Raw genomic sequence first — 53,326 nt, forward strand, 5'->3', positions numbered from 1 at the left:
GAAGGGCCTCGGCTCGCTCACCCCGGGCGCCTGAGGACCATCCGATGACCATGACCGCAGGCCTGGGCTTCAAGCTCGAGCATCTCGATGAAGCGCTGACGGCGCGAAACCCGGGCCTGTGGTTCGAGGTCCATGCCGAGAATTATATGGTCGATGGCGGGCCGCGGCTGCGGGCGCTCGTCGCGCTCGCCGAGCGCTTTGCGATCTCGCTGCACGGCGTCGGCCTGTCGCTCGTATCGGTGGAGCCGCCAGCGGAGGATCACCTGGGCAGGTTGCGGGCGCTCTCCGACCTGATCGGTCCGGCCGCGATCTCCGACCATCTGGCGTGGCAGAAATGGGAGGGGGCGCATCATGCCGACTTCCTCCCATTCCCGCGCACGCGCGAGGCGCTCGATATTGCCGCCGGCAACGTCGCGCGGGTGCAGGATGCGCTACGCCGCCCGATCCTGGTCGAAAACCCTTCGCTGTATGTCGATCTGCCCGGGCACGAACTGGACGAGGCGAGCTTCCTTACCGAATTGGCGCAGCGCACGGGCTGTGGCCTGCTGGTCGATGTGAACAACATCTTCGTCAGCGCGGCGAACCTGCGCTTTTCTGCGGAGGCTCGGATCGACGCCATCCCGGCGTCGATCATCGGCGAAATCCACCTCGCCGGCCATCGACCTGATCCGGATCCCGACAGCGGTCTGCTGATCGACAGCCACGATGCGCCGATCTCCGACCCGGTCTGGCTGCTCTACCGACGCCTGATCGATCGCATCGGCGCGCGTCCGACGCTGATCGAGCGCGACGACGAAGTTCCACCCTTCCCGGAGCTGATGCTGGAGCGCGACCGCGCGCACCATCTGCTCGAGCAGAGGATGCTCATTGATGCTTGATGCCGCCGATTTTCAGCACGCCTTCGGCGAAATGCTCGCCTCGCAGGAAAGGTCGGACGACCCGGCGATGCGGCGCGCGCTCGCGATCCACCGCAACACCGCCAGTAAGGCGGCGCGCGACGCGCTGTTCGCCAATTATCCGGTGACCGCCGCGATGGTCGGCGAGGCGGCATTCGCTGCGTGCGCAGCCTCCTACATCGAAGTCGCTCCGCCGCGCGAGGCACGGCTTTGCCTCTACGGCGACAGGTTCGCGCATTTCATCGATGCCTGGACGCCGTTTGGGGAAGCTCCGTATCTTGGCGCCGTCGCCGCGCTGGAGCGCCATGTGATCGAGGCGTTGTTCGCCGCGGACCGCGCGCCGCTCGACGCGCTGGCCCTTTCTCGCGGTATCGACCCCGAGGCGGCGCTGCACTGGCATCCCGCAACGCGGACCGCGAAAGCATCGACGCCCGCGGCGAGCTTGTGGATGGCGCATCAGCCCGAGGCCGCGCCCGACGCGCTCGACGAGATCGTCTGGGGCGAGGAGATGATCCTCGTCACACGGCCGGGCGACGCGGTCGAGGTTCGCGTCATCGACGCGCCGACCAGCGCCTTTCTGACCGGCAAGACGCTCGCCCAGGCCGCAGCCAACGCTTCTGCCGAAGGCGGGGACGTCTCGACGATCTTCGCATCGTTGCTGTCCGCCGGCGCCTTCGCGCAAGATATTCCAAGGGGAAAATGATGCTGAACATCTACGCACGCGCCTGCTCGCTGCTCGACCGTCTTTCGGGCTCCATCCTGTTGCTGGTCGCCCGTCTCGGCGCCGCCGCGGTCTTCTTCATGTCGGGCCGGACCAAGGTCGACGGGCTGCTGCATATCACCGACAGCACCTACACGCTGTTCGAGACCGACTATCGGATCCCGTTGATCCCTCCGCATATTGCCGCGCATCTCGCGACCTATCAGGAGCATCTCTTCCCGATCCTGCTGGTGCTCGGGTTGTTCAATCGGGTGGCGGCTTTGGGCCTGTTCGCCATGACGACGGTGATCGAAGTGTTCGTCTATCCCGACGCCTGGCCGACGCATCTGAGCTGGGCGGGTCTGCTGCTCCCCATCATCTTCCGCGGCGGTGGCAAATTCTCGCTCGATTACGTGCTTGGCCTCGATCCGACGCGGGGCGCCAAGGCGCGTGATTATGCCGCAGACTGATCGCCGGCAGGGCGCGTCGATCCTCTCGCGGCTCGGCGCGCTCTGCTACGCCGCGTGGGGGATCTTCCACGTCAAGGTGGCGGTGGACATCTGGCGCCTCGGCGCGGGGCAGCAAGGCCTCGCGCAGGGGCGCCTCTTCCAGCTTGCCGCCTATATGCTGACGATCGCGCTCTTCGTGCTGGTGGTCGGGCTGTGGCGCAACTGGCGCGGCGACAGGCTGGGCTACTGGCTCAATCTGGTCGTCGCCGGCTGGGCAGACTCGATCTGGGTGCTTGTCGTGGTCGTGCCGGGCTATGTCGATCTCGTCCGCGGCCTGGTGCCGCCAGCTTTCTTCGTCGCTGGCGCGATCTTTACGACGCTCGCGCGCCGACAGCGGGTCCGCTGAAGGGCGCACGAATCGGTTCACCGGCGCACCGCTCGGAGTCGTAACCGCCCTTAAGGGCGCGTTATCCGTCGCCGTAGCGGGGCCAACGGTGCCGTATCGTCAAAGGCGACGAGGCCGTCCGATGTCGCCGTGATCCCGAGCTCACGAAAGAGCCGCTCAAGGTCGGTCTGTACCAATTGCGTCGCGAAGCGCTCATAGAGTCGAGCGAGCGAGGTCGCGCCGATCGCACCGTCGCCAACGGTCATCAGCTGCTCGGGCGACCACGTCGTCGTGTTGCCGCCGCTCGCACGATTGATCCGGCGAAGCGCGTCGCGCAGCGACCCGGCGCCCTGTGTGTCGCGGTAGATGGCGATCTCGGCCAGGAGCCAGAAGAGCGCGCCGCCCCAATACAGGCGGCCCCAGGCTTGGGTCCCGTCCATGCCCTTGTCGCCGGGGCGCGGGTTACCCTTGGCCATCCCCTGGACGGACTCGCTCCAGACGTCGGCCGGGGTAAGCTGTCCGATCAAGGCGCGCGCTATCGGTTCGACATAGGTCGCGTTCCCCTCCTGCAGCCAGAGGGCACGGCGCGGCATGTCAGGCAGCGCGGTATGAACCATCTCGTGCACGAGCACCCAGTCGCGGGCGAAGGCTTCGGGGCCGGCCCCGACGCCGACATGGATCCGCGTCGCGGTTCCGGCATAGCCGAAGGTGGTGCCGTGCCCGACGCGATCCCCGGGTTCGGCGATGACCAGCAGTCCGTATTCGGCGACCGGGAATTTGCCGAAATAGGCGGTGACGGCGTTCGCCGCGGTGCGGATCCACGCCAGGACGAGGTCCCGCGAAAGGCCGGGGGCTCCATCGGCGAAGACGACGGTGATCGTTCCGCCGCCAATTCTCAGACGCTGCCCCGACTGGCCGCGCAAGGCGGCGTACATGGCGTCGGGGTCTTGATACAAGGGCTGCTGCCCGACCGCAGCGAGCGAGGCGCCGCCGATCGCGACGGCACCGAGGCCGAGGACGACGGCGCGTCGATCGAACCGGGCCATCGCTCAGCGCAGCGTTGAAGCGGCAAGGGCCTTGATCTGGCCCGGATCGGTGACTCCCAGACTCCGGCCGACTTCCTTGCCCGCCTTGTACGCGATCAGCGTGCTCTGCTTGGTGATCCCGAGGACCTTCTTCTCGGCCGTCTGGGAGTCATAATCCAACCGCAGGATCAGCAGTGCCTTATAGGCGGGATCGGTCGCGAGCCGGTCGATCGTCGGCGCCTGCGCGCGGCAGGTGGGACACCAGGGTGCGAAGGCATCGACGAGAACCGGCTGGCCCGCCGCCTGCGCGGCTTTGAGCGTCGCCAGGCTGAAGGGACGGACCGGCTGTGCCTGGAGCGGCGCGGCGATGAGGGTGAGCGCTGCCAGGGGCAGCAGGCGGGCGAGGGACATGGTGATATCTTTCCGTGAGCGGAGAAAGGGCGCGAGCGACCTCAGATGTGCGGGGGTCACAGCGTGTCCGGGGGGCAGGGTGTTCATCAGGGCGTTCCGCAGCGCATATGGGCTGCCATGAAGTTCGCCCGCGCGAGCCGTCCGGTTACAGGCGACCCGGTCCGCCTCGTCGACCGTCGCGGTCACGCCACCGTCGTCACCCCGCGCTTCTCGCGCAGGTCGACATGAAGATCGAAGATGTCGGGACGGGCGTAGTGGCCGGCGGTGTCGAGATAGAGCTTGCCGCCCGATGCAAGGCCGATGTCGATGCGCGCGGTCAGAGGCCGCGCGTCGCCCGGGTCGGCAAGCGCGATGACCGTCGCATCCGCAGCGATGACCGCGCTTCCGCCCGCCTTCAACAGGTGCCGCTCGATCGGAATCGCCTCGAGCATCGCGCGCGCGGCGGGGTCGTTCACGGCGAGGCTGTCGAAGCCCGCAAGCACGTCCGACCGCGTCAGGACCGTCCCGGCCGCGACGACGAAACACTGGCCCTCAAAGGCATAATGCCGGCTCGCCAGGAGATGCAGCTCGGTGACGGCGGGCCACAGCGCGAAGTGGAGGACCTCGCCGTGCTGGTGCGTTGCTGCGCGGGCGAGCGGCATCCAATGCTCCCAGCAGATGAGGGCGCCGAACGGCCCGTGCGGTCCCGGCCAGGGGCGCAGGGTGCTGCCATCTGCGGCGGCCCAGATGAGCCGTTCGTTGTGGGTCGGCATGATCTTGCGGTGGATGTCGCGTCGTCCCGAGGGCGTGAGGCGCACGACGGCATTGTAGAGGCTGGCGCCGCGGCGTTCGTGCATCCCCATCACGATCTCGACCGACAATGCGGTGGCGAGTTTGGCGAGATGCGCGATCTCCGGGCCATCCAGTTCCGGGCAATTCCGGAACAGGACGCGGAACAGCGCCTCGGCGGGTGCATGACCCCAGAGCGCCGAACCCGGCGCCTCGTCGAGCCAGACCGGATAGCCGGGAAGCCACGCTTCGGGAAAGACGATCACGTCCGCGCCGTCGCGTGCCGCCTCGCGGATCAGTATCTCGGCGCGGTCGATGCTGGCCGCGAGGTTCAGGAAGATCGGCGGCTGTTGGATGATCGAGATCGACAGCGTCGTCATGATGGCTTTTCCTCCCAGGCGAATTTGCAGTGCGGCCGCACCCTTCACGCCGGTATTCGGCGACCTGCGGCGCGCGGTTACGTAAATCCCCGATACGCGTAACCGAATGCGAATTCGGACCGAATGTAGGAAAGACTCGCGGCGTGGAGGCCCGTCGGCCGAGCGTTCGACGGAGCATTTCATGAATACCGACGTCTTGATTGCGGAATTATCGAGTGGCTTGCGGCCGGTGCCTCGCGGCGCGACGAGGACGCTTTTGCGCAAGGGTCTCATCACCGGCGCGGTGGTCACAGGGGTCGTCGTGTTGTTCTGGCCGAGCCTGGGTCCGCGACCCGATATGGCGCTCGCCGTGATGACCGCGTCCTTCTGGATCAAGCTGCTCTATACCGCGTCGATCGCGTCGCTCGGGTTCGTCGCGCTCGATCGGCTGAGCCGGCCCGATGCGGCGAAGCTTCACTGGGCTCGGCTGCTCTGGCCGCCGGTTGCGGCGCTCGCGGCAATCGCTGCGATGCGCTGGGCCGCCGCACCGGCCGGAGATTCGAGAGCGTTCTGGATGGGCTCGAGCTGGTGGCAATGCCCCGCTTACGTCGCGGCGCTCGCTCTGCCGGTCTTTGTCGGCCTGATGTGGGCGATGTCGCGGCTGGCGCCGACCCGGCTGGGGGCGGCCGGCGCGGCCGCCGGCCTCGTCTCCGGTGCGACGGGTGCGTCCATCTACGCCCTGCACTGTACCGAAACCTCACCGGGATTCGTTCTGCTGTGGTATTCGCTCGGCCTGGGCGCGGCAACGCTGCTCGGAGCGGCCGTCGGTCCTCGCCTGCTACGGTGGTGAGCGACGGTGATGCCGGTGCCCGTTTGCACCGCATCGTTGGAATGCAACCGGAAAGGGGTGTCATGCGAAAATACATCACGGCAGTTTCGATAGCGGCGTTGGCGATCGGCGGGGTAAGCGCATTCTCGCCCGGTCGCGCTAATGATATCGCGGCGGTGGCGACCGCTCCCGATCCGGCGCTTCAGATGGCCGTCGCGGCGGACTCGCGGCCGGCGAACGATCGGGCGCGCGACCGATACCGTCACCCCCTGCAAAGCCTGCAATTCTGGGGCGTGCGGCCAGGTCAGGTGGTCGTCGACCTGCAGCCCGGCGGGGGCTATTGGACCGAGATCCTGGCGCCGTATCTCGCCAAGACGGGTGGCAGCTATGTGGCCGGTGTCGCCGACCTGGACAATCCGAAGCTTTCGGCCGGGGCGAAAGCCGATCGGGCGCGGTTCGAGGCGAAGCACGCCGACACGGCGGTCTATGGGCGAATCCGCTATGCAGCGTTCGGCCCGGTCGCCGGCCCGCTGGCCCCGCCCAATTCGGTCGACGTGATCCTTACGGCGCGCGAGATCCACAACTGGATCCCTGCCGGCTTCGTCGACAAGGCGATGAAGGATTGCTTTGCCGCGCTCAAGCCCGGCGGCGTCTTTGCCGTCGAGGAGCATCGCGCCGGCCCGAAGACCGCCGCGCTCGAAGCATCGGGTCAGTTCACCGGTTACGTCTCGACGAAGGCCGTCGTGGATGCAGCCAAGAAAGCCGGGTTCGTGCTCGATGCGTCTTCGGAGATCAACGCCAATCCGAAGGACACCAAGGACTATCCGTTCGGCGTCTGGACGCTGCCGCCATCGCGGGACAGCGCGGGCTCGGGCCACGCGGCGCTGACGACCGCGCAGCGGGCGCGCTACGATGCGATCGGCGAAAGCGATCGCATGACGCTGCGCTTCCGCAAACCCGCCTGAGTCGGCGGTCTTTTTCGACCGCCTGTGTAACCTCCGGCGCCGCGCCGCCGAATTCCCCTTGTGCCGGGCCTTACCCCAACCCCGACCGGGCCCGGCACACCATCAGGAGGTCAGCAGTGTCGCACGTCGAGATCGCCCCATTCCACGGCTTCGGGCTCGGCCTGCGCATTCCGCATTTCGAGCATTTTCTGACCGAAGACGTCCCCGTGGATTTCATCGAGATCATCTCCGAGAACTTCATGGTCGCGGGCGGTCGCCCGCTCCATGTCCTTGACCAGGTGCGCGAACGCTGGCCGGTGGCGATGCACGGCGTGTCGATGTCGATCGGTTCGGCGGATGGCGTACGCACCGACTATCTCGATCGCCTCAAGGCGCTCGCCGACCGGGTCCAGCCCCTGTGGGTCTCGGACCATCTCAGCTGGTCCCGCGTCGAGCACGTCAATTCGCACGATCTGCTCCCGCTGCCCTTCACCGAAGAGGCGCTCGACTCGGTATGCGCCAACATCGTTCACGTCCAGGACGTGCTCGAACGCCCGCTCGTCCTCGAGAACCCGTCGACCTATCTGACCTTTGCCGACGACCAGATGACCGAATGGGCGTTCCTGACGGAAATGACGCGTCGCACGGGCTGCTACCTTCTGCTCGACGTGAACAACATCTATGTCAGCGGCACCAACAACGGCTTCGACCCCTATGCGTATCTCGCCGGTGTTCCAGCCGACCGCGTGCGGCAGATCCATCTGGCTGGGCATAGCCAGGGGCACCAGCGCCTGATCGACACGCATGACCAGCCGGTCTCGGACCCGGTCTGGGATCTGTTCAGCCGAATCTATCCCCGTCTGGGGCCGGTCGCGGCGATGATCGAGCGCGACGACAACATCCCGCCGCTCGGCGACCTGTTGTCGGAGCTCGATGTCGCGCGGCGGCTCGCCGCCGCGACGATGCGGGTCGCGGCATGAGCCTCCTTGCGCTGCAGCGGGACTTTCTGGGCTTCCTGCGCAACGAGCCGAGCGACATCCCGGTCGCCGTGAACGGTAACGGCGGCCCCGGTCTCGCAGTCTATCACAACGCCTATAGCGCGCAGCTGGTGGCTTGCCTGAAGGACAGTTACGAGCGGCTCTGGGCGTGGCTCGGCGACGATGCGTTCGAGGCCGCGGCGCGTCACCACATTGTCGGCAACGCGCCTTCGAGCTGGACGCTCGGCGATTACGGAATCGGCTTCGCCCGAACGGTCGCGGCGCTCTATCCGGAAGATCCCGAGGTAGCGGAAATCGCCGCGCTCGACTGGGCGCTGCGGCGTGCGTTCGATGGCCCAGACGCGCCGCCGTTCGATCCGGCGCGCCTCGCCGAGGTTGATTGGGACGAGGCCGTCATCCATGTCGTGCCCACGCTCGAACTGCTCCCGGTGGCGACCAATTGCGGTGCGATTTGGAACGCCATCGCGGCGGGCGATGACGTGCCGCCGGCCCAGATGCTGCCAGAGCCGGGCTGGGTGCGGGTCTGGAAGGTGGAGCTGCAGCCGCATTTCGCGACGATCGAGCGCACCGAGATGGATGCGATCCAGTTGGCCGCGTCCGGTCTGAGCTTCGCCGCGCTCTGCGATCGATTGGCCGACACGGTCGGGGTCGAAGACGCGGTCGATGCCGCCGGGCGCTATTTGGGGGCGTGGTTGCAGGATGGCGTGATCGCCGACATTCGGTGAGATGCGGCGGTTGATCCGCCCCCGCCCCGACCGAGGAGACAGCCGTGATTCGCTTCTATTTCCACCCAACGCCCAATCCCGCGAAGGTCGCGCTGCTGCTCGAGGAAACGGGACTGGAGTATGAGCTCGTGCCGGTCGACACGAGCAAGGGGGAGCAGCACGTCCCTGCGTTCCGAGCCATCAATCCCAACGGCAAGGTGCCCGCGATCGTCGATACCGATGGCCCCGGCGGGCACGAGGTGCGCCTGTTCGATTCCAACGCCATCCTGCTTTACCTCGCCGAGAAGACCGGCCAGTTCCTCGGCGCCCCCCAGGATCGTCCCGAACTGCTTTCGTGGCTCTTCTACATCGCCTCGGGTCTGGGTCCGTTTTCCGGACAGGCCGTACACTTCCAGCGCGTCGCGCCCGATCTCGGCTACGCCGTGAACCGCTACCGGCGCGAGGCCGAACGCCATTACGAGGTGCTGGACGCGCACCTGGGCGGCCGCGGCTTCATCGTCGGCGACGACTATACGATCGTCGACATGGCGGCCTGGGGCTGGATCGAACGGGCGCGATTCGTGCTCCCCGGATCGGACGATCCCCTCGCGCCCTATCCCAACATCAAGGCGTGGTTCGATCGCATCGACGAACGGCCGGCCGCCCAGCGCGCGCGCAGCGTGGGCGAACACCACGCCTTCAAGAAGGTAAACGACGAAGAGACCAAGCGGGCGCTCTTCCCTTCCAACTATCCCAGAGAAGCGTGAGGATCCTGCACCCATGAACATCGACGGCAAACGCGTCCTCATCACGGGCGGATCAAGCGGCATCGGGCTCGCCACCGCGCACGCCCTGGCCTTGCGCGGCGCGCGGCTGCTGGTCACGGGGCGAAGATCCGGCCTCGTCGATGCCGCTGTCGATGCGCTGCGCGCGACCGGTGCGGACGTCTACGGTGTGGCGGCCGATGTCGCGACCGAGGACGGTCGCGCGATGACCATGGCCGCTGCGACGCGGTATCTGGGCGGTCTCGACATCCTGATGAACAATGCAGGCGCGGTGCGAGCCGGTCGGCTCGAAGAAATCCAGGAGGACGAGATCCGCACGATGATCGAGGTCGATCTGGTCGCGCCGATCATGCTCGCGCGCGCGGCGCTTCCGATGCTGAAAGCCGAGGGTGGCGGCATGATCGTGAACGTCAGTTCGTCCATCGCGCTGGTCGCGCTGCCGTTCTACGCAACCTATGCCGCAGTGAAGGCGGGGCTGGCGAGCTTCGGTGAGTCGCTCCGGCGCGAACTCAATGGCGACGGCGTGCATGTCCTGACGGTCTATCCCAGCGGAACCGACACCCCGATGATGGCGACCAACACCGCCGGGGCCGATGTCGGCTTCTCGCTCGAATCGGCTGCAGCCGTCGCCGCGGCGATCCTCGACGGTATCGAGCGTGAGGCGATTGCCGTCGTGCGCGGGGGGCCGGACCGCCAGGCCATGATCGACCTCAATCGCGACGATCCACGCGCGGTCGATGCGCGGTTCCTCTCGATCAAGGCGGCGTTCGAACAGGGCGTAAGGCCGCACAAGGCGCTGTAGCGTCCTCGACCGTGCTGCGCGGTCCCTCGCGGCACCGCTGCAGCGGCGTGGGGCTCAGGCTTTCCAGCTGCCTGGAAACAGGCGCTTGAGCGCCTCGACCTTGGGCCGATCGTTGATCAGGATATAGGGATAGTCGGGATTTCGGGCCAGGAAATCCTGATGATAGGCTTCTGCTGCGAAAAATCCCTGCTGCCGTTCCAGCCGCGTCGCGATCGGACGAGGATAGACGTGCGCCGCGCCGAGCTGTGCGATGTAGGCGCGCGCCACCTTGGTTTGCGCTGGCGACAGCGGGAAGAGCGCGGTGCGGTATTGCGTCCCCTCATCCGGGCCCTGCCGGTTCACCTCGGTCGGATCGGCGACGACCGAGAAATAGACTCGTAGCAGGTCGGCATAGTTAACCTGCCGCGGGTCGAACACCACCTTGACCGATTCGGCATGGCCGGTCGTGCCCGTCGAGACCAACTCGTATCCGGCGGTCGCGCTGGCGCCTCCGGTGTAACCCGAGGTGGCGCTCACCACGCCTTTCACGTGGCGAAAGACCCCTTCGACTCCCCAGAAGCAGCCTCCCGCGAAGATCGCCGTTTCCCGGTTTGCCGTCGGAATTTCGCGTGTGACCGCCGCCGGAACCCTCTTCGCCGCGACCTCGGCGCGATCCTGGCTCGACGCGGCGGTGACGGCGGCGCCAGCGAACAGGACTGCGATCAGGGGGGGGGTGCGAAACATCGTTGGGACTCCGGAAAAAAACGCTTCCGCCGATATTACGCTTCCATCGGCGCGCGGGTTACACTTTGCCGTGCGAGGCGTGTAACCGAAGTGCGGATCGGCTCGTATTCGCGATCATGAAACAGGAATCCCATCCCACTCGACGAGGCCTTCTGGGTCTAGGTGCCACCGCTGCCATGGGCGTGCTCGCCCTGCGGCTATCGGGTGCCGGGCCCTCGGCTGCGGTCGCTGCGACGCCGGCACCTTTCCGCTTGAGCGATGCGGAATGGCGCAAACGCCTTTCGCCCCAAGCCTATGCGGTGCTCCGCCAGGCCTCGACCGAATATCCGTTCACGAGCGCGCTCAACACCGAGCATCGCAGCGGTACATTCCGCTGCGCAGGATGCGCGCTGCCGCTGTTTGCGTCCGCGACGAAGTTCGATAGCGGAACCGGTTGGCCGAGCTTCTACGACCATCTCCCGAATGCGATCGCAGAGCGCCTCGACGCCAGCCTCGGCGAGGACCGCACCGAGGTCCGCTGCGCGCGCTGCGCGGGCCATCTCGGTCATGTCTTCAACGACGGTCCCAAGCCTACGGGCCTGCGCTACTGCATGAACGGGGTCGCCATGAAATTCGCGGCGGCCTAGTCGGCGTCGTGCCTCGGCCTCTGGCTGTGCCTTCGCATCGCCTAGCGGCCGGAGGCCCGCAGCCAGCCCGGCACGATCCGCCGATTGCGCTGCGCCAAGAGGCCGCGGCGGCGCCGTCGTCGGGAGCATCGGTCAGGCTCGGCGTCTCGGGCAAGAGGAATAGGGCCAGGCTGGCTTCATCGATCGGGCCCGTCATGATGTCGCTTTCGGCGGCTGTTGGTGCTGAGGCCAAGGATCGACGACGCGCTGTCCCTGAGCGTCGGCCGTCGGTTTCGCCATTGCGGGCGAGCGGGAGTCGGGAAGAACAAGCGCCAAAGAGCGCCATTTTCGCGGCCCTGAATAAGATTGCCGTTCGTCGTCGGTATCGCGATGTTCGACGAAGAGAAGCCCCCATCGGATGTCTATCGCGCGGCCCGCGCCGACGCGGGATCCTCGGATGGATTGGAAGGCGCGCTTTCGGCAATCGCGGCGTAGTTCACCGTCGCCAAGCCAGCCGCTGACTTCAGGGAGCTCGGGTTTTCAGGCTTTACGCCCCCGTGAGAGTCGAGAGAAATGCCACGACGTGAGTCCAGTTGTCGGCAGCGCCCTTGGGATCGCGCGCGGCGATGAGGGTCGACGTACCGTGGACCCCGATGCGGGGTACGTACTGCGTCTTTGCGGACGAAGGCGATGCGGCAAGGATGGCGCGCGCCGCCTGTATCTCTTGGGCATCGGAGGATGACGTGAGGAAAATAGGGACGCGGATACGCGACGCTGCCAGCGCGACAGGCTTTCCGTCGCCCAGATATTCGCCTGGCGAGAAGGCAAGGACGGCGCTGACTTCGGGATGTTCCGCTGCGACTTCGAATACAAGGGCCGCAGAATAGCTACTTCCCCATAGGATCACCGGCAGCTTCTTGATCTTCGCCCAGTCGAGCGCGGCGATCAGATCCGCCTTGGCCTGGAGGTAGGTCGCCGGATGCTTAAGGCGCGCTGCCGTCTCATTGGGCCCGAACAGGGCGCCGCCCGAGCGTTGATCGATGGCAAGCGCGCTATAGCCGAGGCCGACCAGCCGCGGCGCGATCGTCGCATATTCAGCCTTGCTCGATCCGGCCTGATGGAACAGCAGGATGATGCCCTTCGGGCGCGGCGCCTGATAATAGAGTCCGGCGATTCCAATGCCGTCGGAAGCGCGCAGCGCGACCGGCACGGGGTCGGGTTGCGCCGAAGCCGGTAACGGCGTCGCACCGGTAAGCGCCAGTCCCAATAGCCAGACAAATCTCATCGCCTTCTCGCTCCTTATTCTGCGCGTGATGAGTGTTTTCGACCCTTGCGTCACGTGCGGCGATGTCGATGGCGTCAGATTTTTGCCGAGGACAGGATCGGTCCGCCGGCCCCGGACTGGATCAGCACGGCGGTCTTCAGCCCCGCCGTCTTCGTCTGTGGCAGGACGATGGCTTGTGCCTTTCCGTCCCAATGGCCGATCCGCGACAGCTCGCGGACGATGTCGCGGTGCGCAAGGGTGCGGCCACCGTTTTCGCCCGCGCGTATCGCGACCTGTACGGTTCGGGGGTCATAGCGCACCAGCCAGATGTCCGCGCCGCCGGACGGCGCTCTTCCGGCGCCGACGGTGAGTCTCGATGCGCTCGTCGAAAGGGCGGGGCCACCCGACGGTCCGCCTTGAGCGATCAATTGCGCCACCCGCGCCGGATTGGCGCCGAGCACGGTCGTGCGACCATTGATCCAATATTGCGGCGTCGCCACGCCAGCGCCGTTGTTGCGGGCGGAATAGTCGCGTTGCCGCTGCGTGAACTGTGGCGAAGCGAAACTGTCTTTCCAGTCGGCGGAGTCCCAATAGGTGACGCCAAAGGAGAGTGCGAGGACGTCGTTGCGGTCGGCGAGGCGGTTGATATTATCCTGGGCGGGAGGACAATCCGAGCAACCCTGGCTCTGGAACAACTCGACTACGACCGGCTGTCCCTTGGGACTCGCTTGTGACGGCGCGGGCGTCGCCCAGACGATTGCCCCCGCTGTGGCCAGAAAGGTTGCTCCAAGGATCGCGGCGAGGGTTTTCATGAGATGGCTCCTGATCGTCCTACGCTATACGATGCCAATCAGGCCTCGGTTACAGCGTGCCTCGATCGGCGTTCGGATTGCATCGTGTTTGGGGGGGCAGGCTTTGGCCGCACAAGGGCAGATCGAATGGGTGGAAAGGCGCAGGATCAAGCCCTTCAGCCAGACCCGAGCCCCAAAGCCGGCCTCATGCCGAGTCCTTGACCGATATCCGGATGGGCGGGCATTTGTCCGCTATCAATGCGCCGCTGAATGGTGATGATGCGCGCGCGATCAGAAGTGTGGAGCATTGATGAGACATCCTTTTTCGCGGGGGATCCTACGGTCTGCCTGCGTTGCCGCCGTTCTGGGCACGGCTCCGGCGTGGGCCGCCGACTTCGACCCCAAGGTCGCGTTCGCTGCGCAGCCGCTGCCCGATGACGTGAACGTCTATCGCTCGTCCAACGGCGCGCCCGGGCCAGGGTACTGGCAGAACAGGGTCGACTACGCGATCACCGCGCGGATCGACGCCGCAGCGAAGACGCTGACGGCGACCGAAACGGTCGATTACACCAACAACAGTCCCGACGCCCTGCCGAGCCTGTGGATGCAGCTCGACCAGAATATCTATCGTGCGGATTCACGCGCAGCGACGATCGGCGGCGGTCGGAAGGGCCGCGCCGCGGGCGCGCATAGCGACGGCTATGTCATCGCTTCGGTCGAAGTGCTGCGCGGCAAGGCCTGGGTGACAATCCCGTTCGTCGTCTCCGACACGCGCATGAATGTCCGGCTCGATCAGCCGCTCAAGGGTGGCGGGACGAAACTCAAGGTGCGCATCGTCTACCGGTATTCCATCCCGGGCGTGTGGGGCGGGCGCACCTCGTGGCTCGACACGCCGAACGGGACGATCTTCGATATCGCCCAGTGGTTCCCGCGGATGGCGGTCTATGACGATCTGCGCGGTTGGGACACGCTCCCCTATCTGGGTTCCGAATTCTACTGCGAATATGGCGATGTCGATTACGCGGTCACCGTGCCCGCCGACATGATCGTCGCCGGCGGCGGCGTGTTGACCAATGCGCCGGAGGTCCTGACGCCGCTCCAACGCGCGCGCCTCGCCAAAGCGGCCGCCAGCGACGCCACGGTGATGATCCGCACGCCTGACGACGTGATGCGCGACAGCGCGCGTCCCGTGGCGAAGACCGAGAAGACCTGGCGCTATCACTTTGCGAACACGCGCGACGTGGCCTTCTCCGCCTCGCGCGCATTCGTGTGGGATGCGGCGCGGATGAACCTGCCCGGCGGCAAGACCGCGCTGGCGGAAAGCGTCTATCCGGTCGAGAGCGCCGGCGACGCCGGCTGGGGGCGGTCGACCGAGTATCTGAAGGACTCGGTCGAGCGCTTCTCGCAGCATTGGTACGCTTATCCCTACCCGACCGCGTGGAGCATCGCTGGCGGTTCGACGGGCATGGAATATCCGGGGATGGCGTTCGACGGAATTGCGGACAAGGGCAAGGCGCTGTTCTGGATCACGGCGCACGAGATCGGCCACAGCTGGTACCCGATGGTCGTTGGCTCGAACGAACGCCGCGACGCTTGGATGGACGAAGGCTTCAACACCTTCATCGACACGTTCGAAAGCGACGAGTTCAAGGGCGGTGTGTTCGGACCAAAGCGCGACAGCGAATACGCCCCGGGCGGGGGCAATCCGGTGGACGAGATCCTGCCGCTGCTGGCGGACAAGGACGCGCCGCCAATCCTGAGCTATCCGGACGTCATGGGCGAAGCGTACCGCCACTCGGTGAGCTATTTCAAGACCGCGCTGGGGTTGCGCCTGTTGCGCGATGTCGTCCTTGGCCCGGACCGCTTCGACCCTGCGTTCCGCAAATATACCGCCGACTGGGCGTTCAAACATCCCAGCCCGTCTGACTTCTTCCGCGAGATGTCGAGCGAATCCGGCGAAGACCTGAGCTGGTTCTGGCGCGGCTGGTTCTTCAACAACTGGCAGCTTGATCTGGCAGTGACGAGCATTGCCTATACCGATGGCGATCCGGCCAAGGGTGCCAGCATAGCGCTCGAGAGCCGCGACAAGCTGGTCATGCCGGCAGTGCTCGAGGTGAAATATGCCGACGGCCACGCGACGCGGATCAAGCTGCCTGTGGAGACCTGGATGCGGGTCAAGCCCGTCATCGCGGCCCCCGCCGGGCGCATCGCATCGGTCATGCTGGACCCCGACCACCTGTTGCCGGATCGTGACCGAAGCAACAACGGCGTGGTGCCTTAAGGCGACGGGGAAGCCCGCCCGACTGCATCAGACGACTCGCTGGCGCACGCTCAAGCTGTCTTCACCGCGGACAGAGACGGTTATTCTTTCCGCTGGGCGTGGAGCTGCGCATAGGCCACTGGGTGAATCGATTTTGCCTCGGCGGGTGAAATGCCGAGCGCGTCCCACGCCTTCTTGCCTCGCACCAGCGAGCGAAGATCGACGCCCGCTACATGACCGAAGATCGCCGGCGCTTCGCGATAATACCCGTTCTGTACCTCAGTGTGACCGGCGTTGAGGTTCGGCGCGGCCCGAGGTAAAGTGTGATCGAGGATCGCGCCGCACAGCAATACGGCGCTCAGCAAATCCATCACGATCGCGAGGTTGTGGAACCCGTGGTCGGTCGCGCGTCGGCCGTAGAGGAAGCCGAGGATATTGTGGTGGCGATGGCGCCGATATACTGCGCGGTGCGCTGAAGGCCGGCGGCGGTGCCGATGTCCTGGACCGGCGCCTGGATGTAGACCGCAGCCTGCGTGGCCGTGGAGAACATGCCCTGCGGCAAACCGAACAGCGTCGCGGCGGCGGCGATGATCCATCGAGCATACGAACCTCGATGAACGGTGCCTCGCTCCGACCGCTTGCGCAACGAGAACGAGGCTCAAGCCGGTCGCTGCCAACAGCGCCCACCAGATTGGATGCGTTAGATTCATCAGGAAGATCATCAGGCTTAGTAAGGGAGCGGTAAAAAGAACCGTGCCGAGAAAGTCGATCTGTCGGATCAATTCGACGAAGGGCGCCGAACGCGGTAGGTCTTTTGGAGTCCACAGAATGACCAACACGGCAGCCATGATGGCGAGCGGTATATTGGCGGCGGCAGCGAACTGCCTTCGGATTTCGCCGATCCCGCCGGAGAGCTTAGCCGCCTGCCGCAAGATCACGCGGTGACGAAGCGGACCTGGGGAGCGTTCACAAACACGGACCTCGATGATCACCTGCAGGCCGAAGGCATAACCCAGGTCGTGATCGCCGGCGTCGCCACCAGCATGGGCGTGAAGTCGACCGCTCGCCAAGCGCATGAGCGCGGGTTCCACGTCGTGCTCGCGGTGGACGCGATGACCGACTTGAACGCCGATGCTCACGTTAATAGCGTTACACGAATATTTCCGGGATTGGGTGAGACCGGTATAGTCGCAGAAATCGTTGAGTTGGTGGAAAGAGCCCCGAGCCTGACCGCGCCGGCAAGGTTGACCTCCGGCTAATTTCAGCGGAGCTCCTCGGGGAAAAGCCGGATTTCGTTCGGGCGCGCTTCAGGCGGCGCCATGGCGGCGAAATGTCCGCCACGCGGCAAGCGGGTTTCGGAAAAGCTTGTACCCTCTCGGACCCCTTTCGGGGAATTTCATTTCGCTTATTGAGGGGATGCTGGTGCTGCCGGTGAGGATTGAACTCACGACCTCAGCCTTACCAAGGATGCGCTCTACCACTGAGCTACGGCAGCATGTCCGCAAAGCACCTTACGGCGACTGCGGAAGCGGCCTAAGAGCCGTTGGCGCGAGGATTGTCAAGGAGCGTGTGCGCGATGGCGAGCAAAGAAGATGAGAAAGCCGCGCGGCTCGCCGCCGCGCTGCGCGAGAACCTCAAGCGCCGCAAGGGGCGCGAGCGAGCGCTCGACACGGCGCCGCGCGACGACGACGTCACGCGATAGGCGCGCATTTCGCTGCGAGCCAGGCGCGCTCGGCGGGGTCGAGATGGTCGCCGATCACCGCGACGACGCGCGCGTGATACGAATCGAGCCAGGCGCGCTCGGCGGCGCTGAGCATCTCCGCGACGATCAGCGAACGCTCGATCGGGCAGAAGGTCAGCGTTTCGAAGCCCAGCATCGCCGCGCCGTCTTCGAAGCTGCGCTCCTCGACCAGAATGAGATTCTCGATGCGGATGCCGTATTCGCCCGCTTTGTAATAGCCGGGCTCGTTCGAGAGGATCATGCCGGCGCGCAGCGGCTCGGACGGGCCGCCGCCGGGGTAGTTGGGCGGGGCGATGCGCTGCGGCCCTTCGTGCACCGAGAGATAGGCGCCGACGCCGTGGCCGGTGCCATGCGCATAATCGAGCCCGACCGCCCATAACGGTCGCCGCGCGAACGAATCGAGCTGGCCACCGGTGGTGCCCGCAGGAAACACCGCGGTCGCCAATGCGATATGGCCCTGCAGCACGCGCGTGAAGCGATCGCGCATCTCCGCGGTCGGCGTGCCGATCGGCAGGACGCGCGTCACGTCGGTCGTGCCATCGGCATATTGGCCGCCCGAATCGACGAGATAGAGCTGCCCCTCCTCGAGCGGCGCGTTCGATTCGGGGGTCGAATGGTAATGCGGGCTCGCGCCATGCGCGCCGGTCGCCGAGATCGTGTCGAACGACGTGTCGCGCAGCACGCCGGTCGCCGCGCGGAACTCGTGCAACTTGGCGACGCACGACAGTTCGGTGAGGCCGCCGGCGGGGGCTTCCGCCTCGACCCAACGCAGGAATTTCGCGAGCGCGGCGCCGTCGCGCGCCGAGGCGGCGCGGTGGCCGGCGATCTCGACCGGGTTCTTAATCGCCTTGGCGAGCACGACCGGATCGCGTAGCGCGAGCACCTGCGCGCCGCCTTGCTCGAGTCGGTCGAAGATCGCCGCGACCGCGCGCTCGGGGTCGGCGGCGATGCGCTTGCCGGCGAAACCGCCGAGCGCCTCGGCAAACGCGGTATAAGGATGGAGCCGGATCGCGTTGCCGAGATGCTGGCGCACCGCGTCGCCGATCTTGTCGGGCGCGACGAACAGGTCGGCGGTGCCGTCTGCCGCGACGATCGCATAGGATAGCGCGACCGGGGTATGCGCGACGTCGCCGCCGCGGACGTTGAGCACCCAGGCGATCGAGTCGAGCGCGGTCAGCACGACCGCGTCGGCGCCGGTCTCGGCAAGCCAATCGGCGATTTGCGCGCGCTTGGCGGCCGAGCCGACACCGGCCTGCGCCTCGGGCTGGACGACGAGCGGCGCGTCGGACGGAGCGGGGCGGTCGCGCCACACCGCGTCGACCGGATTGGCCTCGACCGCGACGAGCGTGGCGCCGCGCGCCTCGAGCGCGGCGCGCGCGGTCTCGACCCAGCCGCTGGTGTGGAGCCAGGGGTCATAGCCGATCCGGCCACCAGCCGGGGTGTGCACGCCGAGCCATGCCGCGACGCTCGTCGCGGGGACGGCGACATAGTCCCAATCGTCGGCAGAGACCTGTTCGCGCACTTGCAGCGTGTAGCGCCCGTCGGTGAAGATCGCAGCCGTGTCGGCGAGCACTACCGCGCTGCCGGCCGAGCCCTGAAAGCCCGTCAGCCAGGCGAGCCGCTGCGCGTCGGCGCCGACATATTCGCTCATATGCGCATCGGTGAGCGGAATGACGAAGCCGTCGAGGTCGGCGCGGGCGAGCTCGGCGCGGAAGGCGGTGAGGCGGGGGGAAAGCGACATGCGGATTTCTCGTGACTGCGGACAGGAAGGGAGCGGGCGGCACGGCGGACTGGCGCGGCCGACCGGAACGGTCATGCCGACCTTTGCCAGATCGCGGAAGAGCCGAACAGACCCGTCAGATGGCATCCCGCGGCGCGCCGTCGGCAGCATTCGCGACCATGCTCCCGGCAGATCGCCTATAATGCGGGGGACAGCCATTTCCGGAGCGCCGCCTCGCCATGTCGATCGCCAAACGCCTGCAGCTTGGGACAGCCATGATCATGACGATCGTGCTGCTCGCGATCGGCGTCGCCGCCTATAGCATCAATTGGGTGCGTATCGGGGGACCGCTCGCCGAGCAGATCCAGTTGGCGTCGGACTATGTCGCCGATATCCTGCCGCCACCCGAATATATTCTGGAGCCGTATCTCGAGGCGACACTGCTCGCCAGCCATCCCGAGCAAGTCGAGATGCGCGCCGCGCGACTGGCGACGCTGCGCCGCGCCTATGACGACCGCCATGCGTATTGGAACGCCGCGCCGCTCGATGCGGCGCTGATGACCGCACTGACGCGCGACGCCGATGCGCCCGCGCGCCGCTTCTGGGACGATGTCGAGCGCCTGAAGGCGGCCGCACGCGCCGGCAACGCGGCGGAAATCCGCATCGCCTACGACCAGCTATCCGCCGAATATGGCGCGCACCGCACGCAAATCGATCGCGCAGTGACCCTCGCCACGCGGTATCAGGCTCGGCTCAAGGCGAATTCGGACAGGATTCTCACCGCCGCATCGCTCGGATTGCTCGGGCTTGCGCTGACCATCGTTGCGATCGTGCTCGCGGCCGGCATCTATCTGCGGCGCAAGGTCATGGCGCCGCTGGGCGATCTAAGCGCGGTCACGACCGCGCTCGCCCAAGGCGCCGATCGTAGCGTTCCCTATGGCGAGCGGACCGACGAACTGGGCGATATGGCGCGTGCGGTCGATGTGTTTCGCTGCGCCGCACGCGACCGCGCGGCGGAAGATGCGCGCATCACAGCAGAGCAGAAACTCGTCTCCGACAATCTCGGGCAGGTGCTGCAGATGATGGCATCGGGCGATCTGCGCCATGGCACGCAAGTCCAATTCCCGCCCGCCTATGCCGCGGTGCAGGCCGATCTCAACCGCGCCGTCGATACGCTGCGCACGATCGTCCGCGCGGTGGTCGAGACGACCGGCGACATTCATGCGACCTCGGGATCGATCGCCAAGGCCACCGACGATCTGGCCGAACGCACCCAGAGCAGCGCGGCCGCGATCGAGGAGACCTCGGCGGCGATCGAGCGGATGGACGAGCGCTTGGGCAATACCGCGCGCGCCGCGCAGACATCGTCGCATGGGTCGCAGCAGACTCTGGCGGCGGCGGGCGAGGTGCGCACCCGCACCGATGGCGCGATCGAGGCGATGCGGCGCGTCGCGGCGAGCACCGCGGGGATCGACGATGTGATCGAGGGGCTCGACAAGATCGCCTTCCAGACGCGCGTGCTCGCGATGAACGCCGCGGTCGAGGCGGGGCGCGCGGGCGACGCCGGGCGCGGCTTCGCGGTCGTCGCCGATCTGGTCTCGACGCTGGCGATGCGCGCCGAGGACGAGGCGAAGCGCGCGCGGATCCAGCTCAGCGCGACGCAGGACGATGTCGGCGTCGCGGTTGCGGCCGTCGGGCAAGTCGATGACGCGCTTCAGACGATCCTGGGGCGCTGTAGCGAAGCGGTCGATCTATCGCGCGGCATTGCCGATGACAATACCGCGCTCGCCATCTCGATCGGCGAGATCAAAGGCGCGGTGGTCCAGCTCGACGGGATCGCGCAACAGAATGCGGCGATGGTCGAGGAAACGTCGGCCGCCGTGGCATCGCTCGCGCGCGACATTACGACGCTCGCCGGCCATGCCGGTGCGTTCCGGCACGACCGTCGCGAACGCGAGGTCCAGGTCGCGGTCGATCGGCGCGGGCAGGGCGCGCGACGTGCGAAGACCGCGCCGACGCTCGCCGTGCCGGCTGCGCCCTTGCGTCTCGCCAACCCGCCTTCCGCGCCGCTCGTCTCCGCCTGAACCGCGTCGCAAGCGCGTGCATCTCGACTTGTCCGCCCGCGAGCGGGTAGGACGGGATATGACCGATCTCACGCCACCCGTCGCCGCGACCCGTCCGCACAGCTTCACCGCGCACGGCGTGACCATCGAAGACCCGTATGCCTGGCTCAAAGATCCCAACTATCCCGAGGTCGAGGACCGCGACGTGCTCGCCTATCTCGAAGCGGAAAACGCCTATTTCGAAAGCGTGATGGCGCCGCACAAGGGGCTGATCGACCGGCTCTATGCCGAGATGAAGGCGCGCATCAAGGAAGACGATTCGTCGGTGCCGCAGAAGGACGGCGACTGGCTCTACTGGACCTCGTTCGAGACCGGCGGCGAATATCGCAAATGGTGGCGCAAGCCCGTCGGTGGGGGCGAGCCCGACCTGATCCTCGACGAGGTCGCGCTCGCCGAGGGCAAGGAATATTTCCGTTTGGGCGCGTTCTCGGTGTCGAACGATGGGCGCCTGCTGGCCTATGCGATCGACGACAATGGCTCGGAGCGGTTCGAGGTGCGCGTCAAGGATCTGACGAGCGGCGAGCATTACCCCGATGTGATCCCCGGCATGCTGTCCGAGATCGTCTGGACCGCCGACGACAAGGGCTTCCTCTACGGCCTCGCCAACGAGCAGTGGCGCACCGACAATGCGCGGCTGCACTGGCTCGGCACGCCCGTCGCCGACGATGTCGAGCTGTTCAAGGAAGCCGATGAGGGCTTCCGCGTCGGTGTCAGCGAAACGAGCGACCGGCAGTGGATCGTGCTGTCGAGCGGCGATCATGTGACGAGCGAGATCTATCTGCTGCCGGCGACCGATCCGCTCGCCACGCCCTTGTGCGTGTCGCCGCGCAAGGTGGGCCGCGAGTACGATGTCGACATGCATGGCGACACGCTGTTCATCCACACCAACGACACCGATCCCAATTTCCGGCTGTGCACCGCGCATATCTCGGCGCCGGGCGAGTGGGTCGAGAAGATCGGCCCGTCGAAGCATTTCTACATGACGGGGATCGACTGTTTCCGCGATTTCTTCATCGTCGATGGACGCGAGGACGGGTTGGATCAGATCGAGATCCACCGCTATGACGACGCCATCGCGCCGCAGCGGATCGTCTTTCCCGAGGCGAGCTACGACGCCGGCCTCGGCAACAATCCCGAATATGCGATGGACGTGCTGCGCGTCGGCTATGAATCGATGGTCACGCCGGGCACCGAATATGATTACGATGTCGCCACCGGCACGCTGACCACGCTCAAGGTGCAGGAAATTCCGTCGGGCTATGACGGCGACAAATATCGCACCGAGCGGCTCAAGATCGCCGCACGCGACGGCACCGCGGTGCCGGTGTCGATCGTCTATCCCAAGGACTTCCCGCGTGACGGTAGCCGGCCGATCTATCTCTATGCCTATGGCGCGTATGGCTATGCGATCCCGCCGGGCTTCTCGACCGGGCGGCTGTCGCTGCTCGATCGCGGTTTCGCCTATGCGATCGCGCATATCCGCGGCGGCGACGATCTCGGCCAGCAATGGTATCTCGACGGCAAGCTCGAGAAGCGCGCCAACACGTTCAACGATTTCGTCGACGTGGCGAAGGGGCTGATCGCGGGCGGCTTGACCTCGGCGGGCAAGATCGCGATCGCGGGCCGTTCGGCCGGCGGCGAGCTGATGGGCGCTGTGGTCAATTCAGATCCCGAATTGTGGGGCGCGGTGATCGCCGACGTGCCGTTCGTCGATGTGCTCAACACGATGATGGATGCCGAGCTGCCGCTGACGCCGGGCGAATGGCCCGAATGGGGCAATCCGATCGAGGACGCCGCGGCGTTCGAGCTGATCCGGGGATATTCGCCGTACGACCAGGTGAAGGCGCAGGCCTATCCGCCGGTGTTCATTAGCGGAGGGCTCAACGATCCGCGCGTGACCTATTGGGAGCCCGCGAAATGGGCGGCCAAGTTGCGCAGCGTGAAGACCGACGACAACGTGCTGCTGCTCAAGACCAATATGGGCGCCGGGCATGGCGGCAAGTCGGGGCGCTTCGAAAGCTTGCGCGAGGCGGCCGAGGAGCATGCCTTCGTGCTGTGGCAATTGGGCGTCGAGGGGTGAAACCCGGGTACTCCTCTCGTCACCCCCGCGAAAGCGGGGGGGCCGCTGCCTGGCCCGGTCCAAGAAGAAGCGGGATCCCCGCTTTCGCGGGGATGACGGTGGTGGCTCAAGCAAGAGGCGGCGTACGCTAGTGTCGATCGAAACGATCATCGCGAAATACGGCCTCGCCGCGCTGTTCCTTGGCGCGGGCCTTGAGGGCGAGACCGTCGTCGTCGCGGGCGGGCTGCTGTCGCACAAGGGGCTGCTCCCGCTGCCGGGCGCGATGGCGGCGGCGGCAGCGGGCTCGTTCGTCGCCGACCAGATCTTCTTCAGCGCGGGCCGCTATTTCCGCAGCAAGGCGTGGGTCAAGCGCCAGCAGCAGCGCCCGATCTTCGCGCGCGCGCTGGGTCTGCTCGAGCGCTATCCGATCGGCTTCATCTTCGCCTTCCGCTTCATCTACGGCTTCCGCACGATCAGCCCGATCGCGATCGGCACGACCAGGGTCGAGACCAAGCTGTTCCTGATCATCAACGCGATCGCGGCGGTGGTGTGGGGGATCGTCTTCACCGGCGTGGGCTATCTGTTCGGGCACAGTTTCGAGAAACTGATCGAGCGCTTCGTGCCGCATGGCCATACCGTGCTCTATCTCGCGGGCGCGGTGGTGGCGATCGCAGCGATCGTCGGCGGGGTGCATTGGTGGCGATCGCGCAGGCATAGCGACGCATGACGCGCTTCACGCAGACGATCACGGCGAGCCCCGCGGACATCGACGAGCTCGGCCATGTCAACAATGCGGTATGGGTACGCTGGATCCAGGAGATCGCGGTGGCGCACTGGATGGCGCACGCGCTGCCTGGGCATCGCGACGCCTATTTCTGGGTCGTGACGCGGCACGAGGTCGACTATCGCGGCAATGTCGGCGTCGGCGAGAGCGTGACCGGCGAGACGTGGGTCGCCGCGGCGCCCAAGGGCGCGCGGTTCGACCGCGCGGTGCGCTTCACCGGGGCGGACGGCAAGGTCAAGGTCGAGGCGGTGACGACCTGGGCGATGCTCGACCGCGCGACCGGCAAGCTCGCGCGGGTCCGCGACGAGATCGCTGCGCCGTTTTTGTAACGCGCGCGGAACCTGTGCGGCGCCCAATGGCTTGAACGGGACACGGTTTCGAAAGGACCAGCGATGCTCGAACATGTCCCCGAATGGCTTGGCGCCAGCCTGCGCAACATCCGCGCCGGTGCCGAACATCTCGCGATCGTCCATCCCTCGCTCCGGGTCGGCGCGGTCGAGATCGCGCTGAGCAGCCCGGCGTTCGGCGATTTCGCCGAGATGCCGGTACGCTTCACCGCCGACGGTGCGGGTGTCTCGCCGCCGCTGCAATGGGCCGACGCGCCCGCGGGCACGCAGAGTCTGGCACTGATCGTCGAGGACGCCGATTCGCCCACGCCCGCGCCGCTCGTCCATGCGATCCTGTGGGGCATGAACGTCGCGACGACCGGCCTCGCCGAGGGCGCGATCGCCGCCGATGGCGCGGCGGGCGCGATCGGGATCAATTCCTTCCTGTCGCAGGGCTGGCTCGCGCCCGATCCGCCCAGCGGGCATGGCGAGCATCGCTACGTCTTCCAGTTGTTCGCGCTCGATTGCCCGCCCGAGGACCTCGGCGACGGGCCGGGGCGCGGGGCGGTGCTCAATGCGATGGCGGGGCATGTGATCGGCGCGGGGATCCTGACCGGGCTCTATTCGCGCGGCGAGGTGGTCGATGCGCCGGTGGGTGACGCGGCCGCTATTGGCGGACCAGCGGTAGCGTAACGCAATCCTCCCCCGGGAACCGGGGGAGGTGGCAGCCGCAGGCTGACGGAGGGGGGCCGCCACGCGCGCCGCGCTCGCGGAGAGCCCCCCTCCACCCTTCGCTGAATGCTCAGGGTCCCCCGCTGCGCGGGGGAGGATTTAGCCGCTGTTGCGCAGCGCGGTCGCGATCGCGTTGATCGAGAGCAGGATGCCTTCGCCGATCCGCTCGTCCTCGTCGCCCGCGCGGCGGCGCTTGATCAGTTCGATCTGAAGCAGGTTGAGCGGCTCGATATAGGGCAGCCGCAGCCGGATCGACGCGTCGAGCGCAGGATGCGCCTCGAGCAGCCGCGACTGGCCGGTGACCTGCAGCAAACCGTCATGCGCCTGCTGCCACCCGCTGACGATCTTCGGGAAGATCGCGTCCGCCAGCGCGCGGTCCTCGACCAGCGTGGCGTAGCGCGCCGCGATGTCCATGTCGGACTTGGCGATCACCTGCTCCATATTGGCGAGGCTCGCCGCGAAGAACGGCCAGCCCTGCGCCATCTCGGCGAGCAGGCCCTTGTCCTCGAAGCTGCTCAGCGCCTGGCCGACGCCGTACCAGCCCGGCAGCATGACGCGAGCCTGCGCCCAGCTGAATACCCAGGGAATCGCGCGCAGATCCTCGATCCGGTCGGACTTGGTGCGGCTCGCCGGGCGGCTGCCGATCTTGAGGCCGGAGATTTCGACGATCGGCGTCATCTGCCGGAAGAAGGTGCGGAAGCCGCGATCGTCGCCGGCGGTGCCGTAGACGAGGTCGCGATACGCCGCGAAGGCCGACGCCGAGAGCGTGTCCATCGCCGCCGAGAAACGTTGCGTGTCCACTGCCGACAGAGCGTCGGGCTCGAGGCTGGCGAGCAGCGTCGCCGACGCCATCGCCTCGAGATTGGTGATCGCACTCTCGCGCGTGCCGTATTTGCCCGCGATCACTTCGCCCTGCTCGGTGATGCGGATGCGGCCCTGGACGGTGCCCGACGGCTGCGCGCGGATCGCCGCGAAGGCCGAGCCGCCGCCGCGCCCGACCGCACCGCCACGGCCGTGGAACAGCTGCATCCCGACGCCGGCGCCGGCGAACACGCCCTTCAGCGCGGTCGAGGCTTTCGACAGGCTCCAGGTCGAGGTGAGATACCCGCCGTCCTTGTTGCTGTCGGAATAACCGATCATCACTTCCTGGAAGCCGCGCGCCGCCGTGATGCCGCGCACCTCGGGAAGCGAGAACCATTCGGTCATGATACCGGGCGCCGCCTCGAGATCGCCGATCGTCTCGAACAGCGGCACCGCCATGATCGCCGCACTCGGCGTATCGCCGCCGCGGTAAAGGCCGGCTTCCTTGAGCAGGATATTGAGTTCGAGCAGGTCGGACACCGATTGCGCCATCGAGACGATGTGCTGGACGATGCACGCCGGGCCATAGGTCGCGTGGGCTTCCGCGGCAGCGCGGACGATCGCGAGCTCGCTGCGCGTCTCGTCCGAATAGTCGGCGAACGGGCTGGCGAGCGGCCGCGCGTTCGACAGTTCGTGGCGCAGCAGCGAGACGCGCTGCGATTCGGTGAGCGCGAGATAGTCCGCTTCGACGCCCGCCACCTTGAGCAGCTCGGCGACCACGCGTTCATGCACCGCGCTGTTCTGGCGCAGATCGAGCGTCGCCAGATGGAAGCCGAAGGTCTCGCACGCGCGGATCAGCCGCCCGAGTGCGCCGCCCGACGACAGCGCGCCGCCACCCGAGCGCAGCGCGCGGGCGATGGTGACGAGATCGGCGCGGAACGCCTGCGGATCGGCATAGCGTTCGCCCTTGAGCGCTGCGGTGCGCGGGGCGGGCTTGCCGGTGAGCGCGAGATGCGTCGCCGCGAGGCGGGCATAGATCCCCGACAGCGCACGGCGATAGGGTTCGTCGCTGCGGCTTTCGGCGGTGTCGCCGCTGGCATCGGCGAGCGCGATCACGGCGTCGTCGGCGGGGGCGAGATTGGTCGAGATCGACAGTTCCGCGCCGAGCGCGTGGACCGCATCGAGATAATAGCCCAGTACCGCCTCGCTCGCCTTGGCAAGCGCCGCCTTGAGGCTTTCGGCGGTGACGAACGGATTGCCGTCGCGGTCGCCGCCGATCCAGCTGCCGGGCCGAAGGAAGCTCGGCACGCGCTCGCCGAGGGCGCGATCCCAGCGCTGGTAGAGCGCGGGGAGCGCGGGCAGGAAGACGTCGCGGAGATAGGAGAGGGCGATCTCGACCTCGTCGGTGACGTACAACCGCTCGCGGCGCAGCACGCGCGTCTGCCAGAGCAAGGCGATCTGGCGGAGGATCGCTTCCTCGACATCGTCGCCATCGGGGGTTTCGCGCACGTCGCCATCGCGCAGCCGCATCAGCGCGGCGATCCGGTTGCGATGGTCGATCATCGACTTGCGGCGCACCTCGGTCGGGTGCGCGGTGAGCACGGGGGCGATCAGTGCATGGTCGAGCAGCCCCATCACCTGCGCCTTGTCGATCCCTTCTCCCGCCAGCCGCTCGAGCGCGGCGGCGAGGTCTGCGCCCTGTTCGGCGGTGACACCCTGGCGATCCTCGGCGAGATTGGCGAGCATCGAGAACAGCATGAAGCCGCGCACAAAATCGAGCGTCTCGTCGAGACTCAGCGCGTCGAGACCGAGATCGGTTTCGGCGGCGTCGCCGTCATTCTTGGTGCGATGCCGGTCGACCGAGGCGGTGCGGATCGCCTCGGTACGCGCGTACAGCGCATCGCCGCCATAGGTGCGGATCACGTCGCCGAGCAATTTGCCCAGGAAACGGATGTCGGGATTGTTTGCGATTCCGGGGAGGTCAGCCATGGCTTTCATGCTGCATTGCGGCAGCAGTGCGGTCAATCGCTTGTCGATTATTTCACCGGTGTCGGCGTCTGCGCAGCGTTCGCAGCGTCCTCGGCTTTCCGCGCCGCGCTGCTCTCGACGTTGGTGAGCAGGCCGTCATGGTTGGCGTCCTCGCGATCGAAGCGCGCAAGGCTGCCGCTGATGAATTCGCGGTGGCTGATCTTGCCGTCATGGTCGGTGTCGAGCGCGTTGAGGCGCTTGGCGTATTTTACCGGGACCTCGGACTGTTCGATTCCGCCATCGAGATTGCGGTCGAGATTGCGGTCGAGCCGCGTCCAGCGCGCCTCGAGCGCGGTTTCGTATTCGGCACGCTTGAGCAGCGTCGGCGGCACGAAATTGGCGGCATATTCGTCGTTGCTCGGCTTGGATTCGCATCCTGCCACCAGCAACAGACAGGTCGTGATCATCAGCCGGCGCATCGTGTTCTCCCTTTGGGGGTGAACGGCGCGACGGGTCGATCGTTCCGGCCCTATCGACTGACTTAGGCTTCGAGTTCGACGTCCCAATAAAGCCAGTCGTGCCAGGTATCGTGGAGGAAGTTGGGCGGATAGCGCCGGCCATGTTCCTGCAACTGCCAGCTGGTCGGGCGGATCGCGTCGATATGGAGCGGCATGCCCGCCTGTTTCGGCGTACGCCCGCCCTTCTTGAGATTGCACGGCGAGCAGGCGGTGGCGACGTTTTCCCAGGTCGTGCGGCCGCCTTGCGCGCGGGGCACGATATGGTCGAAGGTCAAATCGTTCCCCGCGCCGCAATATTGGCAGACGAACTTGTCGCGCAGGAACAGGTTGAAGCGCGTGAAGGCGGGGAAGGCGCTGGGCCGGACATAGGATTTGAGCGCGATCACCGAGGGCAGCTTGATCCGCTGCGTCGGGCTGCGCACCTCGCGCTCATACTCGGCGACGATGTCGACGCGGTCGAGGAACACCGCCTTGATCGCGGTTTGCCATGGCCAGACCGACAGCGGATAATAGCTCAAGGGGGTGTAATCGGCGTTCAGCACGAGGGCGGGGCAGCCATCGGGGTGGCGCATGAGATCGGGATGGTACACTTCGGCCCCCCTTTACCACTGAGTGGCGCTTCCTGCGGGGCTTCAAGCCCATTAGGATGACGCTGTGATGACAGCGCTACCCGTCCACCGCAATTTCAGCACGGCGAGCGACTCGCGGTCAAGTGCGTGTGTGACGTCAATCGTCACGCGATTCGCGCCGAGCCCGACCGGGCGGCTGCATCTGGGCCATGCCTATTCGGCGGTTCTGGCGCATGATCGCGCGCGGGCGGCGGGCGGATGCTTTCTGCTGCGGATCGAGGACATCGACGGCACGCGCAGCCGGCCCGAGCATGTCGCGGCGATCGAGGCGGATCTGCGTTGGCTCGGGTTGGCGTGGGACGGGGCGGTGGTGTTTCAGTCGCAGCGGCTCGATGTCTATGCCGCCGCGCTCGAGCGGTTGCGGGGGATGGGGTTGCTGTATCCCTGTTTCTGCACGCGCGCGGAAATCGCGGCGAGCCTCAGTGCGCCGCATGGGCCTGAGGCGGTCTATCCGGGGACGTGCCGGGGGCTCCACGACGATATGCGCGCCGCACGGATTGCGCGCGGCGATCGCTTCGCGTGGCGGCTCGATATGGCAAAGGCGGTGGACCACGCGCCTCCCCTCCCTCGAAGGGAGGGGCTGGGGGTGGGTCGGCCTGAGGCTGGCGACGCGCGCGACAACGGGCCGACCCACCCCTCGATCCCCTCGCTTCCAGGGAGGGGAGGCATGGGTCGGACCTGGACCGATGAAATCGCCGGCACCGTCGTCGCCGATCCGCTCTCGCACGGCGATGTCATCCTCGCGCGCAAGGATGCGCCGGCGAGCTATCACCTCGCGGTCACGATCGACGATGCCGCGCAAGGCGTCAGCCATGTCGTGCGTGGGATCGACCTGTTCACGGCGACGCATGTCCACCGTCTGCTGCAGGCGCTGCTCGATCTCCCGACGCCGGTTTACCATCACCACGCGCTGCTCGCCGGACCCGACGGCGCGCGGCTCGCCAAGCGGACCCATGCGCCGACCCTCGAAACACTGCGCCTTGCCGGCGAGGACGGCCGTGCCCTCGCGCAATCGCTGCGCGCGGGCATTGGCTTTGTCGCGACGAACGCCTAGATTGGACTCATGAGCACTTTCCTCACCATCCTGCTGGTTGCCGCGATGATCGCGGTGGTCGTCGTCCTTGTCCGCGGGCTGGTGGTCTTCCTGCTCGGCGCGAGCCAGAATATCCGCGACGGATCGTCGAACGAGAGCGTGCTCGCCTCGTCGGTCAAGTCGAACAAGATGATGCAGTATCGCGTGATGTTCCAGGCGATCGCGATCTTCCTCGTCGTCCTGCTGATGTGGCTCGCCGGAAAGAGCTGACGCGCGCCCGGGGACTATTATGGTCAAGCTCAACCGAATCTATACCCGCACCGGCGATGACGGCACGACAGGGCTGGTCGACGGCTCGCGCACGCCCAAGGACGCCGCGCGGATGGCGGCAATCGGCGATGTCGACGAGGCGAACAGCGCGATCGGCGTCGCGGTCGTCGCGCTGCGCGCGGGCGGGCTCGAGCTCGCCTGGCTGCCGGCATTGCTCGAGCGCATCCAGAACGACCTGTTCGATCTCGGCGCCGACCTGGCCACGCCCGGGGCTGGGGACAGTGGGGAGGATTTCGCGCCCAACGACATGGCGCTGCGGATCGTAGCCTCGCAGGTGACACGACTCGAAGACGAGATCGACCGGATGAACGGCGAGCTGAGCCCGCTGACGAGCTTCATCCTGCCCGGCGGCACCCCCGCGGCGGCGGCTTTGCATGTCGCGCGCGCGACCGTGCGGCGCGCCGAACGGAGCGGCGTGACGGCGGCGCGTGCGGTCTCGATCAACCCGCTCGCGCTCGCCTATCTCAACCGATTGTCGGATTATCTCTTCGTCGCGGCCCGCGCGGTGAACCAAAACGCGGGTGGCGACGTTCTTTGGCGACCCGGCGCGACACGATGAGCGCATTGATACTGTCGGGGGCCGCCCCAATCTAGGGTCGCGGCGCCGGCAGCGGGGGAGTGGGGTAATGACGATGCGAGTGCAGACGGCCCCGTCCCCCGATCGGGGTGAACTCGCAACCCGGTTCCAGGCCGTGCGCGGTCTGACCGTCGCGCTGGTCGCGCCGCTGTCGGACGCCGACGCGACCGCACAATCGATGGACGATGCGTCGCCCGCCAAATGGCATCTCGCGCATACCACCTGGTTTCTCGAGACCTTCGTGCTGCGCGATTTCGTGGCCGGCTATGGGCTGTACGACGATCGCTTCCCGTTCCTGTTCAACAGCTATTACGAAGCCGAGGGGCAGCGGCACGCGCGCAACCGCCGCGGCATGGTGACGCGGCCGACGCTCGACGAGATTCTCGCCTATCGCGCGCATGTCGACGCCGCGGTTCTGGCCGCTTTGTCCGAACTACCGGAGGCGGCGCGCGACTTGATCACGCTCGGCTGTCACCATGAGGAACAGCATCAGGAACTTCTCCTTACCGACATTCTTCACCTGATGGCGCAGAACCCGGCCGAGCCCGCGGTCTGGCCGGCGGCGCGCAAGGTGCCGGTGGCGATGCCGGCACCGATCGGCTGGATCGAGCGCGCGGCGGAGCTGGTCGAGATCGGTCATACGGGCGAGGGCTTCGCCTTCGATGCAGAGGCGCCGCGGCATCCGACGCTGCTCAGCGCGCATGCGCTCGCCGACCGGACGGTGACCAACGGCGAATGGGCCGCGTTCATCGCCGATGGCGGCTATGCCGAGCCGCGCCACTGGCTGTCCGACGGCTGGGCGTGGGTTCGCCGCGAAGCGATCGTCGCGCCGCTCTATTGGGAGCAGCGCGACGGCGGCTGGACGCGCTTCGGGCTCGACGGTCGGCGCGCGATCGATCCGGCGGCGCCGGTGACGCATGTCAGTTTCTACGAGGCTGACGCCTATGCCAGCTGGGCGGGCGCGCGGCTCCCGACCGAGGCCGAATGGGAAGCCGCGGCGAGCGCGCATGATCCGCTCGGCGGCAATCAGATGGACCGGGCAGGCCCGGTCGAGCCGCGCCCGGCGGCAGGCGGACCCGCTTTTTTCGGCGATGTCTGGGAATGGACCGGCAGCGCGTTCCGCCCCTATCCCGGCTTCCGCGCGGTCGAAGGCGCGGTCGGCGAATACAATGGCAAGTTCATGAGCGGCCAGTGCGTGTTGCGCGGCGGCTCGTGTGCCACGCCGCGCGGGCATGCGCGCGCGAGCTACCGCAATTTCTTCTATCCGCACCAGCGCTGGCAATTCACCGGCGTGCGCCTCGCGAAAGACCTTTGAGATGTTGAAGCAGGAAATCGAGGACGGCCAGGCATCGCTCGCCGACCCGGCCTTCCGCCAGGACGTGCTGCGCGGCTTCGATGCGCGCCCGCGCGCAGTCCCGGCGCGCTGGTTCTATGACCGTGCCGGGTCCGAGCTGTTCGAGCAGATCACCGATTTGCCCGAATATTATCCGACGCGGACCGAGACCGCGATCCTGCGCGCGTGCGCGTCGGACATCGCCGCGCGCGCCGGCGCAGGCCGCGCGGTCGTCGAATTTGGCTCGGGCTCGTCGACCAAGACGCCGATCCTGCTCGAGGCGGTCGCGCCGTCGGCTTATGTCCCGATCGATATTTCGGGCGATTTCCTGCGCGAATCCTCGGCGGGTCTCGCCGCCGCTTTCCCCGGCCTCGACGTGCTGCCGGTCGAAGCGGATTTCATGCATCCGATCGCGTTGCCGACGACGGTCGCGCAGACGCCCAAGCTCGGCTTTTTCCCGGGCTCGACGATCGGCAACATGATCCCGCATTCGTCGGTCGATCTGCTCCGCGCGATGAAGCAATCGCTCGGCGAGGGGGCGATGCTGGTGATCGGCATGGACCGGATCAAGGAGCCGGCGATCCTCGAGGCAGCCTATGACGATGCGCAGGGCGTCACCGCCGCGTTCAACCTCAACCTGCTGACGCGGATCAACCGCGAGCTCGGCGGCACGATCCCGCTCGACCGTTTCCGCCACCGCGCAATCTGGAACGACGATCGCGCGCGGATCGAGATGCATCTCGAGGCTATCGAGGATGTCGCCTTCACGATCGAGGGTCGACCCTTCACGATGGCGGCCGGTGAGACAATCCACACCGAGAACAGCCACAAATACGGCGCGCGCGATGCGCGCATCCTGTTGCGCGCGGGCGGATGGACGCCGATCGCCGAATGGACCGATCCAGAGGGCAAGTTCGCGGTGATCCTCGCCGAGGCGCAAGCCGCGCGTCACGCACCCTGACACAGCGCTAGCCTCTTTCGTCCCGAGCCAAATCCGCTATCGACGCGGACAACGGATAGAGGAGCGCGAAAGCATGGATACGGTCGGAGTCATCGGGGCAGGGCAGATGGGCGCGGGAATCGCGCAGGTCTCGGCGCAGGCGGGATATCGCGTTCTGCTGTCGGATATGAATCTTGAGCGTGCTCAGGCCGGCAAGGCGGGCATCGCCAAACAGCTCGACCGGCAGGTGTCGAAAGACAAGATCACCGCCGAGGCACGCGATACAGCGCTCGCCTTGATCGAACCGGTCGAGAGCGTCGCGGCAATGGGCCCGGCGTTCCTGGTGATCGAGGCGGCGACCGAGCGCGAGGAGATCAAGCGGTCGATCTTCGCCGAAGTCGGCAAGGTGCTGTCGGACGAGGCGGTGCTCGCTTCGAACACCTCGTCGATCCCGATCACGCGGCTCGCGCAGGCGGCGGCCGATGCGGGGCGTTTCGTCGGCGTGCATTTCTTCAACCCGGTTCCTGTGATGGGGCTGATCGAGCTGATCCGCGGACTCGCCACCTCGGATACGACCGTTGCGACGGTCGAGGCCTATGCCGCGCGGCTCGGCAAGCAGGTCGTGCGCGCCAATGATGCGCCGGGCTTCATCGTCAACCGTGTGCTGATGCCGATGCTCAACGAAGCGTGCTTCGCGCTCGGCGAGGGCGTGGCGACGATCCGCGACATCGATCTGGCGTGCCAATTGGGGCTCAACCATCCGATGGGGCCGCTGACGCTCGCCGACTTCATCGGGCTCGACACCTGCCTCGAAATCACGCGCGTGCTGTTCGAAGGGACTGGCGATCCCAAGTTCCGGCCCGCGCCGGTGCTCGTGAAATATGTCGAGGCGGGCTGGTTCGGGCGCAAGACCGGGCGGGGCTTCTATGACTATTCGGGGTCGGAGCCTGTGCCGACCCGGTGATGCGCAAAAGCCCCCCCTTCAAGGGAGGGGTTGGGGGGTGGGGAAGTGCCTCGCAGCGACTCAGCGCCCGTTACTGCCCCACCCCAACCCCTCCCTTTCAGGGGAGGGGCTATTCCTCGGTCAGGCCGGTCGGCGCATTTCGAAGCGCGCGTTCTCATCAATCTCGAAATAATCCCCCGGCCCGCCGCCGCGCAGGACCGGATGCGCGGCGGCGGTGCGATAGCTCCCGCCCTCGATCAACTCCGGCGCGATATGGATGCCGACGACCTCGCCGAGCGTCAGCCAGGTATCGAGTTCGGCGCCGTCGGCACCCCGCAGCCGCAGCGTCTGCGTATGGCGGCATTCAAACGCGACCGGGCTCGCCGCGACGCGCGGCGGTTTGACGAGCCGCGAGGGGGCCGCCTCCAATCCAGCCAGATCGAACTCGTCGACCGCCGCCGCGACCGTCGCCGCGCTGGCGTTCATCGGTTCGGCGAGGTCGCGCGTCGCGAGGTTCCAGACGAATTCGCCCGTCGCCGCGATATTGGCGGCGCTGTCCTTCCAGCCGGTCGACGAAAAGCCGAGGATCGGCGGGCGATAGTTGAACAGCATGAAGAAGCTGTACGGCGCGAGATTGCGCGTGCTGTCGGCGGCGAGCGTGCTGATCCAGCCGATCGGGCGCGGCGCGACGATCGCGTTGAGCGGGTCATGCGCCAGGCCGGGCACGCTCGCATGGCCGTCGCGCGGTTCGTAGAAATGCAGCTCTGTCATGATTGGGCGCCTTAAATCTTGTGTTTGCGGTTTCGCCGACGCGCGCCTGCGACTAGGGTGTAACCAAAGCGCGACCTGACGCGAAGAGGGATTTGCATGACCGACGCTCCTCAGCCAGTTCCGCCTGAACCCGTCCCGCCCGCGGCTGTTCCGCCCGGCACCGTAATCTATCGCCACCGCCTCGCGACGCGGATGTGGCATTGGATCAATGCGGTGACGATCGTGATCATGATCGGCAGCGGGCTGACGATCCTCAACGCGCATCCGCATCTTTATTGGGGCGAGTTTGGCGCCAACTCGGATCATCCCTGGTTCAATCCGCCGCACGCGCCGTCCTATCTGACGATCCCGGCGGGGTATAACCTTGCGATCGCGCGGCGTTGGCATCTGCTGTTCGCGCTCGTGTTCGGCTTCGGGCTGCTCGCCTTCATGGTCGCGAGCGTGATCAACCGGCATTTCCAGAAGGATCTGCGGATCCGGCTGAAGGAACTCGCGCCCGCGCATCTCTGGTTCGACCTGAAGGAGCATCTCGCGCTGCGCTTCCATGACCCGAAGCATCCGAACGCGTTCAACATCTTCCAGAAGCTGTCCTACGCACTGACGATCTTCGGGCTGATCCCGGCGATGATCGTGTCGGGGCTGGCGCTGTCGCCGGCGATGACCGCCGCTTGGCCGTGGCTGCTCGCGGTGGTCGGCGGGCGCGCGTCGGCGCGCTCGGTGCATTTCATTGCGGCGACGGGGCTGGTCGTGTTCATCATCGTTCACCTGGTCCTCGTCATTCTCGCCGGCGCGTGGCCCGAAGTGCGATCGATGCTGACCGGCTGGTGGCGCGTGCCCGACGATCGGGCGGAGGAAACGGCATGAGCAGCATCATCACGCGGCGCGCATTGTTGACGACGGGCGCGCTCGGCGCGGGCGCTTTGCTGAGCGGGTGCGACCAGGTCGCCAACACGCCCGCCTTGCGCAAGATCCTGTTCTCCGGCGAGAAGATCAACGAGGGGCTGCAGCGCGCACTGTCGAACCGCGGCAGCCTGGCGAAGGAATATCGTCCCGACCAGATGTCGCCGTTCTTCCGCACCAACGGCAACAACAACCCCAACACGCCCGATTACGCCGCGATGGTGGCGGACAAGTTTGCGCATTGGCGGCTGCAGGTCGGCGGGCTGGTCAACCGCCCGCTCGCGCTGTCGCATGCGCAACTGCTCGCGATGCCCGCGCGCAGCCAGATCACGCGGCACGATTGCGTCGAGGGGTGGAGCGCGGTCGGGCAGTGGCACGGGCCGTTGCTCGGCACGGTGCTCAAGGCGGCCGACGTGCGCACCACCGCGCGCTACGTCGTGTTCACCTGCGCCGATCTGTTCTCGGGCCAGCACTATTACGAATCGATCGATTTGATCGACGCGTTCCACCCGCAGACGATCCTCGCCTGGGGGATGAACGGGCATCTGCTCGACGTCGGCCACGGCGCGCCGGTGCGGCTGCGCGTCGAGCGCCAGCTCGGCTACAAACAGGCGAAATACATCATGGCGATCGATGCGGTCGCCTCGCTCGCGGGGATCGGCAAGGGCAAGGGCGGCTATTGGGAGGATGCGATAGATTACGATTGGTATGCCGGCATCTAATTGATAAACGCGCGCCGTTATGGCTCTTATCGACCTGTTTCTCGCCAAGCGCGTCAAGCGCGGCACGCTCACCGTCCACCATGCCGACGGCAAGACCCGCCAGTTCGGCACGCCGCACGGCGGCTTCCCCGACGTCGTGATCCGCTTCACCGATGCCGGTGCCGCCGCTGCCATCGTCCGCGATCCCGGGATCGGCGCGGGCGAGGCCTATATGAACGGCCGCATGGTGATCGAGCAGGGCGACGCGCGCGAGCTCGTGCAACTGCTGATGAAGAACGATCCGTGGGAGCGCGGCAACAATGCGCTCGCGCCGTCGCCGTTGACGCGCGCGGTGCAGGCGGTGACGCTGCGCTTCCGGCGGATCAACATGGCGCGCCAGTCGAAGCGCAACGTCGCGCACCATTACGATCTGTCGGACCGGCTGTACGATCTCTTCCTCGATGCCGACCGGCAATATAGCTGCGCCTATTTCACCGATCCGTCCAATTCGCTCGAGGAAGCGCAGGCCGACAAGAAGGCGCATATCGCCGCCAAGCTCGCGCTTCAGCCCGGCATGACCGTGCTCGACATCGGCTGCGGCTGGGGCGGGATGGCGCTGTATCTGCACCAGCAGACCGGTGCCGAAGTGCTCGGGGTGACGCTGTCCGAGGAACAGCTCAAGGTCGCGCGCGAACGCGCCGAAGCGGCGGGGGTCGCCGACAAGGTACGGTTCGAACTGATCGATTATCGCCACGTGACCGGAACGTTCGACCGGATCGTCTCGGTCGGCATGTTCGAGCATGTCGGCCCGGCGAACTACACCACCTTCTTCCGCCAGTGCCGCGACTTGCTCACCGACGACGGCGCGATGTTGCTCCACACGATCGGACGCGCGGGCGGCCCGGGCGTGACCGATTCGTGGACCGCGAAATACATCTTCCCCGGCGGCTACAATCCCGCGCTGTCCGAGATCGTCTCGGCCAATGAGGGGCTGCGCTTCATGATCACCGACATCGAGGTGCTGCGGCTGCACTACGGCTACACGCTTGACCAATGGTACGATCGCGTGGTCGCGGCGCGCGCGGAGATCATCGCGCTGTATGACGAGCGGTTCTATCGCATGTGGGAATTCTACCTCGCCGGCGCGGGGCAGTCGTTCCATTACGGCAGCATGGTCAATTACCAGGTTCAGTTCGCCAAGAACCGCCACGTCCTGCCCATCACGCGCGACTATATGATCGAGGGTGAGCGCGCGCTGCGGGAACCCGCGGTTGCGCCGGCCGCTGTGGTCGCATAGGGCGCAACCGCGCTAAAACCGAAGGATTCGCTCGCATGACTGACCAGATCAACCGCGTCGTCCTCGCTTATTCGGGCGGGCTCGATACCAGCGTGATCCTGAAATGGCTGCAGCAGACCTATAAATGCGAGGTCGTCACCTTCACCGCCGATCTCGGTCAAGGCGAGGAGCTCGAGCCGGCGCGCAAGAAGGCCGAGGCGGCGGGCGTCAAGCCGGAGCACATCTTCATCGACGATCTGCGCGAGGAGTTCGTGCGCGATTACGTCTTCCCGATGATGCGCGCCAACGCGCTCTACGAGGGGCTGTACCTGCTCGGCACCTCGATAGCGCGGCCGCTGATCGCCAAGCGCCAGATCGAGATCGCGCGGATGCTGGGCGCCGACGCGGTCAGCCACGGCGCGACCGGCAAGGGCAACGACCAGGTGCGCTTCGAGCTCGGCTATTACGCGCTCGCGCCCGACATCAAGGTGATCGCGCCGTGGCGTGAGTGGGACCTCACCAGCCGCACCAAGCTGATCGAGTTCGCCGAGCAGCATCAGATCGCGGTGAGCAAGGACAAGCGCGGCGAAGCGCCCTTCTCGACCGACGCCAACATGCTGCACACCTCGTCCGAGGGCCTCGTGCTCGAGGATCCGTGGGTCGAAGTGCCCGATTACGTCTATTCACGCACGGTGAATCCGGAAGACGCGCCCAACGAGCCCGAGGTGATCACGATCGATTTCGAGGGTGGCGACGGCGTGGCGATCAACGGCGTCGGCATGTCGCCCGCGACCTTGCTCGAGACGCTCAACGAGATGGGCCGGCGTCACGGCATCGGCCGCCTCGATCTGGTCGAGAACCGCTTCGTCGGCATGAAGTCGCGCGGCATGTACGAGACGCCGGGCGGCACGATCTATCACCTCGCGCATCGGGGGATCGAGCAATTGACGCTCGACCGGGGCGCTGCACACCTCAAGGACGAGCTCGCGCCGCGCTATGCCGAGCTGATCTATAACGGCTTCTGGTTCTCGCCCGAACGCGAGATGCTGCAGGCGGCGATCGACCATAGCCAGATCAAGGTGACGGGCACCGTCCGCTTGAAGCTCTACAAGGGCAACGTCTCGGTCACCGGGCGCAAATCGCCCTTCTCGCTCTATTCCGAGAAGGTCGTCACCTTCGAGGACGACCAGGGCGCGTACGATCAGCGCGATGCGGCGGGCTTCATCAAGCTGCAGGCGCTTCGGCTGCGGTTGCTCGGGCGGCGCGATCGCGATTGAGCGCGGCGCGTTAACCAAATTTCAGCGCTATGCCGTCAAGCTCGCTTCATCCATAATGGGGAAAAGCGAATGCTGGCGGCAGTCCATGATAAACTCGTCTTCGGCCGGCGGGTCCGTACGCTCGCGCAGCTCATCGCCGAGCGCGTGCCCGCCAATGCCCGGATCCTCGATGTCGGCTGCGGCAGCGGCGATCTTGCAGCGCTGCTGATGCAGCTGCGCCCCGACGTGAGCGTCGAAGGGATCGACGTGCTGGTGCGCCCCGATACGGCGATCCTGGTGCACGCCTATGACGGGCAGACGATCCCGTTTGCCGACAATGCCTTCGACGCCGCGATCGTCGTCGACGTGCTCCACCACACCGATGATCCGACCGCGGTGATGGCCGAGATCGCGCGCGTCGCACCGATCGTGATCATCAAGGATCATTTGCGCGACGGCCTGGCGGCGAACCTCACGCTGCGCTTCATGGACTGGGTCGGCAACGCCGCGCATGGCGTCCGGCTGCCCTACAATTATTTGTCGCGCCGCGAATGGGGCGTGATGTGGGAGCGGCTCGGCCTGCATACGCGGCAATTCACGACGCGCCTTGCGCTGTATCCACGGCCGTTCCACTGGCTGTTCGATCGGCAGCTGCACTTCGTGACGATCCTGGCGCGCTAATTTCGGGAGCGGCGCCGAGCTGGTTCCACCCAGACCGGCCCCTCCAACCCGCCCGTCCGGGCCGAGCCTGCCGAAGTCCCGCGTTCGACCCGCACCCCAGCGCTAACGCGCCGAGGCTTCGTCGGCCCGGCGCGGGCAGAAACTTCTACCTTGCCGAAAACGCCGCAGCGCCCGCGGCCATGGCGCGGGCGTCTGTCAGGCGTCGCGTTGGTCGATCAGCCCGATCAGGAAGCTCGTGAAGACCGCCTGCAACCCAAGTAGCGTCGCCACCATCGCAGGGATCGCGAGCCGCATCAGGCCGACTGCGTCCATCGCCCCGAAGCCGTTTTCCGCCCAGCCGCCGAACAGGGCTGCGATCCCGGCGAGGCCCCCGGCGGTCAGAAGACCGCCCGCCATCGCGCCGCGCTCGACGCTGAACAGCCGTCGGAAGCGATCGACGCGCGGGCTGGTCGGCCACAAGCCGCTCGCCACGCCGTAAAGGCGCGCGACGATTCCGAAGCTCACCAGCTGGCTGCCAAGCAGCAGCAGCATCGCCGCGAATAGCATCGTCGTCGCGCTGAGCTCGATCCGGCCCAGCGTCACGCTGCCCGAGGCGAGCGTCGCCACGCCGATCATCCCGACACCACCGCAGACGAGCCCGGGATAGACGAACAGGAAGCGCGGCGCATAGGTCAGTAGGAAGCGCAGGTGCCGCCAGCCGTCGCGCCAGGTGCGCAGATGCGGTGCGCGACTGCGGCCATCGGGCGACAAAGTCGTCGCCACTTCGCGCACGTCGAGCCGGTGCATCACCGCCTTGACCACCATTTCGCTCGCGAATTCCATCCCGGTCGAGCGCAGCCCGAGGTCGAGGATCGCGGCGCGATCGAACCCGCGAAGCCCACAATGGAAGTCGCTGATCGGCGTGTCGAACAACGTGCGGCCGAGAAAACTGAGCACCGGATTGCCGAGATAGCGGTGCAGCGCCGGCATCGCCCCGCTGGCGATCCCGCCGCGGAAGCGGTCGCCCATCACCAATTGCCCACCGGCGCGTAAAGCGTCGACGAACGGCTGGAGCGCGGTGAAATCGTAACTGTCATCGGCATCGCCCATGATGACATAGGTGCCGCGCGCCGCGGCGATCCCACCGCCGAGCGCCGCGCCATAGCCGCGCGCCTCGACCGCGACGATCCGCGCGCCCATCGCATTGGCGATCTGGCGCGACCCATCGGTCGAGCCATTGTCGGCGATCACGACCTCGCCGCTGATGCCGCTGGCCGCAAGGAAAGCCTGCGCCTTGCGGATGCACACCGCCAGCGTTTCGGCCTCGTTGAGGCATGGCATGAGGATCGACAGCTCGATCGCGGGCTCGGCGCCGAAGCGATGATCGACCGATGTGGGCAGGCGGCGGGTGGACATGTGTGGCAACGAAAATCTCCCTTGGGCCGGACCCTAAGAGAGCAAGCTTAAAAACTAGGTTAACCAATCGCTGCTAGGCCCGTAGGGACATGCGGGGATTCCAATGACGCTTACACCGATTAAGGCTCAGTCCGCTCAGCCACGCTCGATCAGGACCGACCTTATCCTCGCGCTCGCGCTCGCCGCGTTCCTGTCCATCTGTTGGTCGATCACCGACTGGGCGCGACTGAGCCGGCTGATGCTGCCCGACCCCGACGACACGATGCGCCTGCTGCAGGTGCGAGACTGGATCGCCGGTCAAGGTATCAACGACTGGACCCAGCATCGCATGGCGCCGCCGTTCGGCGCACCGATGCACTGGTCGCGGGTCAACGATTTCGGCATCGCCGCGATTATCCTGGCGGTACGGCCGCTCTTTGGTCAGCATTATGCTGAACTGACCGCGATCCTGTTGTACCCGGCGGCGCTGTTCGCCGCCGCCTTGTTCCTGTCCGCGCGCATCGCGCGCCGGTTGTGGGGCGCGCAGGCCGCGGCGATCGCGGTGGTGCTGACGGCGCTCGCTTTTCCCGGGCCGACCGTCTTCATTCCCGGTCGGATCGATCACCACGCGCTGCAGGCGGTGCTGATCGAGCTGATCGTTCTTTTCCTGATGCGCCGCGCGAGCCTGCGCAGCGGCGTGGCGGTCGGCGCATTCCTCGCGATCAGCCTCGTCGTCGGGCTCGAGACGGCGCCGCAGGTCGCGGCGCTGATGGCCGTCGTCTTTTTCGGCTGGGTTGCGGGGCAACCGGGCGGGCGGGTGCGCCTTGCGGGCTTTGCCGCTGCGTTTGCGGGCGTGACCGCGCTGTTCCTGCTGTTCCTGCGCCCAACGCTATGGAGCGCGCAGTTTTGCGATGCGTTCACGCCGGCCTCGAGCACCGCCGCACTGGCCGCAGCTGCAGCGTTCGGTATTATGACCGTGCTTCATCCGCTGCTGCACGGCTGGCGGTGGCGGCTGGGCGTCGGCGCGGTGTTGGGCGGCGCGGCGCTGGGCGGCACGGTCCTGGCCTATCCGGCGTGCGTCAGCGGACCCTATGGTGCGGTCGATCCCTTCCTGCTCGCGGTCTTCTATCCCCATATCATCGAAGCGAACGGCGTCTTCTCACAAGATCGCCTTGCATCGATGATCGCCGTCGGTGGCCTCGTCGCGGCGGCGTGTGTCGTTTCGGTGTGGATGGTTGCGCGCGCGCCCCGCCGCTGGACCACGACCGTCCCTATCGTGGCGGCGCTGTGGGTGTCCGCGCTCGTCATGCTGGCGCAGGTGCGCGGCGCCTATATCGGTGCGCCTTTGTCGGCGCCGATCCTGGCGGGCCTGGTCCTTGCGGCGCGGCGATGCGAGCGGTGGCGGACCGCCGCCGTCGCGGGGGCGTGGCTCGCCAGCACCGGGCTCGTCTATTTGCAGGTGCCCGAAAGTGTCGAATTGCTGGTGCGCGGGCAACGCGCCTGGCCGGGCGGACATATCGCTCCCAGCGTGCAGGTCGCCTGTACCGTCGGCGACACCTGGTCCGAGGTAGATCGCTATCCGCCGGGCATCGTCATGGCGGGGACCAATGTCGCTGCCTATCTTATCGGCTCGACGCATCACAGCACGATCGGCGCCGGATATCACCGCAGCAATGCCGCCAATATGGCGGTGTATCGCTTTTATCTGAGCACTCCCGACGGGTCGCGGGCGATCGCGCGTCGATGGGGTGTCGACTATGTCGTTTTCTGTCCCGCCGACTTCGACGAAATCGACGTGAGCCGGACCTTCCCCCGGAGCATGGCTACCGAGCTGCGGGCGAACCGACCGCCGAACTGGCTTGAGCGGCTGCCGCTGGCGAACACCCCGTTGCGGCTTTACCGCGTTCGCTGATCGTTCGCTTGCAGCGCGGCAAATAGGCCGTAGAAGCACCGGGATGAACGAGTGCAAGTTGCAGTGGTGGCAGACGCGGTGGTTCGTGGCGGTGATGGCGCTTATCGCGATCATCCCGCTGCTCCGCCCCGACATTCCGCCGCTGGTCGATTTGCCCGGCCATATGGGCCGGTACCGCGTGCAATTGTCGCGCGATGAATATCCCTGGCTGTCGGACTGGTACAATTTTAACTGGCAGCTGATCGGCAATCTCGGGATCGACCTGTTGATCATCCCGCTCGCCAAGCTGTTGGGGCTCGAACTTTCGGTCAAACTGCTGGTGATGACGATTCCGGTGCTCACCGTCACCGGGCTGCTGTGGATCTCGCGCGAGGTGCATGGCCGCATCCCGCCGACGGCGCTGTTCGCGCTGCCGCTGGCGTACAGCTATGCCTTCCAGTTCGGCTTCGTGAACTTCGCCTTCTCGATGGCGTTGGCGCTCAACGCCTTCGCGCTGTGGCTGCGGCTTGCGCGCTATCGGCGCTATCGGTTGCGCGCGGCGATCTTCGTGCCGCTGTCGTGCATCATCTGGGTAGCGCATACTTTCGGTTGGGGCGTACTCGGCGTGCTCGCTTACTCGGCCGAAATGGTGCGGCAGCATGACGCGCGGGTCGATCGCGGGCCGGTGAGCTGGATGAAGGCGTGGCTGCGTGCCGGGCTCGGCTGTCTCCCGCTCGCTCTGCCGGTCGTTCTGATGATCGTCTGGCGCAGCGGCGCGCATGTCGGCGGGCAGACCGGCGACTGGTTCAACTGGCGCGCCAAGATCGGCTATATGACGATGGCGCTGCGCGATCGCTGGATCACCTTCGACATCGCGGGGATGGCGATCCTGCTGCTGATCCTGTTCCGCGGCTTTCGCGACCCGAGCGTCGAATATTCGCGCAATCTCGGGCTGTCGGCGCTGTTCCTGCTCGTGGTCTACATCCTGCTGCCGCGGATCGTGTTCGGCTCGGCCTATGCCGACATGCGGCTCGCGCCGTTCATGCTGGCGATCGCGGTGATCGCGGTGCGGCCCAAGAAGGGGCTGTCGATTCGCGGCAGCGCGACGATCGCCGCGCTCGGGCTCGCCTTCGTCCTCGTCCGGATCGCGGCGGGGACGGCGAGCTTCTGGATGTTCGCGCAGGATTACGACCGCGAGCTGAAAGCGCTCGATCATTTGCCCGTCGGCGCCAAGCTGGTGACCTTCGTCGGCGCGCAATGCGGCGCGCCGTGGACGATGACGCGGCTCGAGCATCTCCCGGCGATCGCGCTCGAACGCAAGGCGGCCTATGCCAACGATCAATGGTCGATGGCGGGGGCGCAATTGCTCACCGTGCGATACGTCCGTGCGCAGCGGTTTGCGCACGATCCGTCGGAAATCGTGACGAGCGTCCAATGCCCGCGCGAATGGTGGCGCCCGATCAACAAGGCGATGGCACGCTTTCCGCGCAACGCCTTCGACTATGTCTGGCTGATCCGCCCGCCGGCTTATGATCCGAAGTTCAATCAGGGGCTGGTCCCGGTGTGGCGCGATGGAACGAGCGTGCTGTTCCGCATCGATCACCGCCAGCGCGGGATCGAGATCAGCGACGCCGCGCTGAAGACCGCGCGGCCGCGCCCGACGCCGTTCTAACCCTTTTTGAACGGCGTCATCGCGCCGAGGAATTCCTGGTCGGATTCGACCGAGGCGCGCTCGCGCACCAGAAAATCGGCGATCGCGCGGCGGAAGCCCGCGTCGGGAATGTAGTGCGCCGACCAAGTCGGCACCGGGACATAGCCACGCGCGAGCTTGTGCTCGCCCTGCGCGCCTGCCTCGACCGTCTTGAGCCCGCGCGCGATCGCCGCGTCGATCGCCTGATAATAGCACAGCTCGAAATGGAGGAACGGCACGTCCTCGGTGCAGCCCCAATAACGGCCGTAGAGCGTGTCCTCGCCGATCAGATTGAGCGCACCGGCGATCGGGCGGCCGTCGCGCTCGGCGAAGATCAGCAGCACGCGCTCGGGCATCGTCTGGCCGAGCAGCGTGAAGAACTGCCGCGTGAGGTACGGCTGGCCCCATTTTCGCGCGCCGGTGTCCTGGTAGAACACCCAGAAGGCGTCCCAGTCTGCCTCGCCGATGTCGGCGCCCGAGATGTGGCGGATCGTCAGCCCCTCGACCGCACCCGCGCGTTCCTTGCGGATCGCCTTGCGCTTGCGGCTGGCGAGATCGGCGAGAAAGGCGTCGAAATCGGCATAGCCCTGGTTCTGCCAGTGGAATTGCGTGCCTTCGCGGATCAGCCAGCCTGCCGCCTCGAACGCGGGCAATTGCTCGGGCGCGACGAAGGTGGCGTGCGCCGAGGACAGGCCGTGCTGGTCGGTCACCGCCTCGACCGCGGCGATCAGGGCGGGCGCCTGGTCGGCATCGCGCAGCAGCAGCCGCGGCCCCGGCGCGGGGGTGAAGGGCACGGCGACCTGCAGCTTGGGGTAATAGGATCCGCCGGCGCGCTCCCAGGCATCGGCCCAGGCATGGTCGAAGACATATTCGCCCTGGCTGTGGCTCTTGGCATAGGCCGGGGCAATCGCTGCGGGCTTGCCGTCGGCGCCGTCGACGATGATCGGGATCGGTTGCCAGCCGGTGCGCGCGCGCGCGCTGCCGGAAGACTCGAGGATCGACAGGAAGGCGTGGCTGACGAAGGGATTGGCGGTGCCGGCGCAGGCATCCCAGTCGGCCGCCGGGATGGCGGCGATGCCGTCGGCGATGCGGGCGGTGACGGCGTTCTTCACGGCACCAAGCTAGGGGGTCGGAGAAGCTTTCTCAACCGCTGCAGGGGCGAACGACCAGCATAAAGCGAGCAGCAGGAACGGCGTGACGAATTCGCGGTGGCGCTCGCCGAATTCGAACCACACGCCGAACAGCAGCAATTGCAGCCCGCATGCGGCGATCAGCAGCACGAGCGTGAAGGGGAGCCGCCCGTGGACCTTTGCCGCGGCGCCGCCAAGCATCGCAAGGTGCGCCGACAGCGACAATGGCCACAGGACCGCGGCGAGCGGGCGCGGGAAGGGCGGGCCCATCACGACGAGCCGGGTGACGCCGAATTCTGCGATACCGCAGGCGCGGATGAATTTGGTGAACGTCAGCCGGACGAAGCCCAGCGGGTGCGCACGGATCCAGTCGAGCGCGATCGCCTCGATCCGCACGGCATAGACCATTTCGGGCAGCCGTTTGAGCTCGGGCGGCGGCGGTTCCCAATTGCCGGTCGCGTCGGGATTGTTACCGATCCACAGGCTCGGCCCGCCAGCGGTGGTGAGCGGCACGAAGGCATGGAGGACGAGCGCGTTGCGCGCCCACCACGGCAGCAGGACCAGCAAGGCAATAAGCCCCCCGCGGACCCCTGCCAGCAGCACCGGCCACAGCCCGATCCGTCGGACCAGCACCAGTCCGAACAGCGCCGCGAGCGGTGCCTGCCCCGGCTGGGTCAGTGCGAGCAGGCCCGCCGGCAGCCCCAAGGCGAGCCCCCCGCGCCACCCGTCACGCCGATCGACCCAGGCGAGCGCGAGCGCGACGATGAGCAGCGCGCACAGCGACTCCTTCTGCGCGAGCGGGGCGGAGAACAGCACCGACGGCCAGATCAGATAGAGCCAGGCGGCGCGGCGCCCCGCCACCGCGCTGCCGAGCCGCTTTCCCAAGACGAACAGCAGCACCGCGGCCATCGCGTCGGTGAGCGTGCCCAGCGTCAGCACCGAGGGCGTGTCGAACCCGAAAATCGCACCCCAGCCGGCCAGGAGGGCTGGATAGAGCGGGGGAAACAGCGCGCGCCAGATCGTGTCGGTGAACGGATCATGGATCCGCAGACCGTGTCCGGCGAGCAGCCCCTTGGCGAGATTGAGATAGGCGTTGGGATCCCCCGTCGATGTCCGGCCGACGGCAAGCAGGGCGAACGCGCCGCGCATCACGACGAGCGCGGCCGCCAGCGCCGCAAGCGGCGCGACGCCTGGGCGCTCGCGCAGCATGTGGAAGCCCGTCGCGGCAAGCGCGATCCACGCGGCGATCGCGCCGACCGACGCGAAGCTGATCCCCCAGCGCTCGGTCAGATCGGGCACCGCACTGAGGCCATAGAGCAGCAACAGCGCCAATACGGCCTGAACGCTCCAGCCGATCCACCGTTCGCCACGGGGGGTGGGCGGCATCACTGCCCGAAGCTGCTCGCACGATAGAGCAAAGTGATCGCGACGCGGCGGTTGCGCGGGTCGGACGGGTTGTCCTTGATCATCGGTTCGCGGTCGGCGACGCCTTCGATCCGGTTGAAGCGGCTGTCGGGCAAGCCGCCCGCGGCGAGGCGGCGGCGCGTCGCCTCGGCGCGCGCGCTCGACAGCATCCAATTGTTCATCGCGAGCGGATCGCCATAGCCCAGATTGTCGGTATGCCCGCGGATCATGATCGGATTGTCGCTGCCCTTGATCGAAGTCGCGATCATCCCGAGCAGCGCCGAGGCGCGCGGATCGAGCTGCGTCGTGCCGAGATCGAACATCGAATAATCGGCATCGTCGAGCAAGTCGATCCGCATTCCGTCATTGGTCTTGACGAAGCGGACATGGCTCGAGAGGCGGGCGAGCGAGGGGTTGGTCGCCATCGACTTGGTCATCGCATGCTTGACCGCCTCGAAATTCTTGCGGTCCTCGGCCATCAAAGCCTTGTCCTTGAGCGTGCCCTTCTGGCCGGTGCCGACCTGCGCGCCGCCGATCGCCTCGACCGGAATGGTCATCGAGCGCGTGCCGGTCTGCGAGGCGCGATGCGCGTAATTGTCCTTCGAGGTCATCGAGTCGCCGCCGAACATGCCGTTCGAGCCCGCGCTATTCTCCTTCATCTGGACCAGCGTCGGCGAGAAGTAATCGGCGAGCGCCTTGCGCTGCTTCTCATTGGTCGCGCCGAGCAGCCACATCAGCAGGAAGAACGCCATCATCGCGGTCACGAAATCGGCATAGGCGACCTTCCAGGCGCCGCCGTGATGGCCGCCATGGCCCTCGATATAGATCTTCTTGTAGATGATCTTGGGCGGCACGTTGGCACCGTGCGGGGCGCGGGCGGCGGCCATCAGCGTTGCTCTGCCGGATGGTTTTCACGTGAAGGCGCGAAGGCGCGAAGAAGAGTGCGTTCACGCGGAGACGCGGAGACGCGGAGGAAGAAGGAGGCGTTTGCGCGGCAGCGCAGAGCGCGCAGTTCGCGCAACGCAGGGTGCGCGCGCGTCAGCGCGCTTTCGTCTTCCGCATGGCAATGTTGCAGGGCTACCGCGGCGATTGGGTGCGACGCCTCCGCGTCTCCGCGTCTCCGCGTGAAAGTCTTCTTTGCGCCTTCGCGGCTTCGCGGGAGATCCGTCACGATTACCGCCCCCGCAGCCCGTCGAACACCTCGGCGAAGCCGGGCTGGTTCGAATGCGCGATCCCCGAGCGCGCCGCTTCGATCACGAGCGGCTGCGGGTGGCCGTGGAGCGAGGCGATGATGATCTGCTTGACGACGTGGTAGATCGCGCCGTCGGCATCGATCACCTGCTTCAGCCGGTTGGCGAGCGGCGCGACGATGCCATAGGCGAGCAGCACGCCCATGAAGGTCCCGACCAGCGCCGAGCCGATCATCGCGCCGAGGATCGCGGGCGGCTTGTCGATCGCGCCCATCGTCTTGACCACACCGAGCACCGCCGCGACGATGCCGAGCGCGGGCAGCGCGTCGGCGAGCGTGGCGAGCGTGCCTTGCGCCCCCTCGACCTCGTGGTGGTGCGTCTTGATCATATTGTCCATCACGTCCTCGACCGCATGGACGTCGAGCGTGCCCGACGACACGACGACGAGCCGCAGCGTGTCGGCGATCAGATTGGTCAGCGTGTGGTCGGAGAGCAGCCGCGGATATTCGGCGAAGACGGCGGAGGAGGCGGGGTCCTCGACATGCGGCTCGAGCGCGATCGGCCCTTCGGTACGCAGCATCTTCATCAGCTTGCTGACGAGGAAGATGACGTCGAGATAATCCTGCTTCTTGTATTTCGGGCCCTTGAACACCTTCATCAGCCCGCCGCCGAGCGCCTTCAGCTCCTTCATCGAATTGCCGATGATCAGCGCGCCGACCGCGGCGCCGCCGATGATCAGCATTTCGTGCGGGATCGCCTCCATCACCGGGCCCAAAGCGCCGCCGGTGATCGCGAAACCGCCGAAGATCATCACGAGGAGGACGACAAGGCCGATTGCGGGGAACATGCGTGGGTGTGGCCTTTGGTTTGACGGGTCGACAGGACCCAAGCTCTGGTCTCAAAGAGTTAGCGCGGATTGGTGTTCAAGCGGTTAACCAGAGGGGGTTTCTTCTTCCCCCCTTCCCTGCGGGAGAGGGGCAAGCCGCGCAGCGGCGCGGGGTGAGGGTGATGCGCGGCAATCATCGGTCACCCTCACCGTTCCGCGGCTTTGCCGCTCCCTCCCTCTCCCAAAGGGAAAGGGAAAAGGGGCTTATTTCAGGTAATCGAACAGCGAGAGCGAGCCCAGCTTGGTGAAGCTCGCCTGCGTCGCCGAAAGCACCGTCATCGTCTTCTGCAATTCGGCGATCGCGCTCGACAGATCGGTATCCTCGAGCGCCGAGCGATCGAGTTCGCGCGCGCCGGCGGCGTCGGTCGATTGCGTCGAGACGATGTCGAGCCGCGCTTCGCGCGCACCGACCGAGCCTTGCACGGCACCGACCTGCGTTATCGCGCCCTTGAGCCCGTCGGCCGCCGTCCCGGCCGCCGCCGAGATGTCGCCGCCGGCATTGAGCGCCGCGATGAAATTCGACAGCACGGCAAAGGCGTCGGTCGTACCGCCGCCGCTCGTCGGGATGTTGCCGAACACGCGCTGCGCGCTGTCGGTCGTCTGGATAGTGGTGCCATCGGCGATCGGGATCGGCGAGACTTCGCCGGTGCCGCCAAAGCTGACCGTGCCGTCGGCGCCCTGCGTCACCGCGCTCGTGCCGGTCGCCGCGCCGAACAGCGGCTCGCCGCGCGCATCCTTGGTGCCGGCGAGATTGATCAGATCGTCGCGGATGCTCTGCAACTGGATCGCGATCGTCTTGCGGTCGGCATCGTTGAGCGTGCCGGTCGCTGCCTGGGTGGTGAGTTCGGCCGCCTGCTGGAGCTGGGTGCCGATCGCGGTGAGCGTCGAATCCGACTGCTGGAGCAGCGATTTGGCGATGCTCACATTACTGGCATAGGCCTTGCTGTCGGCGCTCGCCTGCTTGATCGTCGACAGGCGATTATACGCGACGACATCATCGGACGGATCGGTGAACTTCTTGGTCGTGGCGATCTGCGTGTTGAGCGAGTCGGCCTTGGCCGACAGCTTCGACAGCTGCGACGATCCGATATCGTAGAATTGGCTGGTGCCGATCTGCATGGCGGGTCCTAGCGGATGTCGAGGATCGACTGGAGCGTGTCGCGCGCGACCTGGATCACGCGGCTCGACGCCGAATAGGCTTGCTGGAAGCGCAGCAGGTCGACCGCCTCGCTGTCGAGATTGACCCCCGACACGGCATCGCGCGCGGCGACCGCGGTGTCGCGGATCGAGCCTTGCGCGGTCGCGACCTGCTGTCGGCTGGCGAGCGTCGCGGCATTGCCCGAGATCAGCGCGGTGGTCCTGGTCTCGAACGCGCCGGTGGTGCGCAACGTAGCGAGATTGGCGAGGTTGCTGTTGTCGCGCACGCTCGCGCCCTTGGCGGCAGCGGCGATGCCGTTGGGGTCGGTCAGCGCGACGGTGATGTCGGTCGGGCTCGCGCCGGTCGCGAACAGCGCGGCGCCCGTGTTGCCCGAGAGGTCGCTGCCCTGCGCCTGGACCGCGTTGACGCCGCTGGTGAAGGCGGTGGCGATACCATTGAGCTGGGTGCGCGCATCGGCGATGCGGCCGGCGGCTTCGACGATGCCGGCGAGCGCGCCGCCCGACGGCGTCGCCGCGGTGACCCCGCTGGCGGATTGCACGGTGAAGGCGACGGTGCCGTCGCTGCCGCGCGCGAAGGCGACGCTCGCCGACTGGTTGCCCGAGACGATCGTCGGGCCGCCGGCATTGCCGAGCTTGACGGTCGCGCGCCCGGCGGAATCGATCGAGACCGACAGATCGCTGATCGCGCTGATCTGGTCGAGGATCGAATCGCGCTGGTCGGCGAGCTGCGCCGCGCCGTTCGAGCCGGGTTGCACGCGGGCAAGCCCGTCATTGATCTGGGCGAGCGACGCGCTGAGCGACGTGAGCGTCGTCGCCGCCTGCGTCGCGGTGGCGTCGAGATCGGCGTCGAGGCTGTCGAGCGCCTTGCCCGTCGCGGTGAAGCTGCCGGCGACGGTCTTGGCCTGTTCGAGCAGCGCGGCGCGCGGCGCCGATGCGGTGGGATCGGCGGCGACGCTCTTGGCCGAATTGAAGAAGCCGGTGAGCTGATCGCCGACCTGGTTGCCGGTCAGCGCGTTCTGGATACGACCGAGCCATTCGACGCTGGTGTCGGTGCGGGCGAGGTCGGCGCTGGCGTTGCGCACGTCGGCGGCGCGCAGCGAATCGGCCGAGCGCGTGATCCCGGCGGCGATGACGCCCTGCCCGACGCTGGTCTTGCTGCCGGTGGTGATTCCGATGGAGGGCCCGATTTCGCGCAGGTCCGCAGTGCGCTTGGCATAGCCCGGCGTCGCGGCATTCGCGATATTCTCGGATACGGTGGTGAGCGCGGTCTGATACGCCTTCACCCCGCTCGCGCCGATGCTGAGCAGGTCGCTCACGACGTAATGCTCTCAGCGGGCGGTTCGGCGGCGGGCTGCAGTGCGGCCTGCGACTTGGCAAGAAACGCGGTCATCGCCTTGCCGATGCCGAGCGGCGCATGATCGGCCATGTTCTGCGCGAGCTGCGTGGTCTGCATGTCCTTGAAGGTATCCATGCCCTTCGACCCGAACAGATCGCCATCGACGAGGTGCGTGGTGCGCATCGCCTTGACCATCATGCCGGTGAACACCGCCTCGAACTTCTTGCCCGCCGCTTCCAGATTGGCGCGGCTTTGCAAGCGGCTCGTATCGACGCTGATCCCGCTCGTCGGTGCGGCGACGGGGGTGATGGCGGGAACATCGCTCACAGAACGATCAGCTCGGCCTTGAGCGCGCCGGCTTCCTTGAGCGCCTCGAGGATCGCGACCAGATCGGCCGGCGACGCGCCGATCGCGTTGACCGCCTTGACGACGTCGGAAAGCTTGGGTCCGGGCTGGAGCAGGAACATCGGGTGCTTCTCCTCATCGACCGCGAGCGCGGACTTCTGTTGCTTCGCGGTCTGGCCCTGGCTGAACGGCAAGGGCTGGCTGACCTTTTCGGTTTCGTCGATCCGCACGGTCAGCTTGCCGTGCGTCACCGCGGCGGTGCCGACGCGGACCGCAGAGTTGATAACGACCGTTCCCGTCCGGGCATTAACAATTACTTTCGCGCTCGGCTCGGCCGAGACCACGTCGAGATTCTCGATCTCGCTCATCAGCGTCGCGCGGATGTCGCCACCGACCGGCGCGCGGACCGCGACCGAGACCGCGTCGGTCGCCTGTGCGGTGCCCGCGCCGAGCCGCGAATTGATCGCGCCGGCGACGTTCTGCGCGGTCGTGAAATCGGCGCGTGCGAGGTTGAAGGTCAGCGTCGGGCTGCTTTCGAAGCCGGTCGCAACCGCGCGCTCGACCGTCGCGCCTTCGGGGATGCGACCGGCCGAGGGGATGTTGACGACAATCGTCGAGCCGTCCTTGCCCTCGGCGCCGAGCCCGCCGACCGCGAGATTGCCCTGCGCCATCGCATAGATCTGGTTATCGGCGCCGAGCAGCGGCGTCATGATCAGCGCGCCGCCGCGCAAGCTCTTGGCCTTGCCCATCGAGGCGACGGTGATGTCGAGCTTCTGGCCGGGCTTGGCGAAGGGCGGCAGATCGGCGGTGATCATGACGACGGCGGCGTTCTTGAGGCCGGGGTTGACGTTTGCGGGGAGCTGTAGCCCGAAGCGCGAGGCGACCGCCTTCATCGACTGGATGGTATATTCGAGATTGTCGTCGCCCGTGCCGGGCAGGCCGACGACGATGCCGTAGCCGGTCAGCTGGTTGGTGCGGATGCCCTGGAAGCCGCCGAGATCCTTGATCCGGTCGGCCGAGGCGGGGGTGAGAACAGCGCGGCGAAAAGAACGGCGAGCACCAGCCGCCAGCCGTCACCCCCG

52 protein-coding genes and 1 tRNA gene are annotated in these 53,326 nt (G+C 66.7%); 32 read left to right on the forward strand and 21 right to left on the reverse strand.

From position 1 onward, the window contains the following. The first annotated feature begins 50 nt into the window (after positions 1-50). From bufB (RH90_RS06580) to RH90_RS06595, 4 genes are read left to right on the forward strand one after another with little or no spacing between them, the layout of a single operon-like run. Positions 51-878, forward strand: coding sequence for an MNIO family bufferin maturase (bufB, locus tag RH90_RS06580; protein ID WP_232280396.1), 828 nt, complete (start codon positions 51-53; stop codon positions 876-878). Beyond that, on the forward strand, positions 871-1,599 hold the full coding sequence (locus tag RH90_RS06585; protein WP_010184644.1) for an HvfC/BufC family peptide modification chaperone: 729 nt from the start codon (positions 871-873) through the stop codon (positions 1,597-1,599). Before bufB (RH90_RS06580) ends, RH90_RS06585 begins: the two co-directional genes overlap by 8 nt. Continuing rightward, complete coding sequence (locus RH90_RS06590; RefSeq protein WP_010184647.1) at positions 1,596-2,066, forward strand: DoxX family membrane protein; 471 nt, start codon at positions 1,596-1,598, stop codon at positions 2,064-2,066. The genes RH90_RS06585 and RH90_RS06590 overlap by 4 nt, the downstream gene beginning before the upstream one ends. After that, complete coding sequence (locus RH90_RS06595) at positions 2,053-2,451, forward strand: hypothetical protein (RefSeq protein ID WP_010184648.1); 399 nt, start codon at positions 2,053-2,055, stop codon at positions 2,449-2,451. Before RH90_RS06590 ends, RH90_RS06595 begins: the two co-directional genes overlap by 14 nt. Before the next feature lie 50 nt (positions 2,452-2,501). Here RH90_RS06595 and RH90_RS06600 read toward each other — a convergent pair whose 3' ends face one another. The 3 genes from RH90_RS06600 to RH90_RS06610 form a co-directional block, all read right to left on the reverse strand. Further along, the gene (locus tag RH90_RS06600) at positions 2,502-3,476 is read right to left on the reverse strand and encodes a hypothetical protein (RefSeq protein WP_010184650.1); all 975 of its coding nucleotides are present in this window, start codon (positions 3,474-3,476) and stop codon (positions 2,502-2,504) included. Positions 3,477-3,479: 3 nt separating this feature from the next. After that, positions 3,480-3,866, reverse strand: coding sequence for a thioredoxin family protein (locus RH90_RS06605; protein ID WP_010184651.1), 387 nt, complete (start codon positions 3,864-3,866; stop codon positions 3,480-3,482). A 182-nt stretch (positions 3,867-4,048) separates the two neighbouring features. Beyond that, positions 4,049-5,305 carry a carbon-nitrogen hydrolase family protein gene (locus RH90_RS06610; RefSeq protein ID WP_232280317.1) on the reverse strand — a complete coding sequence of 419 codons (1,257 nt, stop codon included), beginning with the start codon at positions 5,303-5,305 and terminating at the stop codon, positions 4,049-4,051. Between RH90_RS06610 and RH90_RS06615 the strand changes: the two genes are divergently transcribed. From RH90_RS06615 to RH90_RS06640, 6 genes are all read left to right on the forward strand, one after another. Next, the gene (locus tag RH90_RS06615; protein ID WP_232280318.1) at positions 5,271-5,843 is read left to right on the forward strand and encodes an NrsF family protein; all 573 of its coding nucleotides are present in this window, start codon (positions 5,271-5,273) and stop codon (positions 5,841-5,843) included. The genes RH90_RS06610 and RH90_RS06615 overlap by 35 nt on opposite strands. Positions 5,844-5,998: 155 nt before the next feature. Further along, positions 5,999-6,787 carry a class I SAM-dependent methyltransferase gene (locus RH90_RS06620; RefSeq protein WP_232280319.1) on the forward strand — a complete coding sequence of 263 codons (789 nt, stop codon included), beginning with the start codon at positions 5,999-6,001 and terminating at the stop codon, positions 6,785-6,787. Between the two features lie 116 nt (positions 6,788-6,903). Beyond that, positions 6,904-7,746 (forward strand): MNIO family bufferin maturase, encoded by an 843-nt coding sequence (gene bufB / locus RH90_RS06625; protein ID WP_010184655.1) that lies wholly within the window; start codon positions 6,904-6,906, stop codon positions 7,744-7,746. After that, the gene (locus RH90_RS06630; RefSeq protein ID WP_010184656.1) at positions 7,743-8,489 is read left to right on the forward strand and encodes an HvfC/BufC N-terminal domain-containing protein; all 747 of its coding nucleotides are present in this window, start codon (positions 7,743-7,745) and stop codon (positions 8,487-8,489) included. Before bufB (RH90_RS06625) ends, RH90_RS06630 begins: the two co-directional genes overlap by 4 nt. Positions 8,490-8,533: 44 nt before the next feature. Next, on the forward strand, positions 8,534-9,235 hold the full coding sequence (locus RH90_RS06635; protein ID WP_010184657.1) for a glutathione S-transferase family protein: 702 nt from the start codon (positions 8,534-8,536) through the stop codon (positions 9,233-9,235). A 13-nt stretch (positions 9,236-9,248) separates the two neighbouring features. Beyond that, positions 9,249-10,055, forward strand: a complete 807-nt coding sequence (locus RH90_RS06640; RefSeq protein ID WP_010184658.1) for an SDR family NAD(P)-dependent oxidoreductase — start codon at positions 9,249-9,251, stop codon at positions 10,053-10,055. Positions 10,056-10,109: 54 nt separating this feature from the next. Here RH90_RS06640 and msrA read toward each other — a convergent pair whose 3' ends face one another. Next, complete coding sequence (gene msrA, locus RH90_RS06645) at positions 10,110-10,778, reverse strand: peptide-methionine (S)-S-oxide reductase MsrA (RefSeq protein WP_010184659.1); 669 nt, start codon at positions 10,776-10,778, stop codon at positions 10,110-10,112. A 116-nt stretch (positions 10,779-10,894) separates the two neighbouring features. Here msrA and msrB point away from each other — a divergent pair, with 116 nt between their 5' ends. Beyond that, positions 10,895-11,404 carry a peptide-methionine (R)-S-oxide reductase MsrB gene (msrB, locus tag RH90_RS06650; protein WP_029625093.1) on the forward strand — a complete coding sequence of 170 codons (510 nt, stop codon included), beginning with the start codon at positions 10,895-10,897 and terminating at the stop codon, positions 11,402-11,404. A gap of 526 nt (positions 11,405-11,930) precedes the next feature. Here msrB and RH90_RS06655 read toward each other — a convergent pair. After that, positions 11,931-12,722, reverse strand: a complete 792-nt coding sequence (locus RH90_RS06655) for a dienelactone hydrolase family protein (RefSeq protein WP_232280320.1) — start codon at positions 12,720-12,722, stop codon at positions 11,931-11,933. 20 nt (positions 12,723-12,742) lie between these two features. Further along, complete coding sequence (locus RH90_RS06660) at positions 12,743-13,459, reverse strand: DUF1223 domain-containing protein (RefSeq protein ID WP_010184662.1); 717 nt, start codon at positions 13,457-13,459, stop codon at positions 12,743-12,745. A 289-nt stretch (positions 13,460-13,748) separates the two neighbouring features. Between RH90_RS06660 and RH90_RS06665 the strand changes: the two genes are divergently transcribed. After that, the gene (locus tag RH90_RS06665; RefSeq protein WP_010184663.1) at positions 13,749-15,719 is read left to right on the forward strand and encodes a M1 family metallopeptidase; all 1,971 of its coding nucleotides are present in this window, start codon (positions 13,749-13,751) and stop codon (positions 15,717-15,719) included. Positions 15,720-16,621: 902 nt separating this feature from the next. Beyond that, positions 16,622-16,957, forward strand: coding sequence for an isochorismatase family protein (locus RH90_RS06680; protein ID WP_332306571.1), 336 nt, complete (start codon positions 16,622-16,624; stop codon positions 16,955-16,957). Between the two features lie 161 nt (positions 16,958-17,118). Here RH90_RS06680 and RH90_RS06685 read toward each other — a convergent pair. Then, positions 17,119-17,193: transfer RNA gene (locus RH90_RS06685), tRNA-Thr, on the reverse strand. Between the two features lie 81 nt (positions 17,194-17,274). Between RH90_RS06685 and RH90_RS24595 the strand changes: the two genes are divergently transcribed. Further along, positions 17,275-17,400 carry a hypothetical protein gene (locus RH90_RS24595; RefSeq protein ID WP_269724293.1) on the forward strand — a complete coding sequence of 42 codons (126 nt, stop codon included), beginning with the start codon at positions 17,275-17,277 and terminating at the stop codon, positions 17,398-17,400. On the opposite strand, the gene RH90_RS06690 is transcribed toward RH90_RS24595, so the two are convergent. Continuing rightward, positions 17,390-19,180 carry an aminopeptidase P family protein gene (locus tag RH90_RS06690; RefSeq protein WP_010184667.1) on the reverse strand — a complete coding sequence of 597 codons (1,791 nt, stop codon included), beginning with the start codon at positions 19,178-19,180 and terminating at the stop codon, positions 17,390-17,392. The genes RH90_RS24595 and RH90_RS06690 overlap by 11 nt on opposite strands. Positions 19,181-19,434: 254 nt before the next feature. On the opposite strand from RH90_RS06690, the gene RH90_RS06695 reads away from it, so the two are divergent. The 5 genes from RH90_RS06695 (at position 19,435) to RH90_RS06715 (ending at position 25,144) form a co-directional block, all read left to right on the forward strand. Then, positions 19,435-21,243, forward strand: coding sequence for a methyl-accepting chemotaxis protein (locus RH90_RS06695; protein ID WP_232280322.1), 1,809 nt, complete (start codon positions 19,435-19,437; stop codon positions 21,241-21,243). A 58-nt stretch (positions 21,244-21,301) separates the two neighbouring features. Beyond that, the gene (locus tag RH90_RS06700; RefSeq protein WP_010184670.1) at positions 21,302-23,362 is read left to right on the forward strand and encodes a S9 family peptidase; all 2,061 of its coding nucleotides are present in this window, start codon (positions 21,302-21,304) and stop codon (positions 23,360-23,362) included. A gap of 130 nt (positions 23,363-23,492) precedes the next feature. After that, the gene (locus RH90_RS06705) at positions 23,493-24,068 is read left to right on the forward strand and encodes a DedA family protein (protein WP_010184671.1); all 576 of its coding nucleotides are present in this window, start codon (positions 23,493-23,495) and stop codon (positions 24,066-24,068) included. Beyond that, positions 24,065-24,454 carry an acyl-CoA thioesterase gene (locus RH90_RS06710; RefSeq protein ID WP_010184673.1) on the forward strand — a complete coding sequence of 130 codons (390 nt, stop codon included), beginning with the start codon at positions 24,065-24,067 and terminating at the stop codon, positions 24,452-24,454. Before RH90_RS06705 ends, RH90_RS06710 begins: the two co-directional genes overlap by 4 nt. Positions 24,455-24,517: 63 nt before the next feature. Beyond that, complete coding sequence (locus RH90_RS06715) at positions 24,518-25,144, forward strand: YbhB/YbcL family Raf kinase inhibitor-like protein (RefSeq protein WP_010184674.1); 627 nt, start codon at positions 24,518-24,520, stop codon at positions 25,142-25,144. A 138-nt stretch (positions 25,145-25,282) separates the two neighbouring features. Here RH90_RS06715 and ppc read toward each other — a convergent pair whose 3' ends face one another. From ppc to RH90_RS06730, 3 genes are all read right to left on the reverse strand, one after another. Next, positions 25,283-27,973 carry a phosphoenolpyruvate carboxylase gene (gene ppc / locus RH90_RS06720; protein WP_010184675.1) on the reverse strand — a complete coding sequence of 897 codons (2,691 nt, stop codon included), beginning with the start codon at positions 27,971-27,973 and terminating at the stop codon, positions 25,283-25,285. Between the two features lie 47 nt (positions 27,974-28,020). Beyond that, on the reverse strand, positions 28,021-28,431 hold the full coding sequence (locus RH90_RS06725; protein ID WP_010184677.1) for a hypothetical protein: 411 nt from the start codon (positions 28,429-28,431) through the stop codon (positions 28,021-28,023). 62 nt (positions 28,432-28,493) lie between these two features. Continuing rightward, complete coding sequence (locus RH90_RS06730) at positions 28,494-29,060, reverse strand: HNH endonuclease (protein WP_010184678.1); 567 nt, start codon at positions 29,058-29,060, stop codon at positions 28,494-28,496. A 67-nt stretch (positions 29,061-29,127) separates the two neighbouring features. Between RH90_RS06730 and RH90_RS06735 the strand changes: the two genes are divergently transcribed. The 6 genes from RH90_RS06735 to RH90_RS06760 all read left to right on the forward strand — a co-directional run bounded on the left by RH90_RS06735 (position 29,128) and on the right by RH90_RS06760 (position 34,276). Next, a complete protein-coding gene (locus RH90_RS06735; protein ID WP_010184680.1) occupies positions 29,128-30,153 on the forward strand; it encodes a glutamate--tRNA ligase family protein in 1,026 nt (341 codons plus the stop codon). Between the two features lie 9 nt (positions 30,154-30,162). Next, the gene (locus RH90_RS06740) at positions 30,163-30,402 is read left to right on the forward strand and encodes a twin transmembrane helix small protein (RefSeq protein ID WP_010184681.1); all 240 of its coding nucleotides are present in this window, start codon (positions 30,163-30,165) and stop codon (positions 30,400-30,402) included. A 19-nt stretch (positions 30,403-30,421) separates the two neighbouring features. Then, entirely contained in the window at positions 30,422-31,021 is a 600-nt protein-coding gene (locus RH90_RS06745) for a cob(I)yrinic acid a,c-diamide adenosyltransferase (RefSeq protein ID WP_010184682.1), read from the forward strand. A 73-nt stretch (positions 31,022-31,094) separates the two neighbouring features. Beyond that, positions 31,095-32,354 (forward strand): ergothioneine biosynthesis protein EgtB, encoded by a 1,260-nt coding sequence (egtB, locus tag RH90_RS06750; RefSeq protein WP_081476989.1) that lies wholly within the window; start codon positions 31,095-31,097, stop codon positions 32,352-32,354. Position 32,355: 1 nt separating this feature from the next. Continuing rightward, positions 32,356-33,333, forward strand: coding sequence for an L-histidine N(alpha)-methyltransferase (gene egtD / locus RH90_RS06755; protein ID WP_010184686.1), 978 nt, complete (start codon positions 32,356-32,358; stop codon positions 33,331-33,333). 73 nt (positions 33,334-33,406) lie between these two features. Further along, positions 33,407-34,276, forward strand: a complete 870-nt coding sequence (locus RH90_RS06760) for a 3-hydroxybutyryl-CoA dehydrogenase (protein ID WP_010184687.1) — start codon at positions 33,407-33,409, stop codon at positions 34,274-34,276. A gap of 120 nt (positions 34,277-34,396) precedes the next feature. On the opposite strand, the gene RH90_RS06765 is transcribed toward RH90_RS06760, so the two are convergent. Further along, the gene (locus RH90_RS06765) at positions 34,397-35,026 is read right to left on the reverse strand and encodes a flavin reductase family protein (protein WP_010184688.1); all 630 of its coding nucleotides are present in this window, start codon (positions 35,024-35,026) and stop codon (positions 34,397-34,399) included. 96 nt (positions 35,027-35,122) lie between these two features. On the opposite strand from RH90_RS06765, the gene RH90_RS06770 reads away from it, so the two are divergent. The 5 genes from RH90_RS06770 to RH90_RS06790 all read left to right on the forward strand — a co-directional run bounded on the left by RH90_RS06770 (position 35,123) and on the right by RH90_RS06790 (position 39,840). After that, positions 35,123-35,890, forward strand: a complete 768-nt coding sequence (locus tag RH90_RS06770) for a cytochrome b/b6 domain-containing protein (RefSeq protein ID WP_029625096.1) — start codon at positions 35,123-35,125, stop codon at positions 35,888-35,890. After that, a complete protein-coding gene (locus tag RH90_RS06775) occupies positions 35,887-36,648 on the forward strand; it encodes a molybdopterin-dependent oxidoreductase (protein ID WP_010184690.1) in 762 nt (253 codons plus the stop codon). Before RH90_RS06770 ends, RH90_RS06775 begins: the two co-directional genes overlap by 4 nt. Before the next feature lie 19 nt (positions 36,649-36,667). Next, the gene (locus RH90_RS06780; RefSeq protein ID WP_010184691.1) at positions 36,668-37,924 is read left to right on the forward strand and encodes an SAM-dependent methyltransferase; all 1,257 of its coding nucleotides are present in this window, start codon (positions 36,668-36,670) and stop codon (positions 37,922-37,924) included. A 35-nt stretch (positions 37,925-37,959) separates the two neighbouring features. Next, a complete protein-coding gene (locus RH90_RS06785; protein WP_010184692.1) occupies positions 37,960-39,180 on the forward strand; it encodes an argininosuccinate synthase in 1,221 nt (406 codons plus the stop codon). A gap of 69 nt (positions 39,181-39,249) precedes the next feature. Then, positions 39,250-39,840 (forward strand): class I SAM-dependent methyltransferase, encoded by a 591-nt coding sequence (locus RH90_RS06790; RefSeq protein ID WP_010184693.1) that lies wholly within the window; start codon positions 39,250-39,252, stop codon positions 39,838-39,840. Positions 39,841-40,035: 195 nt separating this feature from the next. Here RH90_RS06790 and RH90_RS06795 read toward each other — a convergent pair whose 3' ends face one another. Beyond that, the gene (locus tag RH90_RS06795; RefSeq protein ID WP_010184694.1) at positions 40,036-41,235 is read right to left on the reverse strand and encodes a glycosyltransferase family 2 protein; all 1,200 of its coding nucleotides are present in this window, start codon (positions 41,233-41,235) and stop codon (positions 40,036-40,038) included. 103 nt (positions 41,236-41,338) lie between these two features. Here RH90_RS06795 and RH90_RS06800 point away from each other — a divergent pair, with 103 nt between their 5' ends. Continuing rightward, on the forward strand, positions 41,339-43,126 hold the full coding sequence (locus tag RH90_RS06800; protein ID WP_010184695.1) for a hypothetical protein: 1,788 nt from the start codon (positions 41,339-41,341) through the stop codon (positions 43,124-43,126). 43 nt (positions 43,127-43,169) lie between these two features. Beyond that, positions 43,170-44,777, forward strand: coding sequence for a hypothetical protein (locus tag RH90_RS06805; protein ID WP_010184696.1), 1,608 nt, complete (start codon positions 43,170-43,172; stop codon positions 44,775-44,777). Here the strand turns inward: RH90_RS06805 and RH90_RS06810 are convergent. From RH90_RS06810 to RH90_RS06845, 8 genes are all read right to left on the reverse strand, one after another. Further along, positions 44,774-45,907 carry a GNAT family N-acetyltransferase gene (locus tag RH90_RS06810; RefSeq protein ID WP_010184697.1) on the reverse strand — a complete coding sequence of 378 codons (1,134 nt, stop codon included), beginning with the start codon at positions 45,905-45,907 and terminating at the stop codon, positions 44,774-44,776. The two genes, RH90_RS06805 and RH90_RS06810, sit on opposite strands and share 4 nt — an antisense overlap. Before the next feature lie 9 nt (positions 45,908-45,916). Further along, positions 45,917-47,311, reverse strand: coding sequence for a glycosyltransferase family 39 protein (locus RH90_RS06815; RefSeq protein ID WP_051124630.1), 1,395 nt, complete (start codon positions 47,309-47,311; stop codon positions 45,917-45,919). After that, on the reverse strand, positions 47,311-48,216 hold the full coding sequence (locus RH90_RS06820) for a flagellar motor protein MotB (protein ID WP_010184699.1): 906 nt from the start codon (positions 48,214-48,216) through the stop codon (positions 47,311-47,313). Before RH90_RS06820 ends, RH90_RS06815 begins: the two co-directional genes overlap by 1 nt. A 286-nt stretch (positions 48,217-48,502) precedes the next feature. Further along, the gene (motA, locus tag RH90_RS06825; RefSeq protein ID WP_010184700.1) at positions 48,503-49,366 is read right to left on the reverse strand and encodes a flagellar motor stator protein MotA; all 864 of its coding nucleotides are present in this window, start codon (positions 49,364-49,366) and stop codon (positions 48,503-48,505) included. 243 nt (positions 49,367-49,609) lie between these two features. Further along, the gene (locus RH90_RS06830) at positions 49,610-50,524 is read right to left on the reverse strand and encodes a flagellin N-terminal helical domain-containing protein (RefSeq protein WP_010184702.1); all 915 of its coding nucleotides are present in this window, start codon (positions 50,522-50,524) and stop codon (positions 49,610-49,612) included. An 8-nt stretch (positions 50,525-50,532) separates the two neighbouring features. Then, positions 50,533-51,879: a flagellar hook-associated protein FlgK gene (gene flgK / locus RH90_RS06835; protein ID WP_010184703.1), complete on the reverse strand. Its 1,347-nt coding sequence runs from the start codon at positions 51,877-51,879 to the stop codon at positions 50,533-50,535. After that, on the reverse strand, positions 51,876-52,226 hold the full coding sequence (locus RH90_RS06840; RefSeq protein WP_010184704.1) for a rod-binding protein: 351 nt from the start codon (positions 52,224-52,226) through the stop codon (positions 51,876-51,878). Before RH90_RS06840 ends, flgK begins: the two co-directional genes overlap by 4 nt. Beyond that, positions 52,223-53,314: a flagellar basal body P-ring protein FlgI gene (locus RH90_RS06845; protein ID WP_037492679.1), complete on the reverse strand. Its 1,092-nt coding sequence runs from the start codon at positions 53,312-53,314 to the stop codon at positions 52,223-52,225. The genes RH90_RS06840 and RH90_RS06845 overlap by 4 nt, the downstream gene beginning before the upstream one ends. Positions 53,315-53,326: the final 12 nt, after the last annotated feature.

Origin of the sequence: Sphingomonas sp. PAMC 26605 (assembly GCF_000241485.1) — a bacterium.
Classification (GTDB): Bacteria; Pseudomonadota; Alphaproteobacteria; order Sphingomonadales; family Sphingomonadaceae; genus Sphingomonas.

What these genes read in the sequence shown, in the direction of transcription:
- RH90_RS06805 (WP_010184696.1), top strand. Translation starts at nt 43,170, where the DNA reads ATGAACGAGTGCAAGTTGCAGTGGTGGCAGACGCGGTGGTTCGTGGCG.
- RH90_RS06770 (WP_029625096.1), top strand. Translation starts at nt 35,123, where the DNA reads ATGACCGACGCTCCTCAGCCAGTTCCGCCTGAACCCGTCCCGCCCGCG.
- RH90_RS06815 (WP_051124630.1), bottom strand. Translation starts at nt 47,311, where the DNA reads ATGCCGCCCACCCCCCGTGGCGAACGGTGGATCGGCTGGAGCGTTCAG.
- RH90_RS06745 (WP_010184682.1), top strand. Translation starts at nt 30,422, where the DNA reads ATGGTCAAGCTCAACCGAATCTATACCCGCACCGGCGATGACGGCACG.
- RH90_RS06660 (WP_010184662.1), bottom strand. Translation starts at nt 13,459, where the DNA reads ATGAAAACCCTCGCCGCGATCCTTGGAGCAACCTTTCTGGCCACAGCG.
- RH90_RS06700 (WP_010184670.1), top strand. Translation starts at nt 21,302, where the DNA reads ATGACCGATCTCACGCCACCCGTCGCCGCGACCCGTCCGCACAGCTTC.
- motA (WP_010184700.1), bottom strand. Translation starts at nt 49,366, where the DNA reads ATGTTCCCCGCAATCGGCCTTGTCGTCCTCCTCGTGATGATCTTCGGC.
- RH90_RS06765 (WP_010184688.1), bottom strand. Translation starts at nt 35,026, where the DNA reads ATGACAGAGCTGCATTTCTACGAACCGCGCGACGGCCATGCGAGCGTG.
- RH90_RS06740 (WP_010184681.1), top strand. Translation starts at nt 30,163, where the DNA reads ATGAGCACTTTCCTCACCATCCTGCTGGTTGCCGCGATGATCGCGGTG.
- bufB (WP_232280396.1), top strand. Translation starts at nt 51, where the DNA reads ATGACCGCAGGCCTGGGCTTCAAGCTCGAGCATCTCGATGAAGCGCTG.
- RH90_RS06785 (WP_010184692.1), top strand. Translation starts at nt 37,960, where the DNA reads ATGACTGACCAGATCAACCGCGTCGTCCTCGCTTATTCGGGCGGGCTC.
- RH90_RS06640 (WP_010184658.1), top strand. Translation starts at nt 9,249, where the DNA reads ATGAACATCGACGGCAAACGCGTCCTCATCACGGGCGGATCAAGCGGC.
- RH90_RS06735 (WP_010184680.1), top strand. Translation starts at nt 29,128, where the DNA reads ATGACAGCGCTACCCGTCCACCGCAATTTCAGCACGGCGAGCGACTCG.
- RH90_RS06830 (WP_010184702.1), bottom strand. Translation starts at nt 50,524, where the DNA reads ATGCAGATCGGCACCAGCCAATTCTACGATATCGGATCGTCGCAGCTG.
- RH90_RS06800 (WP_010184695.1), top strand. Translation starts at nt 41,339, where the DNA reads ATGACGCTTACACCGATTAAGGCTCAGTCCGCTCAGCCACGCTCGATC.
- RH90_RS06605 (WP_010184651.1), bottom strand. Translation starts at nt 3,866, where the DNA reads ATGTCCCTCGCCCGCCTGCTGCCCCTGGCAGCGCTCACCCTCATCGCC.
- RH90_RS06710 (WP_010184673.1), top strand. Translation starts at nt 24,065, where the DNA reads ATGACGCGCTTCACGCAGACGATCACGGCGAGCCCCGCGGACATCGAC.
- RH90_RS06595 (WP_010184648.1), top strand. Translation starts at nt 2,053, where the DNA reads ATGCCGCAGACTGATCGCCGGCAGGGCGCGTCGATCCTCTCGCGGCTC.
- egtD (WP_010184686.1), top strand. Translation starts at nt 32,356, where the DNA reads ATGTTGAAGCAGGAAATCGAGGACGGCCAGGCATCGCTCGCCGACCCG.
- RH90_RS06695 (WP_232280322.1), top strand. Translation starts at nt 19,435, where the DNA reads ATGATCATGACGATCGTGCTGCTCGCGATCGGCGTCGCCGCCTATAGC.
- RH90_RS06780 (WP_010184691.1), top strand. Translation starts at nt 36,668, where the DNA reads ATGGCTCTTATCGACCTGTTTCTCGCCAAGCGCGTCAAGCGCGGCACG.
- RH90_RS06790 (WP_010184693.1), top strand. Translation starts at nt 39,250, where the DNA reads ATGCTGGCGGCAGTCCATGATAAACTCGTCTTCGGCCGGCGGGTCCGT.
- RH90_RS06725 (WP_010184677.1), bottom strand. Translation starts at nt 28,431, where the DNA reads ATGCGCCGGCTGATGATCACGACCTGTCTGTTGCTGGTGGCAGGATGC.
- RH90_RS06715 (WP_010184674.1), top strand. Translation starts at nt 24,518, where the DNA reads ATGCTCGAACATGTCCCCGAATGGCTTGGCGCCAGCCTGCGCAACATC.
- RH90_RS24595 (WP_269724293.1), top strand. Translation starts at nt 17,275, where the DNA reads ATGGCGAGCAAAGAAGATGAGAAAGCCGCGCGGCTCGCCGCCGCGCTG.
- RH90_RS06775 (WP_010184690.1), top strand. Translation starts at nt 35,887, where the DNA reads ATGAGCAGCATCATCACGCGGCGCGCATTGTTGACGACGGGCGCGCTC.
- RH90_RS06600 (WP_010184650.1), bottom strand. Translation starts at nt 3,476, where the DNA reads ATGGCCCGGTTCGATCGACGCGCCGTCGTCCTCGGCCTCGGTGCCGTC.
- RH90_RS06820 (WP_010184699.1), bottom strand. Translation starts at nt 48,216, where the DNA reads ATGGCCGCCGCCCGCGCCCCGCACGGTGCCAACGTGCCGCCCAAGATC.
- msrA (WP_010184659.1), bottom strand. Translation starts at nt 10,778, where the DNA reads ATGTTTCGCACCCCCCCCCTGATCGCAGTCCTGTTCGCTGGCGCCGCC.
- RH90_RS06585 (WP_010184644.1), top strand. Translation starts at nt 871, where the DNA reads ATGCTTGATGCCGCCGATTTTCAGCACGCCTTCGGCGAAATGCTCGCC.
- msrB (WP_029625093.1), top strand. Translation starts at nt 10,895, where the DNA reads ATGAAACAGGAATCCCATCCCACTCGACGAGGCCTTCTGGGTCTAGGT.
- RH90_RS06690 (WP_010184667.1), bottom strand. Translation starts at nt 19,180, where the DNA reads ATGTCGCTTTCCCCCCGCCTCACCGCCTTCCGCGCCGAGCTCGCCCGC.
- RH90_RS06630 (WP_010184656.1), top strand. Translation starts at nt 7,743, where the DNA reads ATGAGCCTCCTTGCGCTGCAGCGGGACTTTCTGGGCTTCCTGCGCAAC.
- RH90_RS06795 (WP_010184694.1), bottom strand. Translation starts at nt 41,235, where the DNA reads ATGTCCACCCGCCGCCTGCCCACATCGGTCGATCATCGCTTCGGCGCC.
- ppc (WP_010184675.1), bottom strand. Translation starts at nt 27,973, where the DNA reads ATGGCTGACCTCCCCGGAATCGCAAACAATCCCGACATCCGTTTCCTG.
- RH90_RS06665 (WP_010184663.1), top strand. Translation starts at nt 13,749, where the DNA reads ATGAGACATCCTTTTTCGCGGGGGATCCTACGGTCTGCCTGCGTTGCC.
- egtB (WP_081476989.1), top strand. Translation starts at nt 31,095, where the DNA reads ATGCGAGTGCAGACGGCCCCGTCCCCCGATCGGGGTGAACTCGCAACC.
- RH90_RS06590 (WP_010184647.1), top strand. Translation starts at nt 1,596, where the DNA reads ATGATGCTGAACATCTACGCACGCGCCTGCTCGCTGCTCGACCGTCTT.
- RH90_RS06760 (WP_010184687.1), top strand. Translation starts at nt 33,407, where the DNA reads ATGGATACGGTCGGAGTCATCGGGGCAGGGCAGATGGGCGCGGGAATC.